The organism is Psychrobacter sp. JCM 18901, from assembly GCF_000586435.1.
GTDB lineage: Bacteria > Pseudomonadota > Gammaproteobacteria > Pseudomonadales > Moraxellaceae > Psychrobacter.
Genome location: NZ_BAWH01000007.1, coordinates 57672 through 115342, shown reverse-complemented (window position 1 = coordinate 115342; position 57671 = coordinate 57672). Strand labels below are relative to the sequence as shown.

The window sequence follows — 57671 nt, the reverse complement described above, 5'->3', positions numbered from 1 at the left end:
TCGTGCCAGCATTGTCATTTTCTTCGATAATAACACTGACATTGGGATTCAGCTTAGTGTCTACCGTGGTGATGGCAGGCACGGTCAGCCTGCCAATGGAAACTTTGCCCAGTCGAATAAGCCTACCCAATGTCAGTCCTGCTAATAGCGCGCTTGCCAACCGCGGTGCTTATGTAGCCCGCAGCGCTGACTGTATGGCTTGTCACCGTGCAGACTACAGCGGCGGTGTGCCGATTGAAACACCTATCGGCAATATTTACTCGACCAATATCACACCGTCGACACGCTATGGCATTGGTAATTATACCGAAGCCGATTTTAAAAAAAGCCTTACGCAAAGGCCGCGCCCCAAATCATCAGATATATCCTGCCATGCCCTATCCGTCTTATCACGGTATGACAGATGAGAACATCAGTGCCTTATTCGCTTATTTTTAGACAGTACCTATCGTAGACAAACCACCTGAAAAACCACGCATCTGCCTTTTCCATTGAATATCAGAAGCCTCATGCTGGCATGGAATGTTATCAATGCACCCTCTACCGAAAACCGCTCAGGCCTAACCCAAACCCAGCAGCGCGGTGAGTATCTGGTCAATAACCTAGAGCACTGTGGCACCTGTCATACCCCGCGTAACTTAACTCAAGGCCTTGATAAAGATCGTTATTTATCTGGCGCACCACTTGGTAAATGGTTTGCACCAAATATCACCCCTGACAACGACACAGGGATTGGTCGTTGGAGCGAAATGGATATCGTGACTTACCTGCGTACAGGCACCCTTGATAAGCGCGCTTACGCGGGTGGCCCGATGGCAGAAGCTGTGGCGCACAGTACGCGTTATCTCACTGATGAAGACCTGATCGCAATGGCTGACTACTTAAAAGTCGTGCCAGCCATTAAGACCGATGATTATTTGATACCTGTCAATGTCTCTCGTCTACCGCAACCAGTCAGTAACTCGATTATTTACGACTTACTTGAGCAAAAAGACTATCTGGCGCATGCCAAAACCAATATTGCTAATAGTTCCAACAATAGCGGTCTGAACAGCAATTCGCCAAAAGATTTATATCTCATCCATTGCGCCAGTTGTCATGGGGTCGATGGTTACGCACAGCCCGATGCCCGCTATGCCTCCATCGTTGGTTTGAGTAGTATTCGCCGCGTAAAACCTGATGCACTCATTGGCGTCATTACCTTTGGGGCAAAAGGTGCATTTAACACAGCACCAAAAATGCCCGGGTTCTCAGAAGATTTAAGCCCTATACAGATTGCTAATATTACTAACTATGTACGAGTTAAGTTTGGTGGTCTACCAAGTAGCGATGTCAGCGCGGCGGATGTCACTCGTGTGATAAAAGAAAAAAAGTTAGCTATAAAGAATAAGCCTAAATTAGTATTTTCAATAATAACGCAAAGACCTAGCACGATAAGGATACTCACATGAATGACCTGCTCCAATCCCCTACACGGCGGCAACTGCTCTCCATGATTGGCAAGACCGCAGGCGCAACTGCGATGTATCAAGCGATGACCACGTTGGGGTTTGCATCCGAGTCGAGCTTTAACGAAGAAATGAATCTGAAAGGCGCACCTGCTGGTGCCAGTATCGTGATTTTGGGTGCAGGACTGGCCGGGCTGACTGCAGCCTATGAGCTCCGTAAAGCGGGCTACAAAGTGACCGTGCTTGAGTACCAAAATCGTGGCGGCGGACGTAGCTGGACACTCAACAGCGGTGATAAATATACAGAGCTGGGCGGTGCTGAGGTCACTTGCGACTTTAAAAAAAGGCAATTACTTTAATGGTGGTCCATGGCGATTGCTATCCATCACTACGCGGTCTTTCATTACTGCAAAAAGTTTGGCGTCGCATTGCAGCATTTATCCAAACCAATGATCGCGCTTATCTACATCGTACCAATCACTTTAACGGCGCGCCACAGCGTTTAGGCGAAGTACAAAGCGATATTCGTGGTTATGTATCAGAGTTATTGTCCAAAGCCTTAAATAAAGGCAGTCTCGATAGTACGATCAATAAAGAGGACAAAGAAAAATTACTCGAAGGTCTCAAGGGCTGGGGCGTGTTAGATACCAGCTACCGTTACGTCAAAAGCCATGAGACTGGTAAGCATCGTGGCTATAGTGTATATCCCGGTGGTGGTCTTATGCCAGATGCCAAGCCATCAACCCCCATACCGATGGACAAATTACTAGACTCAGGCATGTGGTCGGATATTTATACCAACTATACCGTCCATGTACATCAACCAACGATGTTTCAGCCTGTCGGCGGTATGGGAAAAATCGGTGATGCCTTCACGCGTGAGTGTCGCGAAATGATCACATTCAATGCTAAAGTCACCAAAATCAATCAAGACGAAACTGGGGTTACCATTGACTATGTCGATAGCAATAGCCCTGACAGTGAAGCCAAAACAGTGCGCGCAGATTGGTGCATTTGTACGATTCCCTTGTCTATATTGACTCAGATTGATATCAACGTCTCCGCGCCAATGAAACAAGCGATGGCAGCCGTCCCTTATGACAGCTCGTATAAAGTAGGTTTGGAGTTTAAGAGGCGTTTTTGGGAAGAGGATGAATGGATCTATGGCGGTATCACTTATACTGACATGCCCATCTCGCAAATCTCCTACCCGTCACAAGATATGTTTAGCTCAGGCTCGGGCGTGCTACTTGGCGCGTATGGATTTGGGGAAGCCTCATACAAATTTAACTCATTGACACCCAAAGAACGTATCAATGCCGCGCTCGCCTATGGCAAACAGATTCATCCGCAATATACCAAAGAGTTCCGTTCGGGCACGTCTGTCGCATGGCACCGTATCCCTTGGTCACTTGGCTGCTACGGTATTTGGAGCGAGTCAAGTCGTGAGCAGTACTATGAGACATTATGCGAGATAGATCATCGTATTGTGTTAGCAGGAGAGCATTGCTCACATATTCCTGCATGGCAAGAGGCGCGATATTATCCGGTATGGATGCTGCCAAACGCTTACATCAAAAGGCCAAGAAACTTGGATAGCTAACTTTTGAGTAATGAGCTTTGAATAACCAGTCTGCCGTTGAAGCAAGGATGATAACAATGAGACTAAGCACATTAGGAACAATTATGAACGTGGTGACAGCAAACTCAATCAAATTATCTAGCTCGAGCAAGGCAATAATAATGCTCATGGTCGGCGGGTCGATAGCGTTAACAACGTTGCCAGGCTGTAGTCAGAATAGAACCAAAAACGCAGCTACTATCGCCAACCCGCAGACAGCACCCATGATATTTGACAACAGTTTTGACAATCAAGCCAGTCGCAATCAAGGTGCATGGGGCGGCGTATATATGTCCAAAGCAGAATTGGCTGAATCTACTACCAATATAGTCGATGTACGCTCAATACCAAAGATGAGTGAAGATGCCAGCATGCAGAAATGGCTCACTAAATTTGAAGGTAGCTCGCAAGGTAAGACAGGATTCCTTACCACCAATGGCAAAAAGCTCTACGATGATTCTTGTGCTGGTTGTCATATGCAAAAAGGTGAAGGTGCGCAAGGCGCAGGCTACTATCCACCACTAGCCAATAACAGTAAGATGCAATCGAAATATTATATTATTAATATCATTATCAATGGCTTACGCGGCATGCCATCATTCCACCGCATAATGAGCGATGAACAAATAGCAGCTGTCACACAGTACGTACATAGCGATTTGAACAACTTCACTGACACCGTCACGACTGCTAATGTTGCGCAATTACGCCATAACTTTCCACCAGGTTCAGATCCTAGTGAATGAGTGAGTTTAGCTATTTCATCAAGCACCTTGACTTATGAAATGAAGACACACCCTAGTTTTAAGTACGCTTAGGCGGCACCGAATACGTGCCGACTACGTGAGCCACGACATCATCCGAGCCTTCTGAATAAAGAGACACCTCACCTACTATCAATGTGCGTCCTACTTTCATCAAGGTACATTCGGCGATAATACGAGCATCTGCTGATGGTTTACGCAAAAAGTTGATGGTCAGACTTGTCGTCACTGTCAGTGGGACGATGCCTATTCTTCCGAGTATCGCCACATAGATGGCGACATCAGCCACGGCCATCATGACAGGTCCCGAAACTGTGCCACCGGGACGCAGCTCGTTTATGCCAATCTCGTGCGATAAGGTCGCACCATTTTCGTTGACCGTCTCGACGACGCATTTGGTTTGGGGGAACTCCAATGCCATAAAGGCGCTGATTTCTTCTTTGGTTGCAGACATAAGGCTTCCTTGAATTGAACTGTCCATGTTGATTCGTTTAATACATTTATACGATCATCGCTAGTTAGCAAAGTAGAAATTACTTCCACCTATGCTACAGTGCTCTTTTAATGCTCTGAACTACGTACCGATTATCTCTCTCAATGTAACACGGGCGTGCCTTCTGTACTAAAGGCAAATCCTTTATTGCTAAAGTTGCCAATCATGACTGCTTCTATCACTGGTTTAACCGTTTCATCTACACCTTCGACTTCGATGATAAAATTAGCGCCCGACCCGCCTTTATCCTCTTCTTTTTCGACGATATAGTTAAGCGTCGCCATCGCTGGTAGCTCGATAGGCTTATCTAGATATGACTTGACCAATGCTCCATCTGTATCATAATAATCAATTTTATTAATATACAGTGACTTTTTGAGCGTGGTGTTACGTACACTCAGCGTCGCCGATAGCAGCACCTTGCGAGCGTCTCTATCGGTATAGATATCAGAATAAATCGGCACATAAAAGGTTTGCTTGTAACTAAACTGACTGTGATCCACGTCTGAGGTAACCTCTAGCTCCTCAATTGGGTCTTTTTGATGTTCGGACAGAAGAACGTTCGGGTCTTGCGCGGACTGATCACAACCTGACAGTAGTGCCATTATAGCGATCAGTAGGACAGATATACTTCGCTTATTCATAATCATTTCCCTATACCTTCTGGTATCACTGCGATGACAAGCTGCTATTTTATTTTCACACCCACACTACGTAAGAACTGATTGATGTGTTTGTTGGCACCATAAATCACCAGTACATCGCGCTCTTGCAGTACTTGCTCAGCGTTGCCAAACCTTGGATGCTAGGCTTGCTCTGCGTACGACCAAAGCTGTCTTCATAATACTCATAGCGCAACGTACTAAGCAATCGGAGATTAAACTTTTGCTCTAACTGTAAGTCGTCGACAGTCTTACCAATCAGCACATTTGGAATCTTAATCTCTACCATGCTGAAGTTATCGCTCAATTCGAACGAATCGACAAAGTAGCGTAACGACAGTCGTTTGGCCCAGCGATTGGCCGCTTCTTTTTCAGGGTGAATCAAATCATCCACGCCGATAGCTTGCAGGACTTTTTCGTGTAGCGGATTGATACTACGGCTGATCAAACGTTTGGCTTTTAACGTTTTAAATAGCGCTGTTGCCATGACATTGGCACCTTGATCTTCGCCAATCGCCACGATGACAATATCGGTATCAACGATTGGTAGACCGCTAACCGTATACTCGTCCGTGGCATCCATACACAGCGTATGCGAAATCACTTCTTTATACGCTTCAACCCGTTGCATACTACTATCAATAGCAATCACTTCATGCCCTTGACTGGTCAATGCCGATCCTAACGATGCACCAAAATTTCCTAGTCCTACGATGATGTACTTCATAACTTAAACAACCTTTTTTTAGTATTTTTTTGCTATTTATTAAGAATGACATAGTCTGTTTACGACGGTTTAATTAACTGTTTACGACGGATTAGTTAATCGTAATCTCTTCCGTAGGATAGCGATAATTGCGTTGGCGCATGTTTTTGAGTAGTGCGATAAATATCGTCAGCATACTAACGCGGCCAACGAACATAATGACCGAAACCACTATTTTACTAAAATCTGATAAGTCTGCTGTCAGGTTTAAACTTAGCCCCACCGTGCTATAAGCTGAGAAGCACTCAAATACTACTTTAATCAAATCAAGCTCTGGCTGATCATAACTGATGAGCGTCACGCCCGTACCGATGACCAGTAGTGACAACCACATAATAGAAAATGCGCGGCGAACGGAAATCTCAGCAATCTCCCGTTTAAACACCTCTATCTTGGTCTGACCACGAGCTAGGCTCAATGTATTCAATAGCGCAATCGCAAAGGTACTGGTCTTAATACCACCACCTGTCGAGTTTGGCGACGCACCAATCCACATCAAAAATATCGTCAGCATCACCGTTGGAAAAGTCAGCTCACCCATATCAATGACATTAAACCCTGCCGTACGCGGGGTAGCCGCCGTAAAGAACCCTGTCACTAGCTTACCGAGGAAGCTCGTGTGGTCAGCGAGCACATTATTGTATTCAAATATCATCACCCCAATCAGACCGACCAGCAGTAATGCACCTGTAGTAATCAAAGTAATGCGGCTATTGATATTAAGTAACCAAGCTGATAAATATAGCGTTGGTCATGGCGATTTATCAGCCGCTGAGCACGATAACGTAAATACCTAAGCACATTGACCACGATGGTAAAACCCATACCACCGAAGATAAATGTCATCGCCAGAATTAGCTGTAGCGAATAATTAAAACGTAGCGAATCATCGTACAAGCCAGCACTGAATGTAGAAAATCCAGCATTACAGAAAGCAGAAATCGCATGAAAGACTGAAAAAAATAACTGCTCAGACCAATCCATATTGGGTATATCATAAATACTGATATAAATCAGCGCAGCCGCTACCGCCTCGACAGCAAACGTGACGTATAAGATAGACTTGAGTGTCGACACCACATCACCCATACCGCGCATGTAAGACATCTCGCTGATGCTGGCTTGTGTCTCATAGCTGACACCACCCTTAAAAAAAATAACTAAAATAGGTCACAAAGGTCAAAATACCCAAACCGCCAATTTGTATCAGCCCCATAATAATGACTTGGCCAAAAGTCGTAAAATAGGTGGCAGTATCCACTACGATAAGCCTGTTACGCAGACCGCACTGGTCGCAGTAAATAGCGCATCAACAAAAGACAGCGGCTGCGTCGTCGCATTGGGCATCATCAATAGCAATGCACCAACCAGCACTACGACTAAAAAGCTCAGAATAAAAAACTGCGCAGGGTGTAGAAAGGTACGATTGAGATTGAAATTGTGATCGGAGAGTTCGCGGACGAAGGTGACAAACACCGCTATCTTTATCGCGACAAAGCCATCAACGGCAGCAGATAGGCCCGAACGTACTAAGTCCGTAAAATGCGCGGTCAATAAAATGATAATGGCAATGCTGGTCAGTGCGTCAAAGACGGCGACTTTATTAAGCGTTAATGGCTTTTTGGTATAGATGTAACGCCCAGCGGTCACCATAAAACTAAGGAAGATAATGACCAAATAGAAAATATGGAATACTTGTTGGAGCCACGTTGGTAGTGTAAAACCACTATCTAACAAGGCAATCGCTACCCCGATGACACTAATAAGAATCGTAAAATTGTTTAATAATCGATAACGCGTGGCTGCATTCATAGCCTGAGTCCATGACGACAATAACCACGATACTTATACTCCTTTTTTGTCGTATTCACAAAAATTGATTTAAGTTAATCGTAACCAATTATTGAGTTATAGCGAGTACTGATAACCCACATGATAATAATCTGGATACTGGCCATCTAGGTGCTAACCCCCCACCTACTGACAATCAGAACGAGATAAAAGGTACTCGCAGGGACATAATGACTTTAATGGTTCTATCGCCTAATACACAATTATTAAATCTCTTATTTTACTTTTGCTATTTTTACGCCGCCCCATGTCACTAATACCACGCCAATGGCTATCAACGTAGCACCTAAAAATAAACCTTCTGGTGGACTCTCCCCTTGCAAAAAAATAGCGACGGGTACGCCGACAATGGCTCCTACCGCACCTAACAAACTCAGCAACACGGGCCCACCTGTCTTTTGTAATAGGAATAACAGTAAAAACTGTCCAGCAAATACGCATGCTTGTATAGCTATCATGCTTAGCGGTAGCCAATTCTCTAAAGGTACAGCAATAGAGAAATCTGACATCATACTGAATAAACCTAGCAGCAGCGCTGCCGCAATCAACATACCTGGAGCGAGTGCGCCAGAAGACGCATTATCAGGCCAGCGTAACGTCCGATATATATTGCCAATAGCGAGTAGCACTGGACCAAAAAGCGCGATTAAAATCCAAAACACACTAGAATCTGGCGCAGAGAATTTATGCACGGCTAATGCTCCTGCCCCGATGAGTGCTGCGATGACCCCAAGCGCACGGACAATGTAAAATTGCTCTATACGTAGTATCAGCGCGCCAAGATAAGTTAGCAGTGGCGGTAATGAGAGGATTAAGGCGACGAAACCTGCGCCCACATGAGGAATGGCAGAGAATAATAGTAAGTTGGCGGCCGCGACACTGACCAGCGCCGCGACAAAGTAATACTCTAAGCTGCGAGCATTAAGAGGAGGAAGCTCTTTTCTGATGAGCGCTGTCATAAATAAAATAACAGCAGCGCCAGTAATCGACCAAAACAAAAACCCTAATGGGGTGAGACCGACATCGATAGCGTACTTTGCCACATTGGTCGAGATACCAGTGAATGCCCCACCTGCCAGCAGACAAACAAAAGGTATCAGCCAAGTGGTTTTGTGAGAAGTTTTTTTTGTGTGAGCGAATCATTCATCGACTATCCTATAGGATGACGAACTTTCTTAGTCATATTGAATGGCTTTTATGATAGCTTACAACAGCACCCTCGTAGCTACTGGCGCAAAATGGTAGCAGGTAGGCTTTGTACAGCGACGGTTGCTGCATCAATTGCTCCAGCGACATAGCCAGGGAATTGCGCTGACCACTCACTACCACAACCTGTTAGACAGTCTTGCCACACGCCTGTTTTTGGTTTGGACGGCGGTGCTACTACATGCTGACCGTTACCGCTAGCATCAGCAGGCATCGCTGTTAATGGATCTTTTGCCCAGTCTTTAAGATATTCAGCTTTTGGAGTACTTGCCTGCGCACCAAATAGTCGCACTAACTGCGCACGGCAATGTTCTTTTAGCACCGTATCAGAAACGCTCTGTCGCACTTGAACAGGAACGCCAAAAAAACTAAACAACGCGCCATCGCCCTCTAACGTAGAAGCATCATGTATCTCAGTGAGCGGCCCTATCGCACTGCGTGCGGCACCCGAGAGACCAGCATCTCGCCAAAATGGTGACTCATAAACAGCGACGTATTTGGCATGAGGCGCCATCCAAGTGGCTGTCTCGCGCCACTGTTCACTTAAGTCTTGAGGTAGCGTTGGCTGAAATGCTATCCGACCTTCTACCAATCGAGGCGGTAACGCAAGTAGCACATGCTGCGCTCGGAACGTCGTCATATGTCCGGTCACATGTCCAGAAGTATCTTCACTCTGTACTTCGATATGTTGAGGCGTCCTGTTTAATTGCTGTACGGTTTGACTAGTCATAATGCAACTAGCATCTAAGCGAGCATATAGCGCATCAGTCAACGCGGCCATACCACCGACTAGACGCACAGAAGGTGGTGCACTTTTATAACCTTGCATACGCACAGGTGGCTGATTGGCAGCGCGCTCAACCATCATATCGCCTTCTTCGAACTGCGAAAAACGTGATAAATTTAACGATTCAACCAGACTACTTAATTGCGTTTGATAATCAGGCCAAAACCAAGATGGACCCAAGTCGAACGCGGCACTTGATTCTGCTTGGTCAATATCAGTATTGTTATTAGTAATATGCGCATCTGAATATTTAGCAACTGCAATGCGACCACCCAAGGTATCACGCGCCTCTAGCAGTCTATAAGCTATATCCTTTTGCTCTAATAAAAAGGCGGCATATAATCCACTCAGCCCACCACCAACGATTACCACAGGTATGTCTTGCATATCGGATTACCCTATTTATAATCGGTTCAATATAACTTGGATACAAGGAAGCCGAGCGAAAGTACTACAAATAGCAGGCTGAGCCAGACTGACACCGTCCCCAATTTATAGAGGATTGACTATAAACCAAACTACTCTGCCAATAGCTTCGTAAGCATCTCATCAATCTCAACCTTGAACTCTTTATCTTCTATTTTATTGGCTGTGATTTTGGCATTTTGCAGACTTTGGATAGCAGCTTCTCTTTCGCCTGTCTCAAGCTGTAGCACCGCCATAGAAAAAGCAATCGATGACATATGATCTTTTGAATTAATGGCAGTAGCTTGGCCAATGCTTTGTCATAAATCACCAGTGCTGCGTCCAAATCTTCAGTAAAGTCAGCCAGTGTTTCCCATTGTTCTGGGTGGTCTTTGTCAGTGCCTTCATTGTCGGTACAAATGGCGTTTAGTTCAGCATATAGCGAATCAAATTTCTCTTGATTGCCTCTGCGATCCGCTTCTAATAATTCTTCGGCTAAGGTGTAAATGGCTTTATATATTTTAGTATTGATCATTGTTTACAACCTTTTATGGACTATATCGTATGTGGTTAGGATTATAACGTAATTCTAGGGCGTGTCCTCATTTTAAAAATGGTGATAAAAATGAGATAAATTGCAGTCAAACAAGGAAAATAGCGCAGATCATATCGGGATATTAACCAGCTATTTAACGATGTTTGGCAAAATTTAGCCATTTTTAGCCCATTTAGATATGATCAATTGAATTGAGGACACGCCCTATCGGCTCAGATGATTGCTACAGAGAAGAACACGATATTTATATGGCTGTTATTAACATTACTACGAACGTTATTCAGGTTGCTATTCATACTATAGTCGATTCAATTTAAAAGCAGCACAAGGCAACCGAGTGCAAGTTATACATTAGTATGCTTAGCGAGGATGACGATGTAGCGGATTTATATAAACTTGACTATATTATGGCTACAACTCTCGCCAGTGTAACCAAAGCCGCGTATCCAGCTCAAATTGATGATACTCAGGTCCATATGGCAGCATAATTGATAAAACGCTTTGTTATGGTCATGCTCTTTAAAATGTGCCAACTCATGCACGACAATCATGCGTAAAAACTCAGGCGGCGCGTCTTGAAACAAGCTGGCTACCGTGATGCTGTTGTGCGATTTGAGCTTACTTCCCTGTACGCGCGACTGCGTCGTATGAATACCTAGGGCATGCTTTAAAACCTTGAGCTTACTGCTATAGCTGACATTTGATAGCTGACCAATCTTACGCATGTATTGGGTTTTTATCTCATTTATATACTGATAAAGCGCTTTGTCGCTTTGGATTTGATGCTGAGTTGGGTACTTTTTTTCCAGATACTCGCCCAACCTACCATCACTGATAAGCTGAGCAGCTTGAGTTTGAATCTGTTCTGAGTAATGCGCTATGTACTTTAATTTGGTCACAAATGTATCCTTTGCTAATACGTAGATGCGTATCAGTCGATCAATTTAATCTTAATGAATTTTACCTTATATTTGCGGCGCTTGTTTGCCACTTATTTGGGATATACCCTCAACCCAAACGATAGTTATTTATAAATGGTTATTCATAAAAAAACCCATAAGCTGCGTTCAACTTATGGGGACATTTTTACTAATAGTTTTACTTAAAAAGTGTGCCTGATTAACGCTCTAAATGCAGATACTGCAAGTGACGTTCGTACTGATTTAAGATATCAACCAATACTTGCTCTTTTGAGTAGCCAACCAAGTCATACTCTTGCGAGCCTTCACTTAAGAACACTTCCGCACGGTAGTAGTACTCTGCATGCTTGGTAGATGTGCTCAATGTAAAGTTAGGACGATGAGCTTTAATCAGATTGACTTCATAAATAAAGTCATCTTCATCACCATGACCGACACGCAGTTTTAGACCGTCTACCTGACCACTATCTTGGTCCATGCCTGCATCGATACCTTCACCGATACTGGCAAGGTTTTTGGTATCCAAAGAAGTTTTGAGACCACCTGCTTTAAACTCTTTTTCGACCTCAGACATCGCTGGCATCACGACCGTATGCAAGAATTTTTCAACCTGTGCATGTCCTGGGAAACTCACAATACGTTGCAAGCGCGCTTTCCAGCTCTTCCCACTGTCCAACACATTTGCCGTGCCGATTGTACTTGCTTTACGCTTATTGCCTTCTTCTTTTAGCGACTTCCACATAGACATCATGTAGAGCACAAGAATAATAGAGAATGGTAAACCTGCAATGACAGAAACAGATTGCAATGAGGCAAAACCACCTGCAAATAGCAGTCCTAACGTAATAAGACCAGTCGCTGCTGCCCAAAACAGACGTAACCAAACAGGAGCATCGGTATCATTGGTCATACCTCTTGAGCTCAAGTTCGCTAGTACTAACGCGCCTGAGTCAGCAGAAGTCACAAAGAAAATAAGACCAATAACCACACCAGCAAATGACAATACTTCACTGTAAGGGAAGTATTCAAACAGCGCAAACATGCCCATTGCCGCATCATTGACCGCAATTTCACCCAGCTCTGTTGCGCCATTGGCAACCAAGTCTATCGCTGAATTACCAAAGATAGAGAACCATGCAAAAATAAACCCAAGCGGAATAAACATCACGCCAAATACAAACTCGCGTAACGTACGGCCACGACTAATACGTGCAATAAATAGACCTACAAATGGTGCCCAAGCAACCCACCATGCCCAGAAAAATATCGTCCACCAAGATTTCCACTCGGCACCAGCAGCACCGTCATAAGCATAAACGTCAAAGGTTTTATAAATGATGGTTTGGAAATATTGACCGATATTTTGAGTAAAGGTATTTAATAGATACACCGTATTGCCCATTACCAATATGGCAAGCAACAGCAGTATTGACGACAACATGTTGAATTCAGATAGACGACGAACACCTTTTTCGACACCTGTCATCGCAGAGATAGCAGCAGCCGCGACAACACCCACAATGATGAGCGCCTGAACCGTTTTGCTAGATTCGATACCAAACACATGGGTCAAGCCAGCATTGGCCTGCAATACCCCAATACCCAAACTGGTCGCAATACCCATCAACGTACAGACGACGCCGAAGGTATCAATACCATCGCCTAACCAACCTTTGATTAAGCGTTCACCGAATATCGGTGTTAGCGGCGAGCGTAGCGCGAGTGGCATGTTTTTGCGATAAGCAAAGTAAGCCAGCGCCATACCGATTAGTGCATAAATACCCCAACCATGTAGACCCCAGTGCAAGAAGGTCTGAGCAAGCGCTTCACGCATGGCCTCAGCACTAGCAGGCTCTAGGCCTGTATGAGGGGTCAAATAATGCATCAAAGGCTCAGAGGCACCAAAGAACAACAGGTCAATACCAATACCCGCTGAGAACAGCATGGCCGCCCACGCTAAAAATGGAAATTGCGCTTTTTCGTGGTCTTGACCAAGCTTTATATCACCGTACTTAGAAAAACCAACAAACAACGCGAAGATACTATAAGCGGCAACCACCAACATATAATACCAGCCAAACTTGTCTGATACCCAAGTCATGCTCGCGCTCAGCAAGGCCTCACTATAATCTGGAAAAGCGATGGTCCAGATTATCAATAAAATAGAAATAATAGCTGAGCCCATAAACACGGTTTTGTTTAGGGTCAGAGGTTTCGTCACATCTTGTGATGGCGAACTGTACATAAAAGACCTCAATAGATAAATTAAACAGGGTCCGATATTGCTTTGTCCGGCATCGTCTAATAGTAGACTGATGATCTATAACCGTATAACGTGGAACCAACCGCATGACGGACAAAGCAGTACCAATAAATAAAAAGCTAATAAAATTATAAACAAATTCAACCTGAACGGTATTCATTATTCTAATACGTTAGCGCTGATAGAAAAGGCCTCTACTTGGAAAGGCCTTTTGGTTAAAATTTTCTCATATCGTTATTTATTCAGTATCCTATATGCAGGCTTATATCGCAGCCTACACCGTCGAGAGATAATCGCGCATTGGCTCTGAGCGCAGCGGTGCACCATTGGCCACGTAATAATCTGCCGTTGAACGTGGCAGCTGTACGCCTCTCATCTTATCGACAATTTTTTCGGCGAGCATAATAGTTGTAGCATTGAGATTACCACTGATAATATTGGGCATGATAGACGCATCGACGACTCGCAAGCCATCAATACCATGTACCAGACCTTCGCCGTTTACTACCGAATCGTTATCTTCACCCATCGCACAAGTACAAGATGGATGATAAGCCGTCTCACTATGATTGCGTACGTATTCATCTAACTGGCGTCGGTGACCAGATCATCGGTCGGTGCAATCGCACGACCACGATAAGGATCAAGCGCTGGCTGATGCATGATCTCACGCGTGATACGCATTGCAGCACGGAACTCTTGCCAGTCTTGATCATGCGACATGTAGTTAAACAAGATACTTGGATGTGCTTTTGGATCACGTGATTTTAGTTTGACGCGTCCACGGCTTGGTGAGCGCAGTGAGCCAACGTGTGCTTGGAAGCTATGCGATTTCACAGCACTGCGACCATCGTAGCGTACAGCTAGTGGCAAGAAATGATACTGAATATTTGGATGGGTAAACTTCTCATCGGTACGGATAAAGCCGCCACCTTCGAATTGGTTAGATGCACCAAGACCTGTACCGTTGAATAACCATTCTGCACCAATCGCAGGCTTATTCCACCATTTATTGGCAGGCGCGATTGACACTGGCAGTTTACATTCATACTGCATATACAGCTCTAGATGGTCCTGTAAGTTATTACCAACACCTGGCAGATCCAATATTTCAGTCACGCCAGCGTCTTTTAACCACTGACCAGGGCCGATACCTGAACGCTGCAGTAGTTGCGGCGAGGCAATCGCACCAGATGAGACAATCACTTCGCGAGCGGCATGAAAGTTTTTGGTCTGGCCGTCGTGTTCGACTTTGACACCGACAGCGCGTTTGCCGTCAAATAAAATTACGTCAGTCAATGCACCTGTCAAAATCGTAATATTGCTACGTGGTTTGGCACGGTCAAGATAACCGCGAGCCGTTGAAGCACGGCGACCATTAGGCGTCACAAAGCGATCCATCGGACCAAAACCTTCTTGCTGATAGCCGTTTAGATCTTCGGTACATGGATAACCCGCTTGTACGCCCGCTTCAATCATAGCTTGGAACAGTGGATTAACCCCTGGCTTTGAGGTGGTCATTTCAACAGGACCGCCCACGCCATGATAGTCATTTTCGCCAGCGTCACAGTTTTCTAGCTTTTTAAAATAAGGCAGGCAATCAGAATACGTCCAGTCTGATAGGCCTTTTATTTTAGACCAATCATCAAAATCTAGCGCATTACCACGGATATAGCACATACCGTTAATCAGTGATGAGCCACCTAGCCCTTTGCCGCGGCCACAGTCCATGACACGGTTATTCATATATGGCTCAGGATCTGTCTTATAACCCCAGTTATAAGTCGTCCCTTGCAATGGCATAGCAAGTGCAGCTGGCATTTGGGTACGGAAGTCAAAACGATAGTCTGGACGTCCTGCTTCTAACAGCAGTACCTTAATATTGGCATCTTCGGTCAGACGTGTGGCCAGCACATTTCCTGCTGAGCCTGCACCGACGATAATATAGTCATACTCAGGTGTGGTTGATGTCATAACATACTCCATAATATTGAAAAAACATAAATCGTTTAGGGTCAGTAAGGTGTCCTAAAAAGGCTAAATAAAAGCTGATAAGCAACCTTACTGGCTTCGTTTTTCTCAATAAGATTGATTAAAAGACAGATTCAAACGCACCCAACTCTACTTGGATAGATTTGGTCTGAGTATAGTGTTCGAGCGCTTCGATACCGTTTTCGCGGCCGATACCAGAATGCTTGTAACCACCTACTGGCATTTGTGCTGCCGACTCGCCCCATGTATTCAACCAGCAGATACCAGCTTCGATCTGAGCGATGACTCGATGTGCGCGTTTTAGATCTGCAGTCACAACCCCAGCTGCCAAACCGTAATCGGTATCATTGGCACGGCGAATAACCTCTTCTTCGGTCTCGTACGTCAATATCGACATCACTGGGCCAAAGATTTCTTCGCGTACGATAGTCATATCATCGGTGCAATCAGTGAATACTGTCGGTGCGACAAATGCGCCGTTTGCAAGCTCGTTTGTTGTAACGCGCTCGCCACCTGTTAGCAGACGTGCGCCGCCTTTTTTTACCTTGTTCAATATAGCCAAGCACGCGCTCCATATGCGGGAAGCTAACCAGTGGACCCATATTGATGTTCTCATCCATAGGATCGCCTAGCTTAATACGCTCAACACGGGTTAAGATCGCTTGCTCAAATTTTTCTTGTAGCGCTTTCGGGACAAATACGCGCGTACCATTGGTACATACCTGACCAGTACTGTAGAAGTTGGCCATCATAGCGATGTCAGCAGCGGTATCAATATCTGCATCATCAAATACGATCAATGGTGATTTGCCACCAAGCTCTAAAGTTACGTCTTTTAGAGATGAGCTTGCCGCGCTCGACATGACTTTCTTGCCAGTCGGTACGCCACCAGTAAACGATACTTTTGCGATATCTGGGTGTTCAGTTAGCGCCTGACCCACTTCATAGTTACCTTGTACGACGTTAAACACACCATCTGGCAATCCAGCTTCTGTCAATATTTCTGCCAGTTTTAGTGCCGTCAATGGTGTCACTTCTGATGGTTTAAAAATCATCGCATTACCAGCAGCCAGTGCAGGCGCCGCTTTCCACATCGCGATTTGAATCGGATAGTTCCATGCGCCAATACCTGCGACCACGCCAAGTGGTTCGCGACGAGTATAGACGAAGCTAGTATCACGCAATGGAATCTGACGACCCTCAATCATCGGTGCCAGACCTGCATAGTATTCAACGACATCAGCGCCAGTAACGATATCGACATACTTCGTCTCAGAGTAGGCTTTACCTGTGTCTTTGGTCTCAAGTAGTGCCAACATATCATTGCGATCGCGCAATATCTCAACAGCCTTTGATAAAATGCGACCACGCTCAACTGCTGTCATCGCCGCCCAAACTTTTTGACCTTTATGTGCGGCTTTTACCGCCTCGTCAATCTGCTCTTTGCTGGTTTGCTGAATCGTTGCCAATACTTCACCAGTGGCTGGATTGATATCTTCAAAAGTCATCAGCGACTTATCAACCGCTAGATAACGACCGTTGATATAAGCTGTTTGTACTTGGTCTAAATCGATAATATCTGTCAAATTATTAAAATCAGTCATAAATTCTCCTTAGGACGATTGGCAAAAGTAGCTATATAAAAGTAACTATGTAAAAGTACTGAAGCCGAATAATATCGTCGTTAGTTAAGTTTCGAAATTTAGTCTTTAAATAGTGAATTAAAAATTATTTTATAAATCAGCAACGTTTTACAAATCAAAGTCTTGTTGTGTCATTTTTATCAAGCGATCGCGCAATGACTGTTTGTCTGCGATATCGATACCTGAAAAGTCTGAGAGCCAAATACCGTCAGCGACAAGGCGAACCATACATAATGTCTCGGTATTATCCGTTGCCGCATGTTTTTTAAGTTGCTCATTCGCCCATTTAGCCCATAATTCACGCAGCTCACTATCACCTAGCATCAGCACATATAAGGTCGCTTGATTATCGTATTCTTCCTGTCCTTGCTCGCCGAGGCTGATAGTGGCATCTATATAAGCGCGGGTAAATGAACCGTACTTAACAGGATCGTCAGCCATTGCTGCGTTTACTTCTGCCTCAAACTTAGCCATTGCATCGTTGAAGACTTCTAGCACGAGTGCGTTTTTGGTAGAAAAATGATGCATTACACCACCCTTTGTCACCCCAACCGCATCAGCGACTGCCTGAAACGTCACTTTAGATAAGCCTTGCTCCAATGTGATACGTGCTGCCTGATCTAACAACGCACGACGAATGACTTCTGGCTGTTTTTTTTACGCTTATAAGCATTTTCCATATCAATGCACCACAGAATTAGACAATAAGTTCATCACAACAACACCGCCGACGATCATCGCGATACCGACCACTGCTGCTGTATCAAGACTTTGCTTGAATAGCACCACACCAGCGAGTGATGTCAGCACAATCCCAAGCCCGCCCCACAGTGCGTACGCAATGCCTAGCGGTATGGTCTTGAGCGTCTGAGCCAGCAAATAAAATGAGATGACATAAAGTAAACACATAATGAGCGTCGGTACCAGACGTGTGAACTGCTCTGACTTCATCAAAAAAGTAGTGCCAATCACTTCACAAATGATGGCAATGGCTAAGTAACCATAAGCAATCGTAGTAGGACTCATCTTTAGAACACCCGCTTTTGTTCAACGCATGCTATGAAAAAACATAGCAAAGAAACCACATGGTCGGTATTTTATAGAACACTACTGCCAATGTGAAGGGCTGTCTTGCAACTTTATTGTGTCAAACGGTGTCGCACCACCTTTATATTCAAAAATACAAAGCATCAAATCCAGTTTTACTTTGCCGAATCGATGTCTGGTTCTATATTCTTATCGTTTGTCTAGGTGCCATATAAAATTTTCTGAAAATAATTTTTATTTCTAAAGCACATTTTATTTTTAAAACACATTTATCGTCATTTTCTATTAAGTTCTGCCTTGAAATAGCCTATCTGATAAGGGATTGGCGTTAATTTTCAATAATTGCGATAATATTTATAATTAAACGCATAATAAGGTTGACAGCCTGTAGTGACTTGGCTAAAATGTGCCCCACATAACGCAAACAAGCTAATTAACTGCTTTAATATAAAGCATCAATGACTTGCTGTTATGACCAGCTATTCTCCAATAGCTCAGTTGGTAGAGCAACGGACTGTTAATCCGTGTGTCCCTGGTTCGAGCCCAGGTTGGAGAGCCATATACTAAAAACCTTCATCATAATTTGATGGAGGTTTTTTTATTGCTGCGTCTTTTATATTTACTTCTAATAATATTAGCACGGCTGTGGTGTTCTTTTAGACATTTTTGTTGTATGGTAAGATTAGTTTTGATTGGGTTCGTTTTTGTTTGAGTGCTTCGCTCTTACTCACTAAAAGTAATGGTTTATTATGATACCTGTACGTATAAAAAATAAGTTTTCTGATCATCCGCAAAAAATCATGCGCCCGATTAGTATTCGTTTGTCTGAAGAAATGATTGGTCTATTAGAAACGACGTCATCAGACTTAGGCTTTAAGCGCATTCAAGGGCTTATTCGTCTTTATATTCGTCAGGGCTTGGATCGTGACCATCAGGATTATACGCTTGCCCATGATGAAGTATTCATCGAAACGCTACGTAAGCGCGGTGTTAGCCAGCATATTATTGATGAAGCGATTGTAGTGACGCACAATAACAACATCACTCATCCGCTATCTGAGTTACAAGATAACGATTAAACAATTAATAGTATCGCTGCTAAATAGTATGAAAATAAAAAAAGACCAAGTTTGCTAACGCGAGCTTGGTCTTTTTTGTGGCTGTTATAAAAGTTAAAGCATTACTGATATTTCTCTAACTCTCTTCTTGTTACTCCCTGCTTCCATCTAGTTCTCAGTACATATTTTTTTAAATACTCTGCGATATTTGCGGTTTTAGTTAGCCATAACTAAACACAACAGATGTTTAAACAAGGTATATTAAGCATATAGTCGCGACTATTTATAAGGTTTCAACATAATAAAGATCTGCAAGGAGGGGTACGATGACGGGCTTACATCAGCGTTTCAACAAAACTTTGTTTTCAACCATGACGGTAGCAATGCTAGTGATTGCGACTGGCTGCTCATCGCCGCAGACTGATCCAAGTAAAACAACCATACCGACAGATTCTGACCAATGGCAAAAAAAGTTAGGGCAAACTTTTGAGCAGTTGTCTGAGGCCGATCAACAAGTACTCAGCCGATATATGCTGCGTATGAAATTGAGCGACGCTTATGAATCAGGAGCCATGCCGCGTACCACTATTAAGCAAGCGCTAATACAACAGCGTGAATATGAACGTCTGCATCCAAACAACCCAACGGGCAAGAAAAGCCCAATCGTCAAAGGTCAGGCGGCGAACGCTACTGCACAGATGTATCCTGTCGCCCTGCTCCCAGTGAAAACCAGTGATAGCGATAGCTTAAATCAAGTCAAAATGCAGTTTATGCTATCCAATCATGGCAAAGCCGCGATAAAAAGCTTTAAAGGGACGCTGACCATGAAGGATGCCAACCTGACAAAGGGCAAAAACTTTAATGTGCCTTTGACAACGTTTGACCCACCTATCGCACCAGAACAATCCGGCAAGATCATTATTGAAAGCAGCATTGAGGATATCAATGTCATGCGTGCTATCAAAAATGCTAGTGGCATCACTATCGAGATTAATAAAGGCGCGCTCGTCTTAGCAGACGATCAGACAATCGAATTTGAAAATTCATTGGTGAAGTAGCTGTACAACTTACTATTGAAGATTTTATAGAAGTAGAAGGTACTGATTAATACTTTTATCAATACCATAAAAAAAAGCCCCAATCATTGCTGATTGGGGCTTTTTCGAATTTGGCGGAGACGGAGAGATTCGAACTCTCGAAGGGCTATTAACCCTTGTCGGTTTCAAGACCGGTGCATTCAACCGCTCTGCCACGTCTCCATTGGTGCATCATTATATAGATATCATTTTATAATGCAAGCCCCTAAACTAAAAAAATCCAATTAATTTTCGAATGCTTGTAAATTGGTGCATTATCGCTTGCTTGAGGCCAGATGTAAGCACATATCGAGCAACCTATTGGCATAACCCCATTCATTATCATACCATGCAAAAACCTTATATTGACCACCCACTTGCATAAGCTGTTGCCCATCAATGATAAGCGACTCAGTCTGATGGATAAAGTCACTAGATACCAATGGCTCATCGGTATAAGCCATAATGTCATGCAAATGCGCCTGACTGGCAGATTTAAGTACTTCTCGCACTGTCTCGACATCGACATCTGGCGTATCAAACACAAAGGTGACATCAATCGCAGCCACGTCGATAGTGGGCACCCGTATCGAATGCCCATTTATCTTGCCGACCATGGCTGGTAGCACCCGCTCTGTCGCAGCGATACTACTGGATGTCGTTGGGATAATATTATAGCCAGAAGCGCGCGCCCGTCTTGGATCTCGATGTGCTTGATCCAGCACTGTCTGATCGGCAGTGACTGCATGAATCTCTGTCATCATGGCGGACTGCACACCAAATGCCTTATCTAGCGTATAAATCAACGGCACCAATGCCTGCGTGGTACAAGAAACACTAGAGATAATCGGTAGCTCAAGCGTGAGCGCATCGGTATTCACGCCCATGACGATACAGGCATCCACATCATCGAATGGTGCTGCACCAATGATTACTTGCTGTGCGCCTGCATGGATGTGTAGCGTCGCTTGCTCATACGAGCGAAAATGCCCAGTACACTCTAAAACCACATCGACCCCTAGCGACTGCCAAGGTAAATTTTTGGGATCAGGCTCTGATAGCATATTGATACAGTAAGTTAGATTATTCTTAGTCAGACAGAGCTCAGTCTTGCTCGTATCAACTGACTCACTCTCTACAATTTCAGCATTTACCCCTAATCGACTGAGGCGGCCATGTGTGCTGTCAAACTTCAATAAATGCAATAAGATATCCGCTGGCGCTAAATCATTAATTGCCACTACATGAATCGCGCGGCCCAACACTTCAAAGCGCTCTAACAAAGCACGAAGTACATTGCGCCCTATACGACCAAAACCATTGATAGCCACTCTCAATGGCTGTGAGTGCTCACCAGTGGTACGATACGTCGCCGCTATCGGGTCAGAGGTCAATTGATAAGTAGCGCTCGAAAAATCAGGCATAACATCGTACATAAAGGGTATCGCTATAAATGGGGGTAAAAACTGAGCGTTATCACGTTGAGTGCGCTAATGATTGCTGAATACTAAAAAATAGTAAAATTAAAGCCTATAAAAATAAAGGTAACAAAGTTATAGGCAATAAAATTATAGGCAGCAAAACTATGGGGTGATAAAAATCAATGCGAGGCGAATGGTATTGTAGTCAATGCTTTGCTTGAGATGATCATATATCGGACGCAGCTTGATGCTACCGTCATCATTGAAGTCATTTGGATTATTGGCGACTTTAATGGCGACATAGGCATTACCTACGGCTGTCATCACCTCATCATCTGGACGCAGATGATCGCAGGCAAGACTCGGATCTTGTGATTTTAGCTCACCGATATGGCGCATGATGGTCGATTGTGACAATTGACGTGCTTCTGAAATCTCCGCAATGGTCAAACTCTCCTCCAATAACACTCGGGTTGCACGCAAGGTGCTTTCTGACTTATCAGAGACCTGATTGCCCTGTTTTTGCTTTTTATCTATTTGCGCTTGCTGCTGTTCGCGGCGCTTTTTTTGCAGCGCGGCATAGGCATCAATCACGGATTGACTGAGCGTACCACCTGACTTTAAGACAAACTTCTCATGTGCCTGCTGCATGCTTTCTTCATCGAGCATGGCATAGTTGGCATCAGCTTCGTCAGACAGCACCAAAAATCGCTTGTCTGCGCCGCGTGCTAATGGATCAAGTTGCAAGCTCATGTCATTCATACCCAGCAGCTGCAATCCTGCCAGCGACTTGAGACGTGACAAGGCCACATAGCCTTGCCCAAGCTCAAAGGTACGCGATAAATCAATCTCAGCCGCGTCAAGGGTCATGCCTTGCGATTTATGAATGGTGATTGCCCATGCTAGACAGAGCGGTACTTGTAAATAACTTGCCAGCACATCGCCCGTTTCATCTTCGATGATCCATTCTTCAGGTTCAGCGATGACTTCTCGTCCTGAATTAAGCCGCACGACAGGCATTTTTTTGCGTCGCCGCTTTCTTTGCTTTTGGCTTATCGGCTTCTTTTTTTAGCAGCGCTTTTTTTACCCTTGGTCGTCTGTTTATCCGTGGTTTCGTCAGTATCTTCACGGTCCGCATCAATGTTATTTTCGATCAATGCCTCACTGTTGTCTTTACTGTCATCCACTTTGACGGCAGCAAAACCAATCAGCTCACCCATCGTCCCATTAGACACGCCAAGCTCAGCATTGTTTTTGATAAACATGACCTTTGAGCCAACTTTTAGAATCAACTCATCTTGCGTACGTACGGTTTTTTTCAAGGTTTCAACCAGCTTGCTATCGCCAGTGGTCGTCGCCTCAAAGCGCATCATCTCACCGTCGAGCGCAGCCAGCTCTTTGTCATTGATTTTATTGACATTGAGATTGTGGGTATACAGACGGGTACGCTTGATATCGACGCTTTGGTCATGCGTGTTCTCTAAAGCGGCAATCGCCTCAAACGTCACTTCCTGACGACGGATTTGATTGAGAATATCATCTAGATCAAGCCCGCCATTCGCCGCGTCACTGACTTGTCTATGCTGCTCTGACAGATAGCAAATATGGAACTTGGCATCGAGCCACGCCTCAGACATAAAGGCAAATTTTTCACGATTCGTCTCACCTTTACTGCCAATCGGTGGTAACTGAAAGAAGTCTCCTGCGACAACGACTTGTATACCACCAAAGGCTTTGTTATTTTTGCGGACATGCTTGAGGACTTGGCTGACCAAATTGAGCTGCTTGGCATGTAGCATCGATATTTCGTCAATAACCAACACAGCCGTGTCTTTTAGTCTGTCTGCTAAGAACTGCTTGCGTGATAAATTTGTCAAATCTCGATCAGACAGCTCATCCTTGATACCAATACCCGACCAACTATGAATCGTTGTGCCGTTCATGTGTGTGGCAGCAATACCGGTACTGGCAGTCACCGCAACAGGCACACGGCGAGCGCGTAGATAATCAATATATTGATTGAGCGTATAGGTCTTACCTGAGCCTGCTGAGCCCGTTAAAAAGACATTTTGACCTGTTTTTAAGATATCGAGAGCAGAAGATTGACGCATAGATTCAAACCAGCCAGTAATGTGAAAAAAGAGAATAATAAAACTATCATCATAATGGAAAAAAACGCAACATTTGCCTAAAATCACCTAAAATTTGCGGGCTGTGCAACCTTGAGGTATCGACAATAAAATAAACAATTGTCAATAGAATATAGATAAAAAAATGCTTTATTTTTTTATAAATGCAAAAAATCAATAGCTTATCTTTTAATTTTGTCCGTAAAGTATCTGCTTTGATCATAAATACCAAGCCTATGCATTCTAGGCTTTACAGCAATAAAATCATGGCCATTAAAGCAAACTTCCTGTTATGTGTTAACTCATCAGTCATTATAAAATTTTAGTATGATTATCAGCAGAAGCCGAGTAGTATGAAACGTGTACAGAGAGCAATTGATGTTAATCAATCACAACATCAACTGATATTGTTTTGCGATAACAGATATTAGGATAGATAAAATTGCGCTTGTATTATCCGATAAAACAAACAACACAACAAGGAGTGTTTCATGCTGTATGCAAATCCCAATACGGAAGGTAGCCCTGTTCAGTTCCGCGAAAAATACGATAACTTTATTAATGGTGAGTGGACCGCTCCTATCGATGGAGAGTATTTTGATAACACAAGCCCCATCGATGGTAAAACTATTTGCCAAGTAGCCCGCTCAAAAGAAGCCGATATCGAAAAAGCCCTAGACGCGGCGCATGCTGCCAAAGACGCATGGGGCAAGACCAGTGTTACTGAACGTGCCAACTTGTTACTCAAAATTGCTGACAGCATGGAAGCCAACCTAGAAGCGATTGCGATTGCCGAATGTTACGAAAACGGCAAACCTGTTCGTGAGACACTCGCAGCCGACATCCCTCTAGCCATTGATCACTTCCGTTATTTTGCCAGCGCCATTCGCGCACAAGAAGGCGGTATCAGTCAGATTGACGAAGACACTGTGGCTTATCATTTTCATGAGCCACTTGGTGTCGTCGGTCAAATCATTCCTTGGAACTTTCCTATCCTAATGGCCGTTTGGAAGCTAGCACCTGCCCTTGCTGCTGGTAACTGTGTCGTTCTAAAGCCAGCCGAACAGACGCCAGTTTCTATTCTGTTCATGTTAGAGACCATCGGTATCGCTGACATTTTGCCAAAGGGCGTGCTAAACGTCGTCAATGGCTTTGGTGTCGAAGCGGGTAAACCACTTGCCTCAAACCCTCGTATCAATAAAGTTGCCTTCACTGGTGAGACTACCACTGGCCGCCTCATTATGCAGTACGCGAGCGAAAACATCATTCCAGTGACGTTAGAGCTTGGTGGCAAAAGCCCTAACATCTTCTTTGCCGATGTTATGATGAGGACGATGACTTCTTGGACAAAGCGGTCGAAGGTCTAGTGATGTTCGCGCTGAACCAAGGTGAAATCTGCACCTGTCCATCGCGGGCACTCGTTCATGAGAGCATCTATGATGAGTTCATCAAACGCTGTATCGCCCGCGTTGAAGCCATCAAGATGGGTAACCCATTAGATACCGACACCATGATTGGCGCGCAAGCCAGCTCAGATCAATTAGAGAAAATTCTATCTTATCTCGACATCGGTAAAAAAGAAGGCGCAAAAGTGCTCGTCGGCGGAGAGCAAGCTAAGCACGATGGCGACTTGACAGACGGTTACTACGTCAAGCCAACGATCTTTGAGGGCACCAACGACATGCGCGTGTTCCAAGAAGAGATCTTTGGACCTGTCCTTGCCGTGACTACTTTTAAAGACGATGACGAAGCCATGCAGATTGCCAATGACACCTTGTATGGTTTAGGCGCTGGTGTATGGACGTAGTGTACACAAGCATATCGCTTCGGACGTGGTATCCAAGCAGGCCGCGTATGGACCAACTGCTATCATATTTATCCATCACATTCGGCGTTCGGTGGTTACAAACAATCTGGTATCGGACGTGAAAACCATTTAATGATGCTCGACCACTATCAGCAAACCAAAAACATGCTGGTGTCGTACAGTCAGAAAAAAATGGGCTTCTTCTAAACCATCATTCCTAATCATGGAGCGGGTTATCACAAGTGTTACATAGCCCGCTCGCTACAACGATCTAAATAAAAAACTGAGACGAATTTTTATATCCTCTAATGCGCTTAGGCGCACAGCAGGAAAAATTTGTAGCAGTCTTGCGTTCAAAATAAGGTGTTTGCATATTTTGAATGCAATATCGCAACAACTTTTTATATCAACATTTATCAATCACCCATAAAAGAGAGCTTATTATGACTAACAAAATGAAAGCCGCTGTATTACATGAGTTCGGTCAAGACTTAAAAATCGAAGAAGTCGACATTCCAACCGCAGGTGCTGGGCAAATAGTTGTCAAAATGCACGCCTCAGGCGTCTGTCATACTGATTTGCATGCGGTTGAGGGGGACTGGCCTGTTAAGCCAAGCCCACCATTTATCCCAGGCCATGAAGGTGTTGGCGTGATCACGGCGGTCGGTGACGGCGTAACTCATCTCAAAGCAGGTGACCGCGTTGGTGTGCCATGGCTATACTCTGCTTGTGGTCACTGTACGCATTGCTTGGGTGGCTGGGAAACCTTATGTAAAAAGCAAGAAAACTCTGGTTACTCAGTGAACGGTAGCTTTGCAGAATACGTCCTTGCAGATGCCAACTATGTTGGCATTATTCCTGAGAGTGTCGACTCCATTGAGATTGCCCCTGTTTTATGTGCGGGCGTCACGGTATATAAAGGTCTTAAAATGACCGACACCAAGCCAGGCGACTGGGTTGTTATTTCAGGTATCGGCGGCCTTGGTCACATGGCTGTACAATATGCCATTGCCATGGGGCTCAATGTTGCTGCTGTTGATATTGATGACGAAAAACTTGAATTCGCCAAAAAGCTGGGGGCAACAGTGACGGTAAATGCCAAAAATACAGACCCAGGCGAGTTGCTACAAGAAAAAATCGGTGGCGCTCATGGCGTGTTAGTCACTGCAGTATCATCAAAAGCTTTTGATCAAGCCTTAAGCATGTTACGTCGCGGTGGTACTTTAGTATGTAACGGGCTCCCCACTGGCGACTTCCCGGTGTCAATCTTTGATACTGTACTCAATGGTATCACCATACGCGGCTCTATCGTTGGCACACGTCTTGACTTACAAGAGTCGCTAGATATGGCAGCGGCTGGCAAAGTCAAAGCGACCGTCAAAGCTGAGCCGTTAGAGAACATCAATGATATTTTTGAGCGGATGCGTAATGGCAAAATCGAAGGTCGTATCGTCATCGACTATAATCAATAACGGATAGTAAAATGACAGTGTTATAAGCTTATTACATAGTTATTCCAACTGTCAATTATCAGCCGAAGGTCGTATCTTTTTAGTCATATGCCAGTTGTGATGTGTCTGAAGATGATGCGACCTTTTTGATTTGACTGTGGCATACTGATACTAGAGAGCAATTATATAAACCATGGATGGGCCATAAGAAGGAGTACGATATGAAACTGGCAGCAACAGAATCTTGTAAAGCGTTAATTGAGCTATTGAAATCTAAGCACGGTGAGCTGATGTTTCATCAATCAGGTGGCTGCTGTGACGGTAGCTCGCCCATGTGCTATCCATTAGGAGAGTTCAAAGTGGGTGGTCAGGATGTGTTGGTTGGTGAGCTTGCTGGCTGTCCATTTTATATGGGTAAGGCACAATACAATCTATGGCAACATACGGATCTCACCATTGATGTCGTCAATGGGCGCGGTGCGAGTTTTTCGTTAGAAATCCCTGAAGGCAAACGCTTTATCGTACGCTCAGAAATCTGTGCGATATAAGGACGTTTGACGCAACATTAAGTAGCATTAATTCCAGACGATGTACCGAATATAACAGTCTTCGCTTGTCCTACGATATTGACGCAAACAGATACCGCAGAGTCATTTTTATTTTATTATTTCAGCAGAATAATAGTTACTGTAAAGCGTACCCTATTTTAATTAGCATGGATGCTATAAGGAATATAAAATGGAATTTGACACAACATTTGACTATGTCATCGTCGGAGGAGGTTCGGCGGGTTGCGTGCTCGCTAGCCGTCTCACTGAAAACCCAGATATCAGTGTTTGTTTATTAGAATACGGCGGTGAGGGCAAAGATCTAGCAGTACGCGTACCTGCTGGACTGATTCTTATGGTTCCTGGTAAACCGCTGAAATTAAACAATTGGTGCTTTCACACCACCCCGCAAGAGCACCTTAATAACCGTAAAGGTTTTCAGCCGCGTGGACAATGTCTGGGCGGCTCATCAGCGATCAATGCCATGATCTACACACGCGGTAGTAAACTAGATTATGAGCGCTGGGTAGAGCAAGGCTGTACTGGCTGGGGATTTGACGATGTATTGCCTTACTTTATCAAAGCTGAAAACAACGTTCGTGGTAGCGATGCTCTACATGGTGATAGCGGGCCGCTGCATGTTAGCGACCTACTCAGTCCACGAAACATCTCCAAAGCATTCGTAGAAGCTGCGATTGCCAATGGCCTAGATCACAACCCTGACTTTAATAGCGAAAAGCAAGACGGTACAGGGTTGTATCAAGTCACTCATTTCCATGGTGAAAAACAAGGCCAACGCTGTTCTGCCGCGGCCGCCTATCTACATCCTGTACAAAACCGTGCCAACCTGACTGTTATCACTCATGCACAGGCTAACCGCGTCATTATTGAAGACAATCAAGCGACAGGCGTCGTCTACGAAAAAGACGGTGTCGAACATACTGTCACGGCGCGTCATGAAGTCCTACTATCAGGTGGCGCATTTGGTTCACCCAAAGTTCTGATGCTCTCAGGTATCGGCCCTGCAGATCATTTGCAGTCTCATGGTATCGATGTGGTGGTAAATGCACCTGAAGTCGGTGGCAATTTGCAGGATCACTTAGACGTCGTCTTTGATTACGAGGTCAATACTACTGACGTCATCGGTATTGGCATGGCATCGATTTCGACATTGACCAAAAGCATTCGGCAGTGGAGAAAAGACGGTAGAGGGTTACTGTCTACCAACTATGCAGAGGCGGGTGCGTTCTTTAGCGTTGGTGATGACCCAAAAGAGTGGCCAAACACACAGCTGCACTTTGTCATCTCGCGCGTGATAGAGCACGGTCGCGATCTCAGACGCGGATTTGCTGTCTCTTGTCACAGTTGCTACTTACGGCCTGAAAGTCGAGGTACTGTCAGATTGGACTCAGCCGACCCCTCCGATGCCGTCTTGATCGATCCAAACTATCTGTCGCACCCAAAAGACGTAGAGTACATGGTTGCCGGTGCCGAGCGTACTCGCGCCATCATGCAAGAGTCCGCACTCGCTAAGTACATCACTGAAGACTATCCTGCCCCTTACCTCGAAAAAGACGGCATGCTCGGCTATATCCGCAATAAGTCAGATACTATCTACCATCCAGTAGGCACCTGCCGCATGGGCTCAGATGACAGCTCTGTGGTTGATTTGGAATTAAAGGTACGAGGTGTGAGCGGACTACGAGTTATCGACGCTTCAGTGATGCCAACGCTTATTAGCGCCAATACCAATGCGCCAACTATTATGATTGCCGAAAAAAATAGCCGATCTCATTAAGGCAAATCATAGCCCTGTTTAGTGCTGCGTTGGACAAACGGATTATAGCTGAGTACGTCAAAGAGACATAACCTTATTATTTCTAATTGTTTACACTTAGTAACATTGTAACTCATTAGCAATCTAAAAATATGCCTCTTTGCTACTTAGAATAAACAAACATAAAGCCATAGAATCTATATTTAATATCTTATTGATACTAAATACGACAAAACCGTGCATTTTTTTTATCAAAATTAGTCTATTTATCGCTTGCATTATCACAGATTAAGAGAGTATATTCGAACGACTTATTTATATTTTTAGTTTCCATCTATATAATTTAAAGTTATAACAACCTTTAATATGTTTTATTTTGTATATATAAAATACTGCATAGATAGACACTTTAGAGGTCACTAAACGCTTTCTCATCGTATTCATGCTCGAGTACGAACGCATGGATACATGAGTACCTACCTACCATTACATAGGATGTAATAATGCAAAAATCACTCTTCAAACTTACGATGTTGGCGACGTTTGTCTTAGGTATCAGCGCCTGTAGTGGAGACAACAAAACTACGGATGACTCTGCTGCTAGCTCAGATGCCAAAGCCGCCAAAACATTGCTCTATTGCTCAGAAGGTAGCCCTGCTGGATTCGATCCAGCGCAATATACTTCAGGTACGGATTTTGATGCGAGTGCCTTCCCTATTTACAATGGCTTGGTAGAATTCAAAAGAGCGGAAACTGAAATTCAGCCAGGGTTAGCTGAAAGCTGGGATATTAGCGAAGACGGCAAGACTTATACCTTTAATCTACGTAAAGGGGTTAAGTTCGGTACAACTGACTACTTTACTCCGACTCGCGATTTCAACGCGGATGACATTGTCTTTACGCTAGAACGTATCACTGACCCAGACTTTGAATTTAACAAAGCTTATCCTGCTGAATTCCCATATTCGGTCGGGATGGGGCTACCTGATATTATCTCTGATATCGAAAAGGTTGACGACTATACGGTAAAAATCACCCTTAGCGAAACCAATGCGCCGTTCTTACAGAACCTAGCAATGCCTTTTGCTTACATTGGTTCTGCTGAGTACGCAGATCAATTGCTAGCCTCTGGCAATGCTGCTGATATCAATACTAAGCCCGTCGGTACTGGACCTTTCGTCTTTACCTCATATCAGAAAGACGCGCAAATTCGTTATACCAAAAACCCAGACTATTGGAATAAAGACGACATCTATATCGACAACCTAGTGTTTGTCATCACGAAAGACTCGGCAGTTCGTGCACAGAAAGTGCAAGCTGGCGAATGTCATGTGTCCGCTTATCCAAAACCTGCCGAAATCGAATCTGTCAAAAAGTCAGGTAAAGCCACTGTTCTCGATCAGCCTGGCTTCAACGTCGCTATGTCGGTTATAACGTAGAAAAACCTCAACTGAGCGATCTTAAAGTGCGTCAAGCATTAGATATGGCAATCAACAAAGACGCTATTATCAATGCGGTTTATCAGAGCGAAGGCCTCAAGGCAACCAACCCAATGCCGCCAACGCAGTGGGGCTATGACGAGTCACTTAAAGATGCGCCTTACGACGTCGAAAAGGCAAAAGCACTAATCAAAGAAGCTGGCGCGGATAATCTTTCTATCAATCTATGGTATATGCCAGTTCAGCGTCCGTACAACCCAAATGCCAAGCTAATGGCTGAAATGCTACAAGCAGATTGGGCGAAGATTGGCGTCGATACCAAGCTTGTGACTTATGAGTGGGGCGAGTACCTAAAACGCGCTGCTAAAGGCGAGCCTGATGTCATTCTAGCAGGTTGGACTGGCGACAATGGTGATCCAGACAACTGGCTTGGTTCGTTATTGTCTTGTGACGCGGTCGGTGGTAACAACTACTCGCGCTGGTGTAATAAAGACTTCGATAATTTGGTGACCAATGCCCGTCAGATTAACAATCAAGATGAGCGTGTCAGTGAATATGAGCAAGCTCAGCAGATATTCAAAGAACAGCTTCCTTGGACGACGATGGCACACTCGGTAGTGACCGTATTCACCGCACCAAACGTAGTCGATTATAAAATCAGCCCGCTTGGTTCAATACGCTTCGATGGTGTAAAAGTTGAATAACCTTGACTGATTAATTCCGTTACAACATAAGCAATTTATTCATTTTATTCATTCATATAAGTGCGGCTGGGTCAGATACTCTGCTCCAGCCGAATTTATATGAATGATATGAACAATATGAATTAAGCGCTTTGTCACGGATCTCTTCATCATCGCTAATACTCTAATCATTGAACCACAACTATTGAGCAGCCCATGCTACTTTATATTCTGCGTCGTATTGCCATTTTAATACCCGTCTATCTTGGCCTAACGCTATCCACTTTTACTCTGATTCGTCTCGTACCTGGAGATGCCGTCGAGATTATGATGGGTGAGCGTATGGTCGATCCCGAGCTACATGCCCGTGCCCTAGAAAGGCTAGGATTAGACAAACCGCTCGTCGCCCAGTATTGGGATTATTTGACTGGCATCCTAACGGGTGATTTCGGTCAGTCCTTTCGTACTCGTACGCCCGTACTACAAGACTTCTTTGCCCACTTTGTTCCTACTCTAGAATTGGCATTATGCGCTATTGTCATCGCTAGTGTCATTGGTGTCAGCTTAGGCATCTTTGCTGCCCTGCGCCGTGGTACATGGATTGATTACACCCTAATGTCAGGCGCGTTGGCAGGTTACTCTATGCCCATCTATTTATTGGGCCCTATCCTGACTGGTATCTTCGCTCATTATTTAGGTCTCCTACCTGTCGCTGGTGTGATATCTGTCGCACAGTTTTTAGATGTGCAGCCACTGTATGGCTCATGGTTACTCGGCTCACTAAGCTCGGGAGAACCTGGCGCATTTTGGAACGTGGTCAAACACTTTATATTGCCCTCTATTGCCTTATCGACTATTCCATTAGCGATGATTGCACGGATGACACGCTCTGCGATGCTAGAGGTGTTAGATGAGGATTACGTGCGTACAGCGCGAGCCAAAGGCTTATCTCCACGCCGAGTAATACTAGTCCACGTAATGCGTAATGCCTTGATTACTGTGGTTACGGTCGTCGGCCTACAGATGGCGACATTGCTTGCAGGTGCCATTATTACCGAGACTATCTTTAGTTGGCCAGGCGTTGGTAATTGGCTACTCGATGGGTTTTTCACTCGTGACTATCCTATTGTACAAAATGGTATTTTATTGGTCGCCACCGCTCTGATTTTGGTTAGTTTATTTATTGATATTTTGTATGGTCTGATCAATCCACGTATTCGCCATACTTCTTAATTTAACATTGATAAATACTCACATTATAAATAGTGATGATTAGCGCTTGCTTGGTTATAAAGGTTTTTGGCAGACTTCTAATAATTGTTAGGAAGGAAGCCCAAACGAATCCAATGCGCTAGCCACTATAGGAAATGCTCATGAAGCCTTCTGTTCTCCCCTCTGATGTCAATCTGATGGCAGCCACACCGCCGTCATCTTGGCAGCTATTTTTATCGACGTTCTGCCGAAACAAAGGCGCCGTGATTGGTTTTATCGTACTGGCATTAATGGTTCTTGTTGCCATACTCGCCCCTGCTATTGCGCCTCATGATCCTTATGAGTTGTTCACTGGTCAAGAGCAATTGCCGCCTGCCTTTTTAGATGGTGGCAATGCGATGTTTTGGCTAGGCACTGATGACGCGGGCCGAGATACATTGTCTCGAGTGATGTATGGCGCGCGTTATTCATTATTTATCGGTCTAAGCGCAACGACTTTGGCGATGTTGGTTGGTATCTCATTAGGTCTGAGTGCAGCATTTTGGCCAAAGGTCTGGGGCAAAGCGGTCATGCTGGTCAATGATATTTTGATGTCATATCCGAGCTTGCTATTAGCGATTATTATTGCTGCTATCTTAGGGCCTTCTATGACCAATACGATTATTACGATCGCACTGGTCTGTACGCCGCCTTTTATTCGGTTAACTCGTGCGACTGCGATGGTAGAGCTACAGCGAGAATACTTCATTGCTTCACAAGTGATGGGTGCTGGCGTACTGCGTTTATTGTTTATCACCATTTTACCCAACTGTATGGCACCGCTTATCGTACAGGCGACGATGATTTTCTCGTCTGCTATTTTAGAAGCAGGTGCGATTGGTTTCCTAGGCTTTGGCGTACAGCCACCTGATGCCGAATGGGGCGCGATGCTAGGTACGGCACGTCAATACATTCAAAGTAATGTTTGGCTCGCTATTTGGCCGGGTGTCGCTATTTTCTTAGCTGCTCTGTCGATTAACTTGACCGGTGATGGCTTACGCGATGCACTAGATCCCAAATTAAAGCAGGTGACCTAACATGACTGATCCATTAATTAAAACGCCTATCAACCATACCTCTATGAATGGCACATCAAAAAAAGACTCACCGTTGCTGTTAGATATCGAGAACCTATCGGTTACTTTCGGTCAAGGGATACGTGCCTTTCGTGCAGTCGATGATGTATCACTGAAAATCGCACAAGGTGAAGTCATCGCTGTCGTTGGTGAGTCCGGCTCAGGTAAATCAGTCACCATGATGGCGCTGATGGGGCTGTTGCCACCTTCTGCGACCGTTCGTGCACAGCGAGTGGTCTTTGACAATAAAGATATGCTTAGTATGTCAGCAAAAGAGAGACGCGGCATCATTGGTAAAGACATCTCTATGATTTTTCAAAATGCGATGTCTTGCCTAAATCCAAGCTTTACGGTTGAGATGCAATTGGGTGAAGTACTACGTAAGCACCTTGGTTTACGAGGCGCAGCAGTACAAACACGCATCTTAGAGCTGCTAGAGTTGGTCGAAATGCCCGATGCAAAGAATCGTCTCAAGGTCTATCCGCATCAACTATCAGGTGGTATGAGTCAACGAGTTATGATTGCGATGGCCATTGCTTGTGAGCCAAAACTACTGATCGCAGATGAACCAACCACGGCTTTGGATGTCACCGTACAAGCACAAATCATGGATTTGCTGAGCCGATTGCAACGTGAAAAACAAATGGCCATGGTATTAATCACTCACGACTTAGGACTGGTTGCACAAAACTCGCGTGATGTCGCTGTCATGTATGCTGGACAAGTGGTCGAAACCAGTACCGTGCCAGAGATTTTTCAAAAGCCTGCACATCCTTATACTGAAGCATTGCTACAAGCCATCCCTGAGTTGGCTATTGGTCAAGATAGACTAAACAGTTTACCAGGAGTTGTGCCAAGTCAATATGACAGGCCAGCTGGTTGCTTGTTGTCTCCTCGTTGCCCTTATAAAGAGCCTGCTTGCGAAGTACCGCCACCTATTTTAGATACGCCCAATGGCAAGGTGCGTTGTATTGATTCTAATATTACTTCTCGCCCCTCTCACGCTGCTATCTTGGAGTCACAAGTATGAGTAACAAAGTGGTCCTAAAAGCAGACAATCTACACAAGCACTACCCAGTATCACAAGGTCTGGGCAAAGCAAAGGCCTACGTGAAAGCGCTCAATGGCGTCTCATTCGAGCTTGAAGCTGGCAAGACATTGGCCGTCGTTGGTGAGTCAGGCTGCGGAAAATCTACCCTTGCCCGCCAGTTGACACTGATCGAATCGCCTACACATGGTGAGCTATTTATCAATGATGAAGGCACCACAGGCTATAGCAGAAAAGCGCTAAAAGAATTACGTACTGAAATTCAAATGGTCTTCCAAAACCCTTATGGTAGCTTAAATCCGCGTCATACCATTGGCTATCAATTGACAGAACCATTGGATATCCATACCAAACTGTCTAAAGAGGAAAAGCGCGACAAAATCAACGAGATGATGAGACATGTCGGTTTACGTCCCGAACACGCTGGTCGTTATCCGCATATGTTTTCGGGTGGTCAGCGTCAACGTATTGCCCTCGCACGCGCATGATGCTCAACCCTAAAATCGTCGTCGCTGATGAGCCAACTTCCGCACTCGATGTATCGATTCAGGCGCAAGTCTTAAATCTATTTATGGATTTGCAGGATGAGTATCGCACCGCTTACGTCTTTATCTCGCACAATTTATCCGTCGTGCGCCATGTCGCTGATGATGTGATGGTGATGTACTTGGGTCAGGCCGTCGAACACGGCCCTAAAGAAGCGATTTATAATGCGCCAAAGCATCCGTATACCATCGCGTTATTGGCTGCTGCACCAACGGTAAACGGTCATAAAAATGATTTGACCCTACAAGGTGAGCTACCAAGTCCACTAAATCCACCAAGTGGCTGCGCCCTACATAAACGCTGCCCATATGCCAAACAGCAATGCAGCGAAATAGAGCCGCAACTGCGCGAATGGGACGGTCGATTGGTTGCTTGTTTACGTTTAGAAGAGATATATGGTTAAGGTGACTAAGGTTAAGATGATTAACGACTAATCAATATTCACCACACCCCAACATTTAGGAAATTGGCTACAACCAAAAAAAGGTCTGACCTTGATTCAGGCCTTTTTTGCTACTCTCTTAATCATCTCACCGTTACATCTCGGGCAGGTTGGTGTTTGAATCAAATCAGCTGTATGGTCTATCACCACATCTATCTCAGAGGAAATCGCTGTTAGTTCAGGCTCTACAACCTCAAACGGCGTAAGAAACACTTTATTGGCCATATCATGCGACATACTGGTATGCGGTGCGATCGTCTGCTGAGTATTTAAACTATCAATCGGTAACTCGCTAGATTCAATCTCAGTTTGACCAGACCATCGCTGCACTTCCCTACTTTTCATCGTGGCTCTGTTAGGGGTTTCTCTTGCTGTTGGTTCAAGTGTAGGATTATCAGTATTATTGCTTGGATTACTATGCTTATCTTTTAGATAGGCTTTGTGCTGCCGATTGGTGCGCCACGATTTGCTAAATCTACTGCTTTCTATCTGCTCAACAATGGATGTGACCTCGTCTTCAGTCAGTAGCTTATCTTGTTTCTTCTTTACATACGACACCATGCCACTGGTCAATACATGTTCGGGCAATTCATCACGGGTTTTTAATTCGCACTCACCGATGAAGGCAATCATCGAATGGAAGTAGCTCAGCTCCAAGCCCAATAAATCTGCGAGCGTCTTAATGTGCAAGTAGTTTTGAAGCAATGGATTTTGGAATTTGAATTTACTTCCATTAGGAAAGGATTGCGTCCACTGTCTTTGATTCTCGCTACCATATATCCAGCCTTTATAGTTTTTGGTTTCAATGACAAAGATGCCGTATACGGAGACGATGATATGATCGATTTGCGTACTGCCGCCATTGGCTCGTGGCAAGGTAATACCGTTTAAACGGTGGTAGACGTCTTTTTCAAGCTTTAACCACATGGCGACGTTGATGACGGTTTCACCTAGGAAGCTTTAAAGCTGGATTTTAGGGACATGGTTTTTTACTCTAAAAATCTTAGACTATAAGGTTTTGAATCGCATCTAAAACTTCAGGGACTTTGACATCTATACCTTTTTCAACAGCCTTTGTCATGAGCGCCGATGACCAAACAAGAAACTTCGCACCAAGTTTATTTTTATCTGGCTCATTGTTAATAATACTTTCTAATTCATTAATGTCTTCATTTGGAACACCTAACTGCCTTAAATCATTAAGGACTTGCTCTACTTTTTCCGTATAGCTATTACTAATGCCTTGAGTGAAATCCTTGCCAACTCCAACGTTCGAACTTGCATTATTGCCATAGATATTCGTAGTAATAATTTGACTCGCTGTATCTTTTTTATCATCGTTCATATATTCATCTTCTAAATCTGGAAAAGCTTTATTTAGTTCAAGCAATGTATCTAAAAGCCTCTGCTTTGTTATGCTTAATATATTATGTAGCTGACTGAATTGCATTTTTCTACTTACAGCAGATATGTTATTTTGCTGAACAAGCTTACTTATATCCCTTACTATCTCAATAGGAAAATCAATATATCCATGTTGCTCGTTTGAATGCTTCACAGCTTCTAAGTTCTGTTCAACGCCAAAAATACTTAATGTATAATTAAATTTATATAAATTACCATCAATACTTCTGTCAAATTCAGTCAAATCTATAGGAACCAATCTAGTACCACTATATGGATTTTCTACTCTAGCAACTATGTCACAGTATAATTCTCGGTATTCAGGAATAATGTCTAAATCATCATATCCATTCAGCTCTCTACTTATCCAACTTATGAACTCATCATTATCAATCTTATAAGCGATTAATTTTGCTCTCGTTAAAGCTTGATTTAACGAAATTTTATCGTAACTTATATCTTTAATTAGCTCTTTAATCATCACAATGCCTAGTTAAAAATTTAGTTTATACGATAATACAACTTAATATATTGATTAGCCATACAAAAAAAGCCACTAGTTTTCTCTAGTGACTCTTTTTTTAAACGCTAACTAAGTCAGGTTAATTAAACCAAACTATTTACCGCTTCAACCACAGCGTCAGTCGTGATACCAAACTCTTTATACAAATCACTAGCTGGAGCAGATTCGCCATAAGTGGTCATACCGATGACTTTGCCATCTAGACCAACGAACTTATACCAGTAATCTACATGCGCCGCTTCTACTGCGACGCGAGCACGAATATTGGTAGGCAATACCGCTTCGCGATAGCTAGCATCTTGCTCGACGAAAATCTCAGCACATGGCATAGACACCACACGGACGCCAACACCATTTGCGCTCAACGCCTCATACGCTTCCATCGCTAGGCCAACTTCTGAACCAGTAGCGATGATGATGGCTTGTAGCTCGCCTTGCTCTTTTGCCAGTACATAACCACCTTTAGTGATGTTCGCGACTTGCTCGCTATCACGTGCTTGATGTGGCAAGCTTTGACGGCTAAAGATCAATGCTGATGGATTGTTTTCTGATTTGATTGCTTCTACCCAAGCACTAGCAGATTCGGTAGCATCACAAGGACGCCATGTACGTAGGTTTGGCGTGGTACGTAGGTTGGTCAATTGCTCAACTGGCTGATGTGTTGGGCCGTCTTCACCCAGACCGATAGAGTCATGCGTATAGACATGGATGACGCGCTGCTTCATCAGTGCGCCCATGCGTACCGCATTACGTGCGTATTCCATAAACATTAGGAACGTCGCTACGTAAGGGATAAAGCCGCCATGCAATGCGATACCATTGGCAATCGCGGTCATACCGAACTCACGTACGCCATAATAGATGTAGTTGCCATCAGCGTCTTTCTCGATGCCTTTAGCGCCTTTGAATAACGTGAGGTTTGAGCCCGCTAAATCTGCTGAACCGCCCAATAGTTCTGGCAATAATGGCTGCAAGCTGTTGATAGCATTTTGACTCGCTTTACGACTAGCGACATCACCGCCCGCTTCTTGCGTTTGCTGAATATAAGCTTGTGCTTGGCTAGCAAAATCAGCAGGCAACTCGCCGTTTAGACGGCGTGACAATTCTGCTGCAAGCTCTGGGTAGGCTTTTTTTTATACGCTTCAAAGTCTGCATCCCAGTTCTTTTGCTGGACATCACCTTTTGCTTTAGCATCCCACGCTTCATAGATTTCGTCATCTAATTCAAATGGGGCATGCTTCCAAGATAGTGCATCACGAGTCAAGGCGATTTCGTCATCACCAAGTGGAGCACCATGACTGGCCGCTAGACCTTGTTTGTTCGGGCTACCAGCACCGATCGTGGTTTTGCAAATAATTAGACTTGGCTTAGCAGTCTCTGCAATGGCTTGCTCAGTCGCTTGCGTGATTGCATCAGTATCATGACCGTCAACTTTGATAACTTGCCAGCCGTAAGACTCAAAACGCGCTTCAGTATCATCAGTGAACCAGCCTTCGACATTACCGTCGATTGAGATACCATTATCATCGTAGAAGAATACCAACTTACCAAGCGCCAACGTGCCAGCTAATGAGCAAACTTCATGACTGATACCTTCCATCAAGCAGCCATCGCCCAAGAACGCATAGGTATGATGATCGACGACGTTATGACCGTCACGGTTGAACTGTGCGGCTAGGGTTTTTTTCTGCAATCGCAAAACCAACCGCATTAGCAATGCCTTGTCCTAGCGGACCAGTCGTCGTTTCTACACCAGGCGTGTAGCCAAGTTCAGGATGACCTGGGGTTTTTGAATGCAGCTGACGGAAACCTTTAAGGTCATCAACGCTAACATCGTAACCTGATAAATGTAGCAATGAATAAATAAGCATCGAGCCATGACCGTTTGACAGTACAAAGCGATCACGGTTGTGCCAATTAGGATCTGCTGGATTGTGCTTCAAAAATTTGCGCCACAAAACTTCGGCAATATCAGCCATACCCATTGGCGCACCCGGATGTCCAGAGTTGGCTTTTTGAACCGCGTCAAACGACAGTACACGGATGGCATTGGCTAGTTTACGTTCGCTAATTGGAGCTGGCATAGAGTGTCCTAATATTCGAATGAGTCGTATAAAGATAAGAGGAGAGTTTACTCAGAGGATAATCCATCAAAAACGCGACAGGCGTCCTCAATGGATAGGCTATAAAATAAAAATGCAATATTAACATATTTGCTATGAGCTATCCAAAAATGCGGTGACAAGACCGTTTATATTTAGCAATGACTCACATCAGTTTTGTTAAACGATGAGCAATGACGGACTTTGATTTAAGTTATAAGTAACAAGCTACGAGTGACCTAAGTGACAAGCAGCTCATTACTGATAGTCCATTTATTAAACTGAAATAGTCTCAGCACCGCCCATAAACGGACGTAATACTTCTGGAATCGTGATGCTACCATCAGCGTTTTGATGATTTTCCATCACTGCCAGTAGCGTACGACCCACGGCCAAACCTGAACCATTTAAAGTATGAGCTAAGCTGGTTTGCTTGCCATCTTTGACACGGGTACCCATACGGCGCGCTTGGAAATCACCACAGTTAGAGCAACTAGAGATTTCACGATAGGTATCTTGGCTTGGTAGCCATACTTCGATGTCATAAGTCTTTTGTGCAGCAAAACCCATATCGCCCGTACATAGCTGTACCGTGCGGTATGGCAAATTCAACTGCTGCAAGATATATTCAGCCTGCCCTGTCATTGCCTCAAGCAAGTCATCAGATTGCTCAGCGGTACCGACATTGACCATTTCCACCTTCTCAAACTGATGCTGACGAATCAAGCCGCGAGTATCACGACCGTGTGAGCCAGCTTCACTACGGAAACATGGCGTATGCGCGTGAATTTTAGCGGTAGCTCTTTAATATCCAAACGCTCACCACGTACCAAGTTGGTCATTGGTACTTCAGCGGTTGGGATCAAATAAAAATCCATCTCATCGTTATTAGTGTGATTGCTTAGCTTAAACAAATCATCTTCAAACTTAGGCAACTGACCCGTACCTTTTAAGCTATCGCTATTAACGATATAAGGCACATAGGTCTCAAGATAGCCGTACTTCATCGTGTGCGTGTTCAACATGAATTGAATTAGTGCACGATGCAATTGCGCCAATTGTCCTTTAAGCACGTTAAAACGGCTACCAGTCAACTTAGTCGCGGCTTCAAAGTCCAGCATACCAAGCGTCTCACCGATATGAGTATGATCTTGAATTTCAAAATCAAACGTACGCGGCGTGCCCCATTTGCGCACTTCTACGTTATCATCTTCTGACGTACCGACTGGTACATCCGCCGCCGGAATATTCGGAATTTGCAAAGCCGCTTGAGTGATGCGCTCTTGTAGCGTACGTAGCTCGTCTTCCGCAGCTTTAATCTCACCGCTAACGCTTTGCATCTCAGCCAATAGCTCACTGGCATCTTCGCCTGATTTTTTTAGGGCACCTACTTGCTTAGCACCAGCATTACGGCGCGATTGCAACTCTTCGGTTTTGACTTGTAAAGACTTGCGCTCGTTTTCAATCGTCTGCCAGAACTCCATATCAAGCTCATAACCACGGGTGGCTAGCTGCTGCTGTAGGTCGCTTAAATCGCCGCGTAAGAGTTTCGGATCAATCATAGTAGTTGCCTGTAACACTAAAGGTGAGTAAAAGGTTTAAAAGTATTATTTATAGAGTAATTGCCTAGCGCATCGCTATCACAGTCTTTGTGATAACCGGCTATGACGTTATGTTTTATATCAACATATCTTGTAGACGCTATAATACCAAGACACGGCAGATTTGACCATGTTTTGGATATCTTTGACTGCTTTTTAGCGATGTATGACTGATTCTCACTAGGTTTTGTTCATGATACTAATCGCTTATAGCAAGTTATTCTAATTCTAATTTCTCACTTTTGCTTTCGTCTGGTCTTAATTAGCTGAGTATAGAGCGTGAACTACGTCATTAATATGACATCTATCCGTGAACAGTCTTGCTTATATGTTTCATTTAGGAGTACTTTTCGGTAAGATAAGCGCATACCTTTATTCACTTCTAGCCAAGTACAGCATCGCTGCTTCGCTTTGGCAGTTTTAATCCAACGCTTTTAATATAAGTATTTGAGAAACCTTTATGGCCCTGTACCCCTACACGCTCCAACCTGTCGCCTTAAACCTAACTGAGGCTGAATTCCACCAAGCACAGTATGAACTGTTTGCCAGTGCCAGCCCTTCTTTTGGTTTATCAAGCTTTAAGACCAAAGAGTGGATCATCATGGCAGTGGTTGTGGTACTTGCTATTGCAGGACTTATCTTTGTAACAGGCTATTCAACCATTATATTTTGGTTAATGCTGGTTGGTGTGGTGATATATCTATTGGCGCGTACTTTAGGTTTTAAATGGTACGTAAAAAGAGAGTTTGACAAACAAGTGGCCGACCAAGAGATGCCAGATGAAATGCGCCAAATGAAGTTAGGTGTACAAAAGCATGGTCTAGTCATGGCGATGCCAAGCAACCAGCCTGATATGATGAAAAACTCGCAAATGCGCGGTATGCAAATGCGTGCAGGCGCAACTCAGCAAGCGGTTATTCCTTGGACCTCTATCAAGAGCTGGGATGAGACTGACGACTATATCTTTATGATGTTTGAGCTAAAAGGTCAGCAAGGTAGCCAAATCGTACCGAAACGCTTGCAAGCACAGAAGTTTCCTATCGATACGATACGTCAACATTTACAAGAAGTGGTTCCCGTTAAAGGCTTAAATCCTGAAAACTTGCAGCCACCAGCGTAAATGTAATGAGGTCTCTCTATCGTTTAGAAAAACAGTAAAGAGACTTGGTTTTAGTTTTATAAAACCAATCGTAAAATTGTATTTATTAAATTTAACTTATTAATAATAGTTTGCTATTATTATAAGTATCAAAGGAAGAGATAGAGTTTATATCGATAGGTACAGATAAAAACTAAAGTATTTTCGCTGTATTTCAATTGATTAGAGTCTTTATTCTTCTTTATTTATTATCATATAACTACACTCACACTATAAGGACAATACTATGAGCAATTCTAACAATGCTACTAACCAGATCGGTCTAGAAAAAGCAGACATGAGCGAAGTCATCGCCAAGTTAAACAACCTACTATCGACGTATCACGTGTTTTATCTAAACGTACGTGGCTATCACTGGAATGTAAAAGGTGAGCATTTCTTTACTTTGCATCCACAATTTGAAGAGCTATATACGTCACTACAATTACAAATTGATGAAATCGCTGAGCGTATCTTGACTTTGGGTGGTACACCACTTCACGCTTATAGCGATTTTACGCAGCATACTAGTATTAGTGAAGACAAAAACGTCAAAGATGGCACAAGCTGTGTCAAAGGCGTAGTCACTGGCTTACAAGCGTTAATTGCAGAGCAACGCCAAGTATCAGCGTTAGCAGAAGAGAGCGAAGACCAAGGTTCAGCTGACCTAATCGATGCTTACGTACAAGAGCAAGAAAAACTGGTATGGATGTATAACGCGTTTTTGGGTTAAGAATCGTTAGATTTTACTAGGCTAAATTTTAATAAGCCTAATGATCATCAAATACTAAATAATAAAAAAGCACCTAATTAGGTGCTTTTTTATTGTCTATCTTTTAGAAAAGACTGTTTTATTTTTCGATCCATTGACGCATTTTTTTTCACGTTCAGCAGGCGTGGCTTGTAGCCATACTTGCATAAACGTATCTAACGTACTAGTAGAAGTATTTACGCTAGATGTTTGCTTAACAGTGGTCGTGCCAGTGTTGACGTTGCTAGTAGAATTTACTACTGGTTGATCTAAAGAGGCGATAGCACGTTGGTTCTGTAACTCTGCATCACCTGCACCGCCGAACACGCCGCCTAGCGCTTTACCAAGCCTGAAAATAGACCACCTTGGTTACCGGCCATACTTTGCTGGCTAGCAATGACAGTATTGTTTTGTTGCACAGCGAGCGTAGGCTGCTTGGCATATTCTCTAGCAGCTTCATAATCTTCTGGTTGATTAGGCATAGTCAAACGATATGTTTGATTGTCGGCCAATTGTGCCGTCACACTGACATTACCTGAACGCAAATAATCATGCTCATCTCGACGCAAGTTATATAAACGGTCATACTTAGCAGTAATAGCATGTTGTCCAGGCTGTAACGTAAATGTTTTCTGCAGCGGCTGAAAAGCGCTCTGCTGAATTTCCTGCCCATTAATAGCAGTTACTTTGATATGGTCATCAACCTGTAGGGTCACTGCTGCCTGTGACAACATAGAGACCGAGGCAGCACCTACCAATAACGTACCTATCGTTAATTTTTTTAGCAAAGAAGCATTCGATTTCATAAGTTATTCCATTAATAGTAAAAGCGAGTTGGACAAAAGATTCGTATTCTTACGGCTATTCATTTTTTTGCTGCTAAAAGTCTTACTGCTAAAAATCAAGTGGCATCGTATGTTGGTCTTGATCAGGCGTGTCGTTATCTAATTGCGTCTCTTGAGCGATATCCGCCAGCTCCGCGGCAAGCGTCTGCTCATCAATGGTACGCAAAGCATCATTTATGACTGCTTTTGAGATATTACTGCGACCAAGGTTAGAAAACATTGGTTGAATATAATTAAGTACTTCCATCATCGCACCGATACGATGCGGTCCATCAGTTAGTAAGTGATCAATAATTCGATCGTCAAACTGCCATCCGCGCCGACGCAAAATAGACTGTAATAATGCTTGTCTGTCTGCCAAATCATGACCAGTAGGCACTTTAAAAGTAGGTGCCTGTGCCAAACGCGTCATTAAATCTCTTAACTGGAATGGTAAGTCGTCGGCTGGTTTATTGGCGGCAAATAATAACTGGCGCTGTCCTTCTCGGCTACGATTGATCAGGTGAAATAAAGCTTCTTGCCACTGGCTGCTCTGCTCAAGTACTTCCAAATCATCGATGGCAATCAAATCAAAGTTTTCTAAAGATGATAGTACGTGGACATCTGTATGAATCAGCTCATTAAGGGACAAACAGATAGCCGATTTGTCCATTTCGATAAATGACTCACAAATAGCTGACAGCAAATGGGACTTACCTGTAGCAGGGCTACCAAACAGATATAGTTGACCGATCAGGCCGACATGTAACTGCCGTACTGCATCAATAATCGACATCCAACCGGGACCGGCAAAGTCGCTGAGACTTGCATCATGCTTAATGTCCAGATTGAGACTTAGCTGTGCTTCTGCCATGAATCATCAACTCGTGTTGCGTAGTGCAATGAAAAAATATAATAAAAAAGATAGGTTACGTTGAGCTGTATTCATTACTGTCAATACTAGCCGATACAGCTGTAAGTAATGGCCCTATAGTCTTTGCAAAAATAGGTCAGTCACTTTGTCGAAAACAACGTTAGCAAAACTGGTACCAAAACGTTGATACTATCAACACTGCGCCTATATATAACATATTTACAAAATGACTGACAAGTCTTTTACCCATTAAGCCTTATCAATCATTGCGTTCATACCCTAATATTACATATCAATCTTTATCTAGTGTATTCAATAATAAGATAATTATCTTTTTTCAAACAGTGCCAGTTGTTTACGGCCTTTATAAAAGTCAGTGGTTCGATAGTAGTTGTATAAATGGCGGAACAGGACATTTAAGACAGCGGACACTGGTAAGGCGATTAGCATACCGACAAAACCTAATAGACTGGCACCAGCCAATACGGCAAATATGACCCATAATGGCGATAGACCAATCTTATCACCTAACAGCAATGGTTGTAGGATATAACCTTCTGCAGCTTGTCCAATCAAGAACGCCCCTGCGACCAATGACAAATACGTCCAATCCAATCCGAACTGAAATAGGCAGGCGATAATAGCCGCGATAAAACCAATACCAAACCCTAAGTACGGTACAAAACTGGCAATGCCTGCTACCATACCAATGATAAGCCCAAGCTCTAATCCAATAAGCTGCAACTGTACAGCATAAATAGCGCCTAGCAACACCATCACCAGCAATTGACCTTTGATAAATGCCATCAAGGCCAGATCACATTCCTTAGCTATTTCAGTCACTTTTTGGCAGTAAGCACCTGGTATCGCCATTTTCCAGTTATGCAAACGCTGATCCCAATTAAATAGGAAGTAAAAGGTCAAAATAGGTACCAATACAATCAGACCTGCATTATTGATAAAGTTCATACTTGAGGTCAGTATTTGGCTCATCATGGTACTTGCATCAGCGAACTTATAGTTCGTTTGCATATAATCGACGAGGGTATCAGAAAACTCTTTAGATTCTAATTGGGGCAGTTTGATACGAGTATTACTATTGAACCACTCTCGTACGACTTGGTTATACCAATTAAATATCTTTGGCAAATAATCCCAGGCCGCTTGCAGCTGATGCCATAGTGTCGGTACTAACCACCATAATAATAACGCCATCCCCAAAGTAATTGTCGAGTAGACAATAATAATCGCGACCCAGCGCTTGATGTATTTTGATAGGCGCTTGACTAGGGGATTAAACAAATAAGCCAACATAAAAGCAAAAACGAAAGGCACGATGACGGGCATCATCAAATACAAGAGAAACACAGCCACAACTAACGCCACGACAATAAATAAACGCCGAAAAAAAAGGATCTATTGGTTGATTCATCATGGCAAGTAATCCTATAGTTGGACAGGGTTAAAAAAAGTGACAGGTTTGAAAAAGTGACAGGGAGTCAGTCAGTGATAGTGATTTCTAAATGGTATAACTATAGCCATCACGATGTGTCACTAGACGAATTGCTCTCTTTTCTCATTAGTTTTAGCTAGCTAGACTGAGACGTATCAACGTTCCTAAAAAATCTAATTTTTGATAAATTTATGTTTAGTCGTTTTTATTCTGTCAATCAAATTTGGACTTGTATTAAGGCCATTATTGACAATAAATTTAGCGTTCTATTATCGCAGAGTACAATAAAAAATCAGTCATTTTTTTGTTTCTTAACCGCTTATTTGCCACTTAATGCAAATCTTAGTCAAATATTGGCAAGTTGCTTTGCGAGTACGGTCTGTTTTTGGGTATAATGCGCGCACTGTCTTTAAACTTTGCTTTTGAACTTTATAACGCTGATTTTTGCGTGCTCAATTACTTTACCTTCTAACCCCAATTATCTATCCCCAACTGTGAGATGACTATGAGTGACAAGCCTTCTTTAAGCTACAAAGATGCCGGTGTTGATATCGATGCAGGCGATGCTTTGGTTCAGCGAATCAAGTCCGTTGCAAAAGCCACTACTCGTCCTGAAGTCGTGGGTGGACTTGGCGGTTTTGGTGCGTTATGCCGCATCCCAACAGGTTATACCTCACCATTATTGGTTTCTGGCACTGATGGCGTCGGCACCAAACTAAAATTAGCCCTACAGCTGAACCGTCATGACACGATTGGTATTGATTTGGTCGCGATGTGCGTCAATGATCTATTGGTTTGCGGCGCAGAGCCATTGTTCTTCTTAGACTACTATGCAACTGGTAAGCTGGATGTTGATGTAGCGGCGACTGTCGTGACTGGTATTGGTAATGGTTGTAAACTAGCTAACTGTGCGCTTATCGGCGGTGAAACTGCTGAAATGCCAGGCATGTATCAAGACGACGATTACGATCTAGCTGGATTCTGTGTAGGCGTGGTTGAAGAAGCAGAAGTTGTCACTGGTGAAAATGTCGCAGAAGGCGATGTACTGATTGCACTTGCCTCAAGTGGCGCGCACTCAAATGGCTACTCATTGGTTCGTAAAGTCATCGAAGTTAGCGGCGTGGATGTTACGAGTAGTGACGAGCAACTAGACGGCCAGCCTATTCAAGACGCTCTAATGGCTCCTACCCGTATCTATGTAAAAGCAATCAAGGCATTACAAGATACGCTTGGTAGCTCAGCTTTACATGCGATGTCACACATCACAGGTGGTGGTCTAACGGACAACCTGCCACGTGTACTACCTGATAACCTAGCAGCGAGCATCGATACCAATAGCTGGCAGTTCTCAGAGCTATTCACTTGGCTACAGACCCAAGGTAATATCGCACAGAGCGAAATGTACCGTACCTTTAACTGCGGCATTGGTTTTGTCATCGTTATGCCAAAAGACAAAGCAGAAGCTGCTATCCAAACCTTGACTGATGCGGGCGAAACAGCTTGGCAACTAGGTGAAATGGTCAAACGCAGCACTGATGATCAGGCGGATGCAGTGGTGTACCGTTAATGTCAACTGATAACGCAAGCCAGCCTATCAAACCATTGCGTATTGCTGTTCTAGTCTCAGGAAGTGGTAGCAACCTGCAAGTGTTAATCAATGCAATGCAAGCAGGTGCGCTACCGATTGAAATCGTTGGTGTTATCAGTAACCGTGAAGATGCTTATGCATTGACTCGTGCTAAAGATGCCAATATTCCAGTTGCGGTATTGTCACACGTTGCTAGTGGTAAACGTATGGGCATTAAAACGTTTGAAACCCATGCCAACGAGCAGCTAATAGCATGGCAACCTGATTTGATCGTCTTGGCTGGGTTTATGCGTGTATTAAGTGGCTCATTTATCGATAATGTACCAGCGCCCATGATTAACCTTCACCCTTCTCTACTTCCGGTTTATAAAGGTTTAGATACTCATAAACGAGTCATACAATCGGGTGAACGTCGTCACGGTTGTAGTATTCATAAAGTAACAGCGGAGCTTGATGCAGGTCAGGTATTGACTCAAGCCGTATTGAATGTCGATATCAACGACACCGTAGAGAGCTTGCAGTCACGCGTACAGAAGCTTGAGCATCAGCTATTACCTTGGACAATCCTACTACTAACAAAAAATGTATTATCAATTGAAACAAATAATACACCATTGCAAACACAAACTTATTTACCGACGTTACCTTTACAATTGCTTATAGACGGATAAGAATTCTAGCTTATTAAGCTGCTTTTAATACCACTTTATATAGCGCAATAAAAAGCCCAGCTACTCATTACGAGCAACTGGGCTTTTTTATTTGATAACTATTTGTTATTTACTGTCATTTAAAATCGTAAATAGTTATCTATTTAGCTAATTTGTCTAATTAGTTCATTTTTAGAATACATGAACCGCTTTGATGTTGACAAACTCTTTGATACCGAAGCCGCCATGCTCACGGCCATAGCCTGAGTTTTTCACGCCACCAAATGGCAGTGCAGGATTGGCAAGACCATAACCATTGATATAGACCATACCTGTATCAAATTGCTCACGTGCTAGACGAACAGCTTTCTCTTCATCTTTCGAGAAAATCGCGCCACCTAGACCATAACGACTGTCGTTAGCGATGCGCATTGCGTCATCTTCATCTTTGGCACGAATCAATGAAGCGACAGGGCCAAATAGTTCGTCATCGTATGCAGGCTGACCTTTTTCAACGTTCTCTAGAATAGTTGCTGGATAGAAGCTACCTTTACCTTCAGGTACTTTACCGCCAACAGCAATTGTTGCACCTTTAGCCACACTTTGCTCTACTTGCTCATGTAGCTGCTCACGTAAATCTGCACGTGCTAATGGGCCGATATCTGAGCTGTCATCCATTGGGTCACCCGCTTTAGTACCTTCAAACTTCTCAACGATACGCTTGCGGAATTCGTCATATACGCTATCGACTACGATAAAGCGTTTGGCTGCTACACAAGTTTCGCCGTTATTGATTAAACGTGCTTGAGTACAAGTTTCTACTGCAGTTTCAATATCTGCATCTTCTAATACGATAAATGCATCGTTTGAACCTAGCTCTAATACAGCTTTTTTTAATTGCTTTAGCTGCTTGCTGTCCAACGATCACGCCTGCTTTGTCACTACCTGTTAGTGTCACGCCGCGTACTTTGTCGTTGCCAATCAATGCTTCTGACTGGTCATGATCAATGATAATCGTACGGAACAAATCACTTGGTAATTCAGACTCGTGAAGAATTTTTTTCGATTAGTAGACCAGAGCCTGTTACGTTAGATGCGTGTTTTAGTAAAACACTGTTACCTGCCATCAAGTTTGCGATGGTATAACGGAATACTTGATACGCTGGGAAGTTCCAAGGCTGCATACCGTAGATGATACCGATAGGTTGGTACGTCACTAGCCCTTTTTTCATGCTTTCGATATCTCGTACATCATCAGCTAAAGAAGCGACGCCGTTTTCAGCAGTGTAATCACAAATGGCTTTACAAAGATCAATTTCTTGCATGCTCTGGCTGTGTAACTTGCCGCGCTCTTCAGTCATCAGTTTAGCCAGCTCTTCTTTGTATTCCATCAGCTTATCACCGATAGACTTGATGACACGACCGCGTTCTTCGTGGCTCACTGTACGCCATTCTAAGAATGCGTTATGTGAAGCATCGACAATCTTGTTGACTTCATCGTTGCTCATATAATTATAGTTACTGATTTCTTCGCCCGTGGTTGGGTTAATAGTAGTAATGTCTGACATAGTTACTGTCCTTATTATTCGAATTTATATTTGGGATTTATAATCGGGTTTATTGCCGCTTGTAGTTATTTTGCTGTGACAGTTTTAATTATGAAATTTACGTCGATAGCACAATCTATTGGTAGCTCGTTTTCTATCTGCCGTTATCTTAGCAAGCTATTTGATTAAGAGTTTTACAATATATTGTGAAGTGTGTTGAAGATGTTAATAGTGTGACTGAATTATTAAGTCTATCTAAATGTAAAATATCAACTATTAATCCCTAGAACATAAAAAAACCAGCCTAACGGCTGGTCTAATAACTATATAGAGTGGGAGATATAGGAAAATATGTTTATTAAAAATTCAGATAATCAAAGATATTTTGCTCTAATAAAAAAATAGATTCAACTCACACAAACCAATCAAAACAAATGATTAATAACCGGTATCTCTTGTGGTGGATTTTCTTCTTCAGCAACGACTTGTCGTGCCACATGCATAATTAGCTGACGTAACCAGCGATGGGCTGGGTGATGCTGCAACAAAGGAGACCATGCCATCGTAAGCTCAAACTCAGGAATAAAAAACGGCGGATCTTCCATCATAATGCTGTCATTATTCGCCTGCATTCTTGCCACACGCGTAGGCAAGGTCGCTATCAAATCTTTATTTGCTGCAAGCATAGCAGGCATTTGATAATGTCGAGTAAAGACACTGATTTGGCGTTTTTGACCAAGGCGCTGCAGGGCTTGATCGATAGACCCTAGTCCACCAGATTTTTCTGGATTGACCCCAAACCCACACCCATCCCTGTTTTTGATACCCAAACGTGCTGTGCTTTTAGATAGTTCTTTAAATTAAAACGATTAGCATAAGGACTGTCAGAAGATAAGAGGCAGCTAAAAGTATCACGCCATACTAGAACCTGATGGAAGCTTTGAGGTATCTCATTAAAACGGTTAATCGCTAAATCAACTCGTCCCTGCTCCATATCTCGATAAGAGACGTCTGATGGGGTCAAAAAGTCCAAAATAACATTGGGTGCTTCAGAACGTAGTGCTTTTACTAGCTTAGGTACTAGGGTCGCTTCAGCATAATCCGATGTCATGATACGGAACACACGAGAGGTACTATAAGGGCGGAATTCGGTACGCGGCTCCAACACCTGAGTCAAGTCAGCGAGTATCTCGCGGATACGTGGCTGTAGCTCAAGGGCGCGTTCAGTTGGCGTCATACCCTCAGATGAGCGTACCAATAATGGATCATTAAACAGCTTACGCAAACGGCGCAAGATATTACTCATAGCAGGCTGAGTAATTCCAAGCTGCTCGGCTGCGCGAGTGACGTTTTTTTCTCGTAGCAACACATCTAGATGGACTAATAAATTTAAATCAACCCGCTGCAAATTCATATTTGGTTCTCTTGGCTTTTGAATAAACGCCATATTAAGGCTGGCATTTGTAGTACTGCTACAATGATTTGTGCGCTGTAACAGCATAATTTCATTATTTTTTTACTAATTTTGTTCTAGTTTTTCCTGATAGATCTGCATTATAACTCATTCAACCTATCGTAAGACCCTGTTATATAAACATTATATCATACAGAAATACCAAAGATAACTATCATAAATTAGATAAATCTTGGTAAGGTGGTTATAGTGAGTTCTATAAAGGATTTGCAGCATAGAGGACGAACCTTAGGTTCATAAGCTGTTTTTATCCAATTAAATATTGTCGCTAAGTAATATATTAATGGTTTTTATCAGTCATTAAATACGGTTAATTGACCTCATTATTGTAACACCTCTTGCTACCAATTATGACATCACTGCCTATTAAGTACTCAGATACCTTTTAGATATATAGTGAGAATCGATAAATATTTATAAACCAGCAATTATTTTCAACTGTTGAGTTCAGCAAATTTCTTGTAATAGCCTAGCGGTTTGTTTAGGGTAAATAGAGCTTCGACAGATAAATGATAGACCAAATTTTGTATATTACTTTTTAGCACAAAGATTTTAGTAAAACGACAGACCCATTATTTTAACAATTAACTTATTTGTTTTTACACCCCACCAAGGAGACTATAGATGTCAACTGCATATAAATCAGCGATCGACTTAGTACGTGAATTAAAGCAAAAGCACGGCAACTGGCAGAACATTAGCGAAGTTGATGCTGCACGTATGATGTCACAAAACCGTTTCAAAACGGGTTTGGATATCGCAAAATATACTGCAAAAATCATGCGTCAAGACATGGAAGATTATGACAATGATACGTCTCAGTACACGCAGTCTTTAGGTGCATGGCATGGTTTTGTTGCACAGCAAACTATGTACGCTAAGAAAAAATATTTCGGTACGACTTCTAAAACTTATATCTACCTTTCAGGTTGGATGGTAGCTGCCCTACGCTCTGAGTTTGGTCCACTACCTGACCAATCTATGCACGAAAAAACATCAGTACCTAAGCTAATCGAAGAAATCTACACCTTCTTGCGTCAAGCAGATGCTAAAGTGTTGAACGACTACTTCCGTGAGCTAAACGCTGCTGAAGAAGCTGGCCAAGACACTTCAGCTATCCTAGAAAAAATCGAAAACTTTGATTCACATGTTGTGCCAATCATCGCTGATATCGATGCAGGTTTCGGTAACGAAGAAGCTACTTACCTATTGACTAAGCAAATGATCGAAGCTGGTGCTTGTGCCATTCAGGTTGAAAACCAAGTATCTGACGCTAAGCAATGTGGTCACCAGGCTGGTAAAGTAACGGTACCGCATGAAGACTTCATCTCTAAGCTAAACGCTATCCGTTATGCATTCCTAGAGCTTGGTGTTGAAGACGGTGTTATCGTTGCTCGTACTGATAGCGAGGGCGCATCACTAACGCAAAAAAATCCCAGTATCAAATGAGCCAGGCGATCTTGCTTCTAAATACATCGATTTCATCGAAATGGAAGAAGTAACGCTAGAAAATGCTCAAGAAAACGACAGCCTACTTAAGCACAACGGCAAACTAGTACGCCCAGTTCGTCTACCTAACGGTCTATATCAGTTCCGTGAAGAGACTAACATTGACCGTGTTGTACTTGACTGTGTAACGGCTCTAGAAAACGGCGCTGACCTACTATGGATCGAAACACCGACTCCAGACGTAGAGCACATCAAAATGATGGTTGACCGTATTAAAGAGCAACAGCCTAAAGCCAAGCTTGTATACAACAACAGCCCATCATTCAACTGGACGCTTAACTTCCGTAAGCAAGTTATCGCACAGTGGGAAGAAGAAGGCAAAGACATCTCTGCATACAATAAAGATGACTTGATGAGTGCTGATTACGACGGTACTGAACTTGATGCAGCCGCTGACGTAGCCGCTAAAAACTTCCAACGTGATGCGTCACGTGAAGCTGGTGTATTCCATCACTTAATCACGCTACCGACTTACCACACGACTGCTCTTAGCGTTCATGAACTTGCTAAAGGCTACTTCGGTGAAGAAGGCATGCTTGCTTATGCAGCTGGCGTACAGCGTAAAGAAATCCGCGAAGGTATCTCTTGTGTTAAGCACCAAGCAATGGCTGGTTCAGACCTTGGCGATGACCACAAAGAAATCTTCTCAGGCGATAACGCTCTGAAAGCTGGCGGCGGCAAGAACACGATGAACCAGTTCTAATAACCGACAGACTAGCAATATTTATCAAAAAAACCGCCCTACATCATGTAGGGCGGTTTTTTTTATTGCGGTTTAAATAATCAGAGAATGGTAGACTAATAATGGTTTATCACAACCATCGATCAGAGCCATCAGTCAGAATTATTAGGAGCTAATATGCAAGAGATAGAGCTGAAGTTTTTGGTACCAGAGTCGCGACTAAAGAGTTTGATGCGTCAAACACACGTTAAATCCTCACAAGTGACACAACTGGCTGCACACTATTATGATACGCCTGACCAACAGCTTGCACAGGCAGGTATCGGTCTGCGTATTCGCAAAGAAGGCGATACATGGGTCCAAACCATTAAAGCTGGTGGTGATGGTATCGCGGCACGCTTGGAGCACAATGCCGTACTCGATAATGAGCAAGTACAAGCGATGCTCGATAATAATGAGCTGATGCCTGATTTAGCGGTATATCAAGACACTCCAGTCGCTGCAGCATTGGCTGACTTTAAACTTAAAAAGCTAGCGAAAAACCTGACACGACTTTATGTTACTGACGTCGAACGCACTACGCGGTTGCTAACAGAAAGTAATGAGGATGAAGCCGATAACTGTATCGAAATGGCTTATGATCAAGGAGAGATTATTCATGGTACTGATGACTCGCTACGCAAAGCTATTCAAGAGATAGAGTTTGAACTGGTGTCAGGAGATTTAGATTTTCTATTTACGACTGCCAAAACCTGGTGCAAGCGCTATAAGCTGTGTCTATCTACCGTTACCAAAGCTGAAAACGGTAGCTTACTTATTAACGGACAAAATCACAGTCCAGCGGTCAACGCAAACCTAAGTCAATTGCAAATAGACAAAGACAGTAGTGCACCTACCTTTATACGTGTAGTCGTACATAATTGCTTATTGCAGATATTACCAAACAGCAGTGCTATCGTCGCTGGCAGTATAGATGACGATCATATTCTACAGTTGCGGATTGGTATTGATCGCTTGCGTACTGCGTTGAAAGCATTTGCTGACTTCTCTGATGAGATTAACCCTGAATGGCTGCCGATACTAAAGCAAACTGCAACCTTACTTAGCGATTACTATCAACTTGCTTATATTAATGCACAGATCGAACCTGGGCTACAAGCATGTGGCGCGCCTGCCGTTGACTGGACGACAGATATTGAAAATATCAAAATCACGCCCATCAATACGCTGCAAGCCAATGACTTTCAGATAACGCTGTTAGAGCTGATTGCCTTTACCATGAGCGACCCAAGCATTGAACCTCAGACTGATCAGCTTGCCCGCGATAAGCTAACGAAAGTCCTTTCTAAACAATATAAAAAAATGCCTTAAAACCAATAAAAAAATCTGCTGAAGTAAGTGACGAAATAAATGATACCGAGCTTGTGAGCGATGACATAGAGGTAAACACAGACATTGATGATAATGACCACACTGAAAGCGAGCTGCTCAATCAGTTAAGAGATTTGCGTTACATCAGTGAATTTTCTACGCCTTTACTAAGTAAGAAAAAAAGCTAAGAAGAAAACCAAACATTGGCTAAAAAGGCTGATAAAAGCGCAAAAAGCGTTAGAACAACTGAATGATGATAATCAACATCAGCAGTTTTATGAATTGAAGTCAAAGACAGATGCTAATGCTTTATATGGTGCGGGTTGGTTTACGGCCATACTGACTGATGACCAGAGTCATATTGATGCACGTTTAGCAAAATTTGCGGATAGCTCAACGTTTTGGTAGAAGTAGGAATATTATTTTTATGACGGATACTGATTTCATAAAGTAATACTGCTCCATAAAAAGACAGCTTGTTATATAACAGGCTGTCTTTTTTTATTGTGTTCAAATAGTTTCCGTAAGCGCCATAGCTAAATGTGCAACATGTCCTAATTAGCTACAATCGTAACAGGCATACCCTCTTCTACTTGCTCAAATAATTCTACAATATCTTCATTACGCATACGGATGCAGCCATGTGATAGCGGAATACTCATTGGTTCAGTATCTGGTGTACCGTGAATATAGATATAGCGCTCATAAGTATCGCAACCACCTTTGCTATTACTACCTTTGTTTAACCCTTCTTCAAGACCGCTTAACCAAAGAATACGGCTTAATATCCAGTCACGCTTTGGATGTAGCTTACCAAGATTTGCATCGTATATCTCACCTGTCGGCACACGTCCGACAAATACCGCATTCATAGGCTCGCTACCACCTATTTTCTGTTCAATGATATGCTTGCCGATCGGCGTGCAACCACTATCCTGCTGACTACCAATACCATTCTTTGCAGTGGAGACTACGTATCTCGCAACCTCAGTCTGCTGCTGGTACATCGTTAATGTTTGCTCAGCGATATTAATCACGAGTTGTTTATCAAGCGTCTTATTATTGGTCATAAATGCTTCCGACTATCAGTCATTCATCAGATTACTATTAAGGTTGTTAGTAAAATGATTGAAAATTTCTATTATCAAGGGATTGTATCAAGACATTTGGCACCGTAATATAGGGGCACACTTTTTGATGCTAGCAGATTATGACGACTATTTCACCGACACGTGTGTCGATGTATGATTTTTATATCATGATACCCAGCCTATGCTGTCACTTTTGGCCGATGCAGCACAGCTTTCTCTACCGCAAGCTCGCTTAGGGATGGATGCCAGTCTACAAGCCATCGTAAGTGCATTGCTCGCCTATCAGCAGCGTCATCAGGGACAAGCAGTCAGCAAAAAGCTGTTTAGTCGTAGTGCTGTCAAAGAGTTACGACAGTATAACTCAATGAACTTTGCCACCATTAGCGCCACACTCTACCATCGTCACGATGCGGCAGATGCTGTATTTAGCGATAATGCCCGTGTCATAAAAGCAAGCGAACATATCGCTGAGAATATTGATGCAACGATGCAGCAGGCTCAAACTCTACTCACCTCTTTGTGCGTGATTGTGCTGCGTGAATTGGCTATTCTGACAGAATACAGTCAGCTAGACAGTGATGAGATCAATAAATGGTTTGCGCTACAACCACAGTTTTTATCAGTGGCACGATTTAGCCCAGAGCATACGCATACCTTATCTGCTGAGACAGAAAACAATAGTGACCTGCCCAAATCAACTACTGAAGCTGTTGAAGCGATAGAGAACAACTCAGAGAATAATGCGGAGCGTACGTTACTAAATGCTGAGCAGTTATCAAGCATTCCACCTTCTTTTGATCCTTACTGGTATGAACTGTCCGGATTCAAACCTGAAAACTATGAACCTGTGCAAGATATGCAAATGGCAACAGGCAATTATCTAAAAGCCATTGGGCGTTCACCTGACAATCTA

General features: G+C 43.5%; 42 protein-coding genes, 2 tRNA genes and 12 pseudogenes (2 of these 56 cut by a window edge). 25 read left to right on the top strand and 31 right to left on the bottom strand.

What is annotated here, in order from left to right; translation table 11 throughout:
• The 4 genes and pseudogenes from TT11_RS07390 to TT11_RS07375 form a co-directional block, all read left to right on the top strand.
• A protein-coding gene (locus TT11_RS07390) for a hypothetical protein (RefSeq protein WP_261869833.1) crosses the window boundary here: on the top strand, nucleotides 1-407 show its 3' portion. It extends 46 nt beyond the left edge of the window; 407 of the gene's 453 nt are visible here — the last part of the coding sequence; its start codon lies beyond the left edge, outside the window; it ends in the stop codon at nucleotides 405-407.
• A gap of 102 nt (nucleotides 408-509) precedes the next feature.
• The gene (locus TT11_RS07385; protein ID WP_261869832.1) at nucleotides 510-1451 is read left to right on the top strand and encodes a cytochrome c; all 942 of its coding nucleotides are present in this window, start codon (nucleotides 510-512) and stop codon (nucleotides 1449-1451) included.
• A pseudogene (locus tag TT11_RS07380) lies at nucleotides 1448-3047 on the top strand (flavin monoamine oxidase family protein). The gene TT11_RS07385 and the pseudogene TT11_RS07380 overlap by 4 nt, the downstream one beginning before the upstream one ends.
• A gap of 87 nt (nucleotides 3048-3134) precedes the next feature.
• Nucleotides 3135-3815 (top strand): cytochrome c, encoded by a 681-nt coding sequence (locus TT11_RS07375; protein ID WP_261869830.1) that lies wholly within the window; start codon nucleotides 3135-3137, stop codon nucleotides 3813-3815.
• A 58-nt stretch (nucleotides 3816-3873) separates the two neighbouring features.
• Here TT11_RS07375 and TT11_RS07370 read toward each other — a convergent pair whose 3' ends face one another.
• The 15 genes and pseudogenes from TT11_RS07370 to TT11_RS07300 form a co-directional block, all read right to left on the bottom strand.
• Nucleotides 3874-4287, bottom strand: a complete 414-nt coding sequence (locus tag TT11_RS07370) for a PaaI family thioesterase (protein WP_238051780.1) — start codon at nucleotides 4285-4287, stop codon at nucleotides 3874-3876.
• Nucleotides 4288-4427: 140 nt separating this feature from the next.
• Nucleotides 4428-4970 carry a DUF3124 domain-containing protein gene (locus TT11_RS07365; RefSeq protein WP_261869828.1) on the bottom strand — a complete coding sequence of 181 codons (543 nt, stop codon included), beginning with the start codon at nucleotides 4968-4970 and terminating at the stop codon, nucleotides 4428-4430.
• 106 nt (nucleotides 4971-5076) lie between these two features.
• Nucleotides 5077-5715, bottom strand: a complete 639-nt coding sequence (locus TT11_RS07360; RefSeq protein WP_261869827.1) for a TrkA family potassium uptake protein — start codon at nucleotides 5713-5715, stop codon at nucleotides 5077-5079.
• 91 nt (nucleotides 5716-5806) lie between these two features.
• Complete coding sequence (locus TT11_RS07355; RefSeq protein ID WP_261869825.1) at nucleotides 5807-6454, bottom strand: potassium transporter TrkG; 648 nt, start codon at nucleotides 6452-6454, stop codon at nucleotides 5807-5809.
• Nucleotides 6451-6861 carry a potassium transporter TrkG gene (locus tag TT11_RS07350; protein WP_261869823.1) on the bottom strand — a complete coding sequence of 137 codons (411 nt, stop codon included), beginning with the start codon at nucleotides 6859-6861 and terminating at the stop codon, nucleotides 6451-6453. The genes TT11_RS07355 and TT11_RS07350 overlap by 4 nt, the downstream gene beginning before the upstream one ends.
• A gap of 153 nt (nucleotides 6862-7014) precedes the next feature.
• On the bottom strand, nucleotides 7015-7566 hold the full coding sequence (locus TT11_RS07345; protein ID WP_261869821.1) for a hypothetical protein: 552 nt from the start codon (nucleotides 7564-7566) through the stop codon (nucleotides 7015-7017).
• Nucleotides 7567-7820: 254 nt separating this feature from the next.
• A complete protein-coding gene (locus TT11_RS07340) occupies nucleotides 7821-8648 on the bottom strand; it encodes an EamA family transporter (RefSeq protein WP_370587817.1) in 828 nt (275 codons plus the stop codon).
• Between the two features lie 182 nt (nucleotides 8649-8830).
• Complete coding sequence (locus TT11_RS07335) at nucleotides 8831-9985, bottom strand: FAD-dependent oxidoreductase (RefSeq protein ID WP_261869818.1); 1155 nt, start codon at nucleotides 9983-9985, stop codon at nucleotides 8831-8833.
• Nucleotides 9986-10116: 131 nt separating this feature from the next.
• Nucleotides 10117-10538 (bottom strand): annotated as a pseudogene (locus TT11_RS07330) (tetratricopeptide repeat protein).
• A 407-nt stretch (nucleotides 10539-10945) separates the two neighbouring features.
• Entirely contained in the window at nucleotides 10946-11458 is a 513-nt protein-coding gene (locus tag TT11_RS07325) for a M48 family metallopeptidase (RefSeq protein WP_261869817.1), read from the bottom strand.
• 220 nt (nucleotides 11459-11678) lie between these two features.
• On the bottom strand, nucleotides 11679-13724 hold the full coding sequence (gene betT, locus TT11_RS07320) for a choline BCCT transporter BetT (RefSeq protein ID WP_191114027.1): 2046 nt from the start codon (nucleotides 13722-13724) through the stop codon (nucleotides 11679-11681).
• Between the two features lie 292 nt (nucleotides 13725-14016).
• Nucleotides 14017-15716: pseudogene (gene betA / locus TT11_RS07315) on the bottom strand (choline dehydrogenase).
• A gap of 118 nt (nucleotides 15717-15834) precedes the next feature.
• Nucleotides 15835-17338 (bottom strand): annotated as a pseudogene (gene betB / locus TT11_RS07310) (betaine-aldehyde dehydrogenase).
• Nucleotides 17339-17485: 147 nt separating this feature from the next.
• Nucleotides 17486-18004, bottom strand: a complete 519-nt coding sequence (locus tag TT11_RS07305) for a TetR/AcrR family transcriptional regulator (RefSeq protein ID WP_261869814.1) — start codon at nucleotides 18002-18004, stop codon at nucleotides 17486-17488.
• A 54-nt stretch (nucleotides 18005-18058) separates the two neighbouring features.
• Nucleotides 18059-18403 carry a multidrug efflux SMR transporter gene (locus tag TT11_RS07300; RefSeq protein ID WP_261869813.1) on the bottom strand — a complete coding sequence of 115 codons (345 nt, stop codon included), beginning with the start codon at nucleotides 18401-18403 and terminating at the stop codon, nucleotides 18059-18061.
• A gap of 504 nt (nucleotides 18404-18907) precedes the next feature.
• Here TT11_RS07300 and TT11_RS07295 point away from each other — a divergent pair.
• The 3 genes from TT11_RS07295 to TT11_RS07285 all read left to right on the top strand — a co-directional run bounded on the left by TT11_RS07295 (nucleotide 18908) and on the right by TT11_RS07285 (nucleotide 20540).
• A tRNA-Asn gene (locus TT11_RS07295) sits at nucleotides 18908-18983 on the top strand.
• A gap of 190 nt (nucleotides 18984-19173) precedes the next feature.
• Nucleotides 19174-19503 carry a hypothetical protein gene (locus tag TT11_RS07290; protein WP_057761113.1) on the top strand — a complete coding sequence of 110 codons (330 nt, stop codon included), beginning with the start codon at nucleotides 19174-19176 and terminating at the stop codon, nucleotides 19501-19503.
• A gap of 305 nt (nucleotides 19504-19808) precedes the next feature.
• Entirely contained in the window at nucleotides 19809-20540 is a 732-nt protein-coding gene (locus tag TT11_RS07285) for a hypothetical protein (RefSeq protein ID WP_261869812.1), read from the top strand.
• A 111-nt stretch (nucleotides 20541-20651) separates the two neighbouring features.
• On the opposite strand, the gene TT11_RS07280 is transcribed toward TT11_RS07285, so the two are convergent.
• The 3 genes and pseudogenes from TT11_RS07280 to TT11_RS17185 all read right to left on the bottom strand — a co-directional run bounded on the left by TT11_RS07280 (nucleotide 20652) and on the right by TT11_RS17185 (nucleotide 24090).
• A tRNA-OTHER gene (locus TT11_RS07280) sits at nucleotides 20652-20741 on the bottom strand.
• 92 nt (nucleotides 20742-20833) lie between these two features.
• Nucleotides 20834-21982, bottom strand: a complete 1149-nt coding sequence (locus TT11_RS07275) for a type I glyceraldehyde-3-phosphate dehydrogenase (protein ID WP_261869862.1) — start codon at nucleotides 21980-21982, stop codon at nucleotides 20834-20836.
• 159 nt (nucleotides 21983-22141) lie between these two features.
• Nucleotides 22142-24090, bottom strand: a pseudogene (locus tag TT11_RS17185) (AAA family ATPase).
• Between the two features lie 509 nt (nucleotides 24091-24599).
• Between TT11_RS17185 and TT11_RS07265 the strand changes: the two are divergent.
• From TT11_RS07265 to TT11_RS16670, 10 genes and pseudogenes are all read left to right on the top strand, one after another.
• Nucleotides 24600-26122: pseudogene (locus TT11_RS07265) on the top strand (aldehyde dehydrogenase family protein).
• 236 nt (nucleotides 26123-26358) lie between these two features.
• A complete protein-coding gene (gene adhP / locus TT11_RS07260; RefSeq protein ID WP_261869811.1) occupies nucleotides 26359-27387 on the top strand; it encodes an alcohol dehydrogenase AdhP in 1029 nt (342 codons plus the stop codon).
• 200 nt (nucleotides 27388-27587) lie between these two features.
• Nucleotides 27588-27914 (top strand): DUF779 domain-containing protein, encoded by a 327-nt coding sequence (locus tag TT11_RS07255; RefSeq protein WP_101206326.1) that lies wholly within the window; start codon nucleotides 27588-27590, stop codon nucleotides 27912-27914.
• Between the two features lie 190 nt (nucleotides 27915-28104).
• Nucleotides 28105-29712, top strand: a complete 1608-nt coding sequence (locus tag TT11_RS07250; RefSeq protein WP_261869809.1) for a GMC family oxidoreductase — start codon at nucleotides 28105-28107, stop codon at nucleotides 29710-29712.
• Between the two features lie 482 nt (nucleotides 29713-30194).
• Nucleotides 30195-31834, top strand: a pseudogene (locus TT11_RS17180) (ABC transporter substrate-binding protein).
• A 195-nt stretch (nucleotides 31835-32029) separates the two neighbouring features.
• Nucleotides 32030-33046, top strand: a complete 1017-nt coding sequence (locus tag TT11_RS07235) for an ABC transporter permease (RefSeq protein ID WP_057761126.1) — start codon at nucleotides 32030-32032, stop codon at nucleotides 33044-33046.
• A 140-nt stretch (nucleotides 33047-33186) separates the two neighbouring features.
• On the top strand, nucleotides 33187-34101 hold the full coding sequence (locus TT11_RS07230; RefSeq protein WP_057761128.1) for an ABC transporter permease: 915 nt from the start codon (nucleotides 33187-33189) through the stop codon (nucleotides 34099-34101).
• A 1-nt stretch (nucleotide 34102) separates the two neighbouring features.
• On the top strand, nucleotides 34103-35170 hold the full coding sequence (locus TT11_RS07225; protein ID WP_261869803.1) for an ABC transporter ATP-binding protein: 1068 nt from the start codon (nucleotides 34103-34105) through the stop codon (nucleotides 35168-35170).
• The gene (locus TT11_RS16675) at nucleotides 35167-35676 is read left to right on the top strand and encodes an ATP-binding cassette domain-containing protein (RefSeq protein WP_305079971.1); all 510 of its coding nucleotides are present in this window, start codon (nucleotides 35167-35169) and stop codon (nucleotides 35674-35676) included. Before TT11_RS07225 ends, TT11_RS16675 begins: the two co-directional genes overlap by 4 nt.
• Complete coding sequence (locus TT11_RS16670) at nucleotides 35673-36137, top strand: oligopeptide/dipeptide ABC transporter ATP-binding protein (RefSeq protein WP_305079970.1); 465 nt, start codon at nucleotides 35673-35675, stop codon at nucleotides 36135-36137. The genes TT11_RS16675 and TT11_RS16670 overlap by 4 nt, the downstream gene beginning before the upstream one ends.
• Before the next feature lie 96 nt (nucleotides 36138-36233).
• Here the strand turns inward: TT11_RS16670 and TT11_RS07215 are convergent, their stop codons facing one another.
• The 4 genes and pseudogenes from TT11_RS07215 to serS all read right to left on the bottom strand — a co-directional run bounded on the left by TT11_RS07215 (nucleotide 36234) and on the right by serS (nucleotide 41767).
• A complete protein-coding gene (locus TT11_RS07215; protein ID WP_261869802.1) occupies nucleotides 36234-37103 on the bottom strand; it encodes a nuclease-related domain-containing protein in 870 nt (289 codons plus the stop codon).
• A 76-nt stretch (nucleotides 37104-37179) separates the two neighbouring features.
• Nucleotides 37180-38061: a hypothetical protein gene (locus TT11_RS07210; protein WP_261869800.1), complete on the bottom strand. Its 882-nt coding sequence runs from the start codon at nucleotides 38059-38061 to the stop codon at nucleotides 37180-37182.
• A 125-nt stretch (nucleotides 38062-38186) separates the two neighbouring features.
• Nucleotides 38187-40187 (bottom strand): annotated as a pseudogene (gene tkt, locus TT11_RS07205) (transketolase).
• 294 nt (nucleotides 40188-40481) lie between these two features.
• Nucleotides 40482-41767: pseudogene (gene serS, locus TT11_RS07200) on the bottom strand (serine--tRNA ligase).
• A gap of 499 nt (nucleotides 41768-42266) precedes the next feature.
• On the opposite strand from serS, the gene TT11_RS07195 reads away from it, so the two are divergent.
• Together TT11_RS07195 and TT11_RS07190 are read left to right on the top strand one after the other, a co-directional pair.
• The gene (locus tag TT11_RS07195; protein ID WP_101206317.1) at nucleotides 42267-42926 is read left to right on the top strand and encodes a YcxB family protein; all 660 of its coding nucleotides are present in this window, start codon (nucleotides 42267-42269) and stop codon (nucleotides 42924-42926) included.
• Between the two features lie 265 nt (nucleotides 42927-43191).
• The gene (locus TT11_RS07190) at nucleotides 43192-43677 is read left to right on the top strand and encodes a Dps family protein (RefSeq protein WP_101206316.1); all 486 of its coding nucleotides are present in this window, start codon (nucleotides 43192-43194) and stop codon (nucleotides 43675-43677) included.
• A 118-nt stretch (nucleotides 43678-43795) separates the two neighbouring features.
• On the opposite strand, the pseudogene TT11_RS07180 reads toward TT11_RS07190, so the two are convergent.
• From TT11_RS07180 to TT11_RS07170, 3 genes and pseudogenes are all read right to left on the bottom strand, one after another.
• A pseudogene (locus TT11_RS07180) lies at nucleotides 43796-44501 on the bottom strand (DUF2057 family protein).
• A gap of 88 nt (nucleotides 44502-44589) precedes the next feature.
• Complete coding sequence (gene hda / locus TT11_RS07175) at nucleotides 44590-45393, bottom strand: DnaA regulatory inactivator Hda (protein ID WP_261869795.1); 804 nt, start codon at nucleotides 45391-45393, stop codon at nucleotides 44590-44592.
• Between the two features lie 327 nt (nucleotides 45394-45720).
• On the bottom strand, nucleotides 45721-46743 hold the full coding sequence (locus TT11_RS07170; protein WP_370587818.1) for an AI-2E family transporter: 1023 nt from the start codon (nucleotides 46741-46743) through the stop codon (nucleotides 45721-45723).
• A gap of 608 nt (nucleotides 46744-47351) precedes the next feature.
• Here TT11_RS07170 and purM point away from each other — a divergent pair.
• Nucleotides 47352-48413, top strand: a complete 1062-nt coding sequence (gene purM, locus TT11_RS07165; RefSeq protein ID WP_261869793.1) for a phosphoribosylformylglycinamidine cyclo-ligase — start codon at nucleotides 47352-47354, stop codon at nucleotides 48411-48413.
• Nucleotides 48413-49105, top strand: a complete 693-nt coding sequence (gene purN, locus TT11_RS07160) for a phosphoribosylglycinamide formyltransferase (protein ID WP_261869792.1) — start codon at nucleotides 48413-48415, stop codon at nucleotides 49103-49105. The genes purM and purN overlap by 1 nt, the downstream gene beginning before the upstream one ends.
• Before the next feature lie 171 nt (nucleotides 49106-49276).
• On the opposite strand, the gene TT11_RS07155 is transcribed toward purN, so the two are convergent.
• From TT11_RS07155 to TT11_RS07140, 4 genes and pseudogenes are all read right to left on the bottom strand, one after another.
• Nucleotides 49277-50005: an aldehyde dehydrogenase family protein gene (locus TT11_RS07155; RefSeq protein ID WP_261869790.1), complete on the bottom strand. Its 729-nt coding sequence runs from the start codon at nucleotides 50003-50005 to the stop codon at nucleotides 49277-49279.
• Nucleotides 49914-50111 carry a hypothetical protein gene (locus tag TT11_RS07150; protein WP_261869789.1) on the bottom strand — a complete coding sequence of 66 codons (198 nt, stop codon included), beginning with the start codon at nucleotides 50109-50111 and terminating at the stop codon, nucleotides 49914-49916. Before TT11_RS07150 ends, TT11_RS07155 begins: the two co-directional genes overlap by 92 nt.
• A gap of 13 nt (nucleotides 50112-50124) precedes the next feature.
• Nucleotides 50125-50652 carry an aldehyde dehydrogenase family protein gene (locus tag TT11_RS07145; protein ID WP_261869788.1) on the bottom strand — a complete coding sequence of 176 codons (528 nt, stop codon included), beginning with the start codon at nucleotides 50650-50652 and terminating at the stop codon, nucleotides 50125-50127.
• Nucleotides 50653-51056: 404 nt separating this feature from the next.
• Nucleotides 51057-52045, bottom strand: a pseudogene (locus TT11_RS07140) (LysR family transcriptional regulator).
• A gap of 684 nt (nucleotides 52046-52729) precedes the next feature.
• On the opposite strand from TT11_RS07140, the pseudogene TT11_RS07135 reads away from it, so the two are divergent.
• The 3 genes and pseudogenes from TT11_RS07135 (at nucleotide 52730) to TT11_RS07125 (ending at nucleotide 55855) form a co-directional block, all read left to right on the top strand.
• Nucleotides 52730-54317 (top strand): annotated as a pseudogene (locus TT11_RS07135) (isocitrate lyase).
• Nucleotides 54318-54473: 156 nt separating this feature from the next.
• Nucleotides 54474-55667: a CYTH and CHAD domain-containing protein gene (locus TT11_RS07130; RefSeq protein WP_261869786.1), complete on the top strand. Its 1194-nt coding sequence runs from the start codon at nucleotides 54474-54476 to the stop codon at nucleotides 55665-55667.
• Between the two features lie 53 nt (nucleotides 55668-55720).
• On the top strand, nucleotides 55721-55855 hold the full coding sequence (locus TT11_RS07125) for a hypothetical protein (protein ID WP_261869785.1): 135 nt from the start codon (nucleotides 55721-55723) through the stop codon (nucleotides 55853-55855).
• Between the two features lie 140 nt (nucleotides 55856-55995).
• Here the strand turns inward: TT11_RS07125 and TT11_RS07120 are convergent, their stop codons facing one another.
• Entirely contained in the window at nucleotides 55996-56181 is a 186-nt protein-coding gene (locus TT11_RS07120) for a hypothetical protein (RefSeq protein ID WP_261869784.1), read from the bottom strand.
• Nucleotides 56182-56221: 40 nt separating this feature from the next.
• Nucleotides 56222-56737, bottom strand: a complete 516-nt coding sequence (locus TT11_RS07115) for a L,D-transpeptidase (protein ID WP_261869782.1) — start codon at nucleotides 56735-56737, stop codon at nucleotides 56222-56224.
• A 202-nt stretch (nucleotides 56738-56939) separates the two neighbouring features.
• Here TT11_RS07115 and TT11_RS07110 point away from each other — a divergent pair, with 202 nt between their 5' ends.
• On the top strand, nucleotides 56940-57671 hold the 5' portion of the coding sequence (locus TT11_RS07110; RefSeq protein WP_261869781.1) for a hypothetical protein. It continues 84 nt past the right edge of the window; the window shows 732 of its 816 coding nt (coding positions 1-732); it begins with the start codon at nucleotides 56940-56942; its stop codon lies off the right edge, out of view.

Coding starts and splice junctions, on each gene's coding strand:
- TT11_RS07385 (WP_261869832.1), top strand. CDS start 510: ATGCTGGCATGGAATGTTATCAATGCACCCTCTACCGAAAACCGCTCA.
- TT11_RS07375 (WP_261869830.1), top strand. CDS start 3,135: ATGAACGTGGTGACAGCAAACTCAATCAAATTATCTAGCTCGAGCAAG.
- TT11_RS07370 (WP_238051780.1), bottom strand. CDS start 4,287: ATGTCTGCAACCAAAGAAGAAATCAGCGCCTTTATGGCATTGGAGTTC.
- TT11_RS07365 (WP_261869828.1), bottom strand. CDS start 4,970: ATGAATAAGCGAAGTATATCTGTCCTACTGATCGCTATAATGGCACTA.
- TT11_RS07360 (WP_261869827.1), bottom strand. CDS start 5,715: ATGAAGTACATCATCGTAGGACTAGGAAATTTTGGTGCATCGTTAGGA.
- TT11_RS07350 (WP_261869823.1), bottom strand. CDS start 6,861: ATGTCTTACATGCGCGGTATGGGTGATGTGGTGTCGACACTCAAGTCT.
- TT11_RS07345 (WP_261869821.1), bottom strand. CDS start 7,566: ATGAATGCAGCCACGCGTTATCGATTATTAAACAATTTTACGATTCTT.
- TT11_RS07335 (WP_261869818.1), bottom strand. CDS start 9,985: ATGCAAGACATACCTGTGGTAATCGTTGGTGGTGGGCTGAGTGGATTA.
- betT (WP_191114027.1), bottom strand. CDS start 13,724: ATGTACAGTTCGCCATCACAAGATGTGACGAAACCTCTGACCCTAAAC.
- TT11_RS07300 (WP_261869813.1), bottom strand. CDS start 18,403: ATGAGTCCTACTACGATTGCTTATGGTTACTTAGCCATTGCCATCATT.
- TT11_RS07290 (WP_057761113.1), top strand. CDS start 19,174: ATGATACCTGTACGTATAAAAAATAAGTTTTCTGATCATCCGCAAAAA.
- TT11_RS07285 (WP_261869812.1), top strand. CDS start 19,809: ATGACGGGCTTACATCAGCGTTTCAACAAAACTTTGTTTTCAACCATG.
- TT11_RS07275 (WP_261869862.1), bottom strand. CDS start 21,982: ATGCCTGATTTTTCGAGCGCTACTTATCAATTGACCTCTGACCCGATA.
- adhP (WP_261869811.1), top strand. CDS start 26,359: ATGACTAACAAAATGAAAGCCGCTGTATTACATGAGTTCGGTCAAGAC.
- TT11_RS07255 (WP_101206326.1), top strand. CDS start 27,588: ATGAAACTGGCAGCAACAGAATCTTGTAAAGCGTTAATTGAGCTATTG.
- TT11_RS07250 (WP_261869809.1), top strand. CDS start 28,105: ATGGAATTTGACACAACATTTGACTATGTCATCGTCGGAGGAGGTTCG.
- TT11_RS07235 (WP_057761126.1), top strand. CDS start 32,030: ATGCTACTTTATATTCTGCGTCGTATTGCCATTTTAATACCCGTCTAT.
- TT11_RS07230 (WP_057761128.1), top strand. CDS start 33,187: ATGAAGCCTTCTGTTCTCCCCTCTGATGTCAATCTGATGGCAGCCACA.
- TT11_RS07225 (WP_261869803.1), top strand. CDS start 34,103: ATGACTGATCCATTAATTAAAACGCCTATCAACCATACCTCTATGAAT.
- TT11_RS16675 (WP_305079971.1), top strand. CDS start 35,167: ATGAGTAACAAAGTGGTCCTAAAAGCAGACAATCTACACAAGCACTAC.
- TT11_RS16670 (WP_305079970.1), top strand. CDS start 35,673: ATGATGCTCAACCCTAAAATCGTCGTCGCTGATGAGCCAACTTCCGCA.
- TT11_RS07215 (WP_261869802.1), bottom strand. CDS start 37,103: ATGTGGTTAAAGCTTGAAAAAGACGTCTACCACCGTTTAAACGGTATT.
- TT11_RS07210 (WP_261869800.1), bottom strand. CDS start 38,061: ATGATTAAAGAGCTAATTAAAGATATAAGTTACGATAAAATTTCGTTA.
- TT11_RS07195 (WP_101206317.1), top strand. CDS start 42,267: ATGGCCCTGTACCCCTACACGCTCCAACCTGTCGCCTTAAACCTAACT.
- TT11_RS07190 (WP_101206316.1), top strand. CDS start 43,192: ATGAGCAATTCTAACAATGCTACTAACCAGATCGGTCTAGAAAAAGCA.
- hda (WP_261869795.1), bottom strand. CDS start 45,393: ATGGCAGAAGCACAGCTAAGTCTCAATCTGGACATTAAGCATGATGCA.
- TT11_RS07170 (WP_370587818.1), bottom strand. CDS start 46,743: ATGATGCCCGTCATCGTGCCTTTCGTTTTTGCTTTTATGTTGGCTTAT.
- purM (WP_261869793.1), top strand. CDS start 47,352: ATGAGTGACAAGCCTTCTTTAAGCTACAAAGATGCCGGTGTTGATATC.
- purN (WP_261869792.1), top strand. CDS start 48,413: ATGTCAACTGATAACGCAAGCCAGCCTATCAAACCATTGCGTATTGCT.
- TT11_RS07145 (WP_261869788.1), bottom strand. CDS start 50,652: ATGTCAGACATTACTACTATTAACCCAACCACGGGCGAAGAAATCAGT.
- TT11_RS07130 (WP_261869786.1), top strand. CDS start 54,474: ATGCAAGAGATAGAGCTGAAGTTTTTGGTACCAGAGTCGCGACTAAAG.
- TT11_RS07115 (WP_261869782.1), bottom strand. CDS start 56,737: ATGACCAATAATAAGACGCTTGATAAACAACTCGTGATTAATATCGCT.